The sequence below is a fragment of the Wenzhouxiangella sp. 15190 genome, assembly GCF_003417465.1.
GTDB lineage: Bacteria > Pseudomonadota > Gammaproteobacteria > Xanthomonadales > Wenzhouxiangellaceae > Wenzhouxiangella.
The window spans coordinates 1-57,671 of the sequence record NZ_QVMV01000046.1; the positions used below are offsets into that span (position 1 = coordinate 1).

49 protein-coding genes (1 of these 49 running past the window's edge) are annotated in these 57,671 nt (G+C 63.7%); 22 read left to right on the top strand and 27 right to left on the bottom strand.

Features of this window, described 5'->3' with window-relative positions; all coding sequences use genetic code 11:
- Positions 1–216 precede the first annotated feature (216 nt).
- The 4 genes from DZK26_RS11670 (at position 217) to DZK26_RS11685 (ending at position 5,598) form a co-directional block, all read left to right on the top strand.
- Positions 217–2,583: a prolyl oligopeptidase family serine peptidase gene (locus DZK26_RS11670; protein ID WP_116899049.1), complete on the top strand. Its 2,367-nt coding sequence runs from the start codon at positions 217–219 to the stop codon at positions 2,581–2,583.
- 6 nt (positions 2,584–2,589) lie between these two features.
- Positions 2,590–3,303, top strand: a complete 714-nt coding sequence (locus DZK26_RS11675; RefSeq protein ID WP_116899048.1) for an SDR family NAD(P)-dependent oxidoreductase — start codon at positions 2,590–2,592, stop codon at positions 3,301–3,303.
- 4 nt (positions 3,304–3,307) lie between these two features.
- On the top strand, positions 3,308–4,447 hold the full coding sequence (locus tag DZK26_RS11680; protein WP_116899047.1) for a serine hydrolase: 1,140 nt from the start codon (positions 3,308–3,310) through the stop codon (positions 4,445–4,447).
- A 140-nt stretch (positions 4,448–4,587) separates the two neighbouring features.
- Positions 4,588–5,598 carry a hypothetical protein gene (locus DZK26_RS11685; RefSeq protein ID WP_116899046.1) on the top strand — a complete coding sequence of 337 codons (1,011 nt, stop codon included), beginning with the start codon at positions 4,588–4,590 and terminating at the stop codon, positions 5,596–5,598.
- Between the two features lie 94 nt (positions 5,599–5,692).
- On the opposite strand, the gene DZK26_RS11690 is transcribed toward DZK26_RS11685, so the two are convergent.
- The gene (locus DZK26_RS11690) at positions 5,693–7,027 is read right to left on the bottom strand and encodes a diguanylate cyclase domain-containing protein (protein ID WP_116899045.1); all 1,335 of its coding nucleotides are present in this window, start codon (positions 7,025–7,027) and stop codon (positions 5,693–5,695) included.
- A 273-nt stretch (positions 7,028–7,300) separates the two neighbouring features.
- Here DZK26_RS11690 and frdA point away from each other — a divergent pair, with 273 nt between their 5' ends.
- From frdA to DZK26_RS11715, 5 genes are read left to right on the top strand one after another with little or no spacing between them, the layout of a single operon-like run.
- Positions 7,301–9,049 (top strand): fumarate reductase (quinol) flavoprotein subunit, encoded by a 1,749-nt coding sequence (frdA, locus tag DZK26_RS11695; protein WP_116899053.1) that lies wholly within the window; start codon positions 7,301–7,303, stop codon positions 9,047–9,049.
- On the top strand, positions 9,042–9,782 hold the full coding sequence (locus DZK26_RS11700) for a succinate dehydrogenase/fumarate reductase iron-sulfur subunit (protein WP_116899044.1): 741 nt from the start codon (positions 9,042–9,044) through the stop codon (positions 9,780–9,782). Before frdA ends, DZK26_RS11700 begins: the two co-directional genes overlap by 8 nt.
- Entirely contained in the window at positions 9,779–10,168 is a 390-nt protein-coding gene (locus DZK26_RS11705) for a fumarate reductase subunit C (protein ID WP_116899043.1), read from the top strand. Before DZK26_RS11700 ends, DZK26_RS11705 begins: the two co-directional genes overlap by 4 nt.
- Position 10,169: 1 nt before the next feature.
- Positions 10,170–10,526 carry a fumarate reductase subunit FrdD gene (gene frdD / locus DZK26_RS11710; RefSeq protein ID WP_116899042.1) on the top strand — a complete coding sequence of 119 codons (357 nt, stop codon included), beginning with the start codon at positions 10,170–10,172 and terminating at the stop codon, positions 10,524–10,526.
- A gap of 46 nt (positions 10,527–10,572) precedes the next feature.
- A complete protein-coding gene (locus DZK26_RS11715; protein ID WP_116899041.1) occupies positions 10,573–11,355 on the top strand; it encodes a methyltransferase domain-containing protein in 783 nt (260 codons plus the stop codon).
- Here the strand turns inward: DZK26_RS11715 and sufU are convergent.
- The 6 genes from sufU to DZK26_RS11745 all read right to left on the bottom strand — a co-directional run bounded on the left by sufU (position 11,333) and on the right by DZK26_RS11745 (position 17,293).
- Positions 11,333–11,761: a Fe-S cluster assembly sulfur transfer protein SufU gene (gene sufU / locus DZK26_RS11720; RefSeq protein WP_116899040.1), complete on the bottom strand. Its 429-nt coding sequence runs from the start codon at positions 11,759–11,761 to the stop codon at positions 11,333–11,335. The genes DZK26_RS11715 and sufU overlap by 23 nt on opposite strands.
- Positions 11,762–11,817: 56 nt before the next feature.
- Positions 11,818–13,068 carry a cysteine desulfurase gene (locus tag DZK26_RS11725; RefSeq protein WP_116899039.1) on the bottom strand — a complete coding sequence of 417 codons (1,251 nt, stop codon included), beginning with the start codon at positions 13,066–13,068 and terminating at the stop codon, positions 11,818–11,820.
- Between the two features lie 187 nt (positions 13,069–13,255).
- Complete coding sequence (sufD, locus tag DZK26_RS11730; protein ID WP_181918471.1) at positions 13,256–14,458, bottom strand: Fe-S cluster assembly protein SufD; 1,203 nt, start codon at positions 14,456–14,458, stop codon at positions 13,256–13,258.
- A gap of 7 nt (positions 14,459–14,465) precedes the next feature.
- Positions 14,466–15,221 carry a Fe-S cluster assembly ATPase SufC gene (sufC, locus tag DZK26_RS11735; protein WP_116899037.1) on the bottom strand — a complete coding sequence of 252 codons (756 nt, stop codon included), beginning with the start codon at positions 15,219–15,221 and terminating at the stop codon, positions 14,466–14,468.
- Between the two features lie 168 nt (positions 15,222–15,389).
- Complete coding sequence (sufB, locus tag DZK26_RS11740) at positions 15,390–16,835, bottom strand: Fe-S cluster assembly protein SufB (RefSeq protein ID WP_116899036.1); 1,446 nt, start codon at positions 16,833–16,835, stop codon at positions 15,390–15,392.
- Entirely contained in the window at positions 16,832–17,293 is a 462-nt protein-coding gene (locus DZK26_RS11745) for an SUF system Fe-S cluster assembly regulator (RefSeq protein ID WP_116899035.1), read from the bottom strand. The genes sufB and DZK26_RS11745 overlap by 4 nt, the downstream gene beginning before the upstream one ends.
- Positions 17,294–17,454: 161 nt before the next feature.
- Here DZK26_RS11745 and DZK26_RS11750 point away from each other — a divergent pair, with 161 nt between their 5' ends.
- Together DZK26_RS11750 and DZK26_RS11755 are read left to right on the top strand one after the other, a co-directional pair.
- Positions 17,455–19,284 (top strand): hypothetical protein, encoded by a 1,830-nt coding sequence (locus tag DZK26_RS11750; RefSeq protein WP_116899034.1) that lies wholly within the window; start codon positions 17,455–17,457, stop codon positions 19,282–19,284.
- Positions 19,281–20,273, top strand: a complete 993-nt coding sequence (locus tag DZK26_RS11755; protein ID WP_116899033.1) for an aminoglycoside phosphotransferase family protein — start codon at positions 19,281–19,283, stop codon at positions 20,271–20,273. Before DZK26_RS11750 ends, DZK26_RS11755 begins: the two co-directional genes overlap by 4 nt.
- Before the next feature lie 6 nt (positions 20,274–20,279).
- Here DZK26_RS11755 and DZK26_RS11760 read toward each other — a convergent pair whose 3' ends face one another.
- Positions 20,280–21,455 carry a GGDEF domain-containing protein gene (locus DZK26_RS11760; protein WP_116899032.1) on the bottom strand — a complete coding sequence of 392 codons (1,176 nt, stop codon included), beginning with the start codon at positions 21,453–21,455 and terminating at the stop codon, positions 20,280–20,282.
- Positions 21,456–21,667: 212 nt separating this feature from the next.
- On the opposite strand from DZK26_RS11760, the gene murU reads away from it, so the two are divergent.
- Positions 21,668–22,339, top strand: a complete 672-nt coding sequence (gene murU / locus DZK26_RS11765; protein ID WP_116899052.1) for an N-acetylmuramate alpha-1-phosphate uridylyltransferase MurU — start codon at positions 21,668–21,670, stop codon at positions 22,337–22,339.
- 266 nt (positions 22,340–22,605) lie between these two features.
- Here murU and DZK26_RS11770 read toward each other — a convergent pair whose 3' ends face one another.
- Positions 22,606–24,171: an alkaline phosphatase gene (locus DZK26_RS11770; RefSeq protein WP_116899031.1), complete on the bottom strand. Its 1,566-nt coding sequence runs from the start codon at positions 24,169–24,171 to the stop codon at positions 22,606–22,608.
- A 420-nt stretch (positions 24,172–24,591) separates the two neighbouring features.
- Here DZK26_RS11770 and DZK26_RS11775 point away from each other — a divergent pair, with 420 nt between their 5' ends.
- On the top strand, positions 24,592–26,298 hold the full coding sequence (locus DZK26_RS11775; RefSeq protein WP_117238665.1) for a hypothetical protein: 1,707 nt from the start codon (positions 24,592–24,594) through the stop codon (positions 26,296–26,298).
- Positions 26,299–26,364: 66 nt separating this feature from the next.
- Here DZK26_RS11775 and DZK26_RS11780 read toward each other — a convergent pair whose 3' ends face one another.
- From DZK26_RS11780 to DZK26_RS11800, 5 genes are all read right to left on the bottom strand, one after another.
- Entirely contained in the window at positions 26,365–27,048 is a 684-nt protein-coding gene (locus tag DZK26_RS11780) for a DnaA/Hda family protein (protein ID WP_116899029.1), read from the bottom strand.
- A 10-nt stretch (positions 27,049–27,058) separates the two neighbouring features.
- Positions 27,059–27,640, bottom strand: coding sequence for a CDP-alcohol phosphatidyltransferase family protein (locus tag DZK26_RS11785; RefSeq protein ID WP_116899028.1), 582 nt, complete (start codon positions 27,638–27,640; stop codon positions 27,059–27,061).
- Positions 27,637–28,638 (bottom strand): DUF2066 domain-containing protein, encoded by a 1,002-nt coding sequence (locus DZK26_RS11790; RefSeq protein ID WP_181935625.1) that lies wholly within the window; start codon positions 28,636–28,638, stop codon positions 27,637–27,639. Before DZK26_RS11790 ends, DZK26_RS11785 begins: the two co-directional genes overlap by 4 nt.
- Before the next feature lie 94 nt (positions 28,639–28,732).
- A complete protein-coding gene (locus DZK26_RS11795; RefSeq protein WP_116899026.1) occupies positions 28,733–29,263 on the bottom strand; it encodes a hypothetical protein in 531 nt (176 codons plus the stop codon).
- A complete protein-coding gene (locus tag DZK26_RS11800; protein ID WP_116899025.1) occupies positions 29,263–30,990 on the bottom strand; it encodes an OPT family oligopeptide transporter in 1,728 nt (575 codons plus the stop codon). The genes DZK26_RS11795 and DZK26_RS11800 overlap by 1 nt, the downstream gene beginning before the upstream one ends.
- Positions 30,991–31,153: 163 nt before the next feature.
- On the opposite strand from DZK26_RS11800, the gene purM reads away from it, so the two are divergent.
- From purM to DZK26_RS11820, 4 genes are all read left to right on the top strand, one after another.
- On the top strand, positions 31,154–32,185 hold the full coding sequence (purM, locus tag DZK26_RS11805) for a phosphoribosylformylglycinamidine cyclo-ligase (RefSeq protein WP_116899024.1): 1,032 nt from the start codon (positions 31,154–31,156) through the stop codon (positions 32,183–32,185).
- Between the two features lies 1 nt (position 32,186).
- Positions 32,187–32,885, top strand: coding sequence for a phosphoribosylglycinamide formyltransferase (gene purN / locus DZK26_RS11810; RefSeq protein WP_220337240.1), 699 nt, complete (start codon positions 32,187–32,189; stop codon positions 32,883–32,885).
- Positions 32,830–33,561 carry a DUF3108 domain-containing protein gene (locus DZK26_RS11815; RefSeq protein WP_181935626.1) on the top strand — a complete coding sequence of 244 codons (732 nt, stop codon included), beginning with the start codon at positions 32,830–32,832 and terminating at the stop codon, positions 33,559–33,561. The genes purN and DZK26_RS11815 overlap by 56 nt, the downstream gene beginning before the upstream one ends.
- A gap of 234 nt (positions 33,562–33,795) precedes the next feature.
- The gene (locus DZK26_RS11820) at positions 33,796–35,082 is read left to right on the top strand and encodes a M48 family metalloprotease (RefSeq protein WP_116899021.1); all 1,287 of its coding nucleotides are present in this window, start codon (positions 33,796–33,798) and stop codon (positions 35,080–35,082) included.
- A gap of 254 nt (positions 35,083–35,336) precedes the next feature.
- Here the strand turns inward: DZK26_RS11820 and DZK26_RS11825 are convergent, their stop codons facing one another.
- Both DZK26_RS11825 and DZK26_RS11830 read right to left on the bottom strand, forming a co-directional pair.
- A complete protein-coding gene (locus tag DZK26_RS11825) occupies positions 35,337–36,212 on the bottom strand; it encodes a DMT family transporter (protein WP_116899020.1) in 876 nt (291 codons plus the stop codon).
- A complete protein-coding gene (locus DZK26_RS11830) occupies positions 36,205–36,696 on the bottom strand; it encodes a queuosine precursor transporter (RefSeq protein WP_116899019.1) in 492 nt (163 codons plus the stop codon). Before DZK26_RS11830 ends, DZK26_RS11825 begins: the two co-directional genes overlap by 8 nt.
- Positions 36,697–36,818: 122 nt before the next feature.
- Here DZK26_RS11830 and DZK26_RS11835 point away from each other — a divergent pair, with 122 nt between their 5' ends.
- Both DZK26_RS11835 and DZK26_RS11840 read left to right on the top strand, forming a co-directional pair.
- Positions 36,819–37,772, top strand: coding sequence for an alpha/beta fold hydrolase (locus tag DZK26_RS11835; protein WP_116899018.1), 954 nt, complete (start codon positions 36,819–36,821; stop codon positions 37,770–37,772).
- A 70-nt stretch (positions 37,773–37,842) separates the two neighbouring features.
- Positions 37,843–40,176, top strand: a complete 2,334-nt coding sequence (locus tag DZK26_RS11840; RefSeq protein WP_181918470.1) for an ATP-binding protein — start codon at positions 37,843–37,845, stop codon at positions 40,174–40,176.
- Between the two features lie 45 nt (positions 40,177–40,221).
- Here DZK26_RS11840 and DZK26_RS11845 read toward each other — a convergent pair whose 3' ends face one another.
- On the bottom strand, positions 40,222–40,896 hold the full coding sequence (locus tag DZK26_RS11845) for a 3-deoxy-D-manno-octulosonic acid kinase (RefSeq protein WP_116899016.1): 675 nt from the start codon (positions 40,894–40,896) through the stop codon (positions 40,222–40,224).
- A gap of 15 nt (positions 40,897–40,911) precedes the next feature.
- Here DZK26_RS11845 and DZK26_RS11850 point away from each other — a divergent pair, with 15 nt between their 5' ends.
- On the top strand, positions 40,912–41,985 hold the full coding sequence (locus tag DZK26_RS11850; RefSeq protein ID WP_116899015.1) for a glycosyltransferase family 9 protein: 1,074 nt from the start codon (positions 40,912–40,914) through the stop codon (positions 41,983–41,985).
- On the opposite strand, the gene DZK26_RS11855 is transcribed toward DZK26_RS11850, so the two are convergent.
- From DZK26_RS11855 to DZK26_RS11900, 10 genes are all read right to left on the bottom strand, one after another.
- Entirely contained in the window at positions 41,986–44,316 is a 2,331-nt protein-coding gene (locus DZK26_RS11855; protein ID WP_181918468.1) for an Ig-like domain-containing protein, read from the bottom strand. It lies immediately after the preceding gene.
- Between the two features lie 111 nt (positions 44,317–44,427).
- On the bottom strand, positions 44,428–44,817 hold the full coding sequence (locus DZK26_RS11860) for a DUF6165 family protein (protein WP_116899013.1): 390 nt from the start codon (positions 44,815–44,817) through the stop codon (positions 44,428–44,430).
- Between the two features lie 192 nt (positions 44,818–45,009).
- Positions 45,010–47,121 (bottom strand): polyribonucleotide nucleotidyltransferase, encoded by a 2,112-nt coding sequence (gene pnp / locus DZK26_RS11865; RefSeq protein ID WP_116899051.1) that lies wholly within the window; start codon positions 47,119–47,121, stop codon positions 45,010–45,012.
- A 94-nt stretch (positions 47,122–47,215) separates the two neighbouring features.
- Entirely contained in the window at positions 47,216–47,485 is a 270-nt protein-coding gene (rpsO, locus tag DZK26_RS11870) for a 30S ribosomal protein S15 (RefSeq protein ID WP_116899012.1), read from the bottom strand.
- 259 nt (positions 47,486–47,744) lie between these two features.
- A complete protein-coding gene (locus tag DZK26_RS11875; protein ID WP_116899011.1) occupies positions 47,745–50,825 on the bottom strand; it encodes an efflux RND transporter permease subunit in 3,081 nt (1,026 codons plus the stop codon).
- A 17-nt stretch (positions 50,826–50,842) separates the two neighbouring features.
- Entirely contained in the window at positions 50,843–52,420 is a 1,578-nt protein-coding gene (locus DZK26_RS11880) for an efflux RND transporter periplasmic adaptor subunit (RefSeq protein WP_181918467.1), read from the bottom strand.
- Positions 52,410–52,817 carry a hypothetical protein gene (locus DZK26_RS11885; RefSeq protein ID WP_116899009.1) on the bottom strand — a complete coding sequence of 136 codons (408 nt, stop codon included), beginning with the start codon at positions 52,815–52,817 and terminating at the stop codon, positions 52,410–52,412. Before DZK26_RS11885 ends, DZK26_RS11880 begins: the two co-directional genes overlap by 11 nt.
- Positions 52,814–54,010, bottom strand: a complete 1,197-nt coding sequence (locus DZK26_RS11890) for a TolC family protein (RefSeq protein ID WP_181918466.1) — start codon at positions 54,008–54,010, stop codon at positions 52,814–52,816. Before DZK26_RS11890 ends, DZK26_RS11885 begins: the two co-directional genes overlap by 4 nt.
- Before the next feature lies 1 nt (position 54,011).
- Positions 54,012–54,971 carry a M56 family metallopeptidase gene (locus DZK26_RS11895; RefSeq protein ID WP_116899007.1) on the bottom strand — a complete coding sequence of 320 codons (960 nt, stop codon included), beginning with the start codon at positions 54,969–54,971 and terminating at the stop codon, positions 54,012–54,014.
- Positions 54,968–55,381 (bottom strand): BlaI/MecI/CopY family transcriptional regulator, encoded by a 414-nt coding sequence (locus DZK26_RS11900; protein WP_116899006.1) that lies wholly within the window; start codon positions 55,379–55,381, stop codon positions 54,968–54,970. The genes DZK26_RS11895 and DZK26_RS11900 overlap by 4 nt, the downstream gene beginning before the upstream one ends.
- 183 nt (positions 55,382–55,564) lie before the next feature.
- On the opposite strand from DZK26_RS11900, the gene DZK26_RS11905 reads away from it, so the two are divergent.
- A complete protein-coding gene (locus tag DZK26_RS11905) occupies positions 55,565–57,172 on the top strand; it encodes a carboxyl transferase domain-containing protein (RefSeq protein ID WP_116899005.1) in 1,608 nt (535 codons plus the stop codon).
- Between the two features lie 201 nt (positions 57,173–57,373).
- Positions 57,374–57,671, top strand: partial view of an enoyl-CoA hydratase-related protein gene (locus tag DZK26_RS11910; RefSeq protein WP_116899004.1) — the beginning only. 497 nt of this gene lie beyond the right edge of the window; 298 of the gene's 795 nt are visible here — the first part of the coding sequence; its start codon is at positions 57,374–57,376; its stop codon lies off the right edge, out of view.

Sequence of the window (57,671 nt, forward strand, 5' to 3'; positions counted from 1 at the left end):
CCGCCTGACGAACCTCAATCACTTCGCCCCTTCAGGCTCATCTCTGGATTGGAAAGGACTGCCCGATCCAGGAATTACCCTGATCCTTCCGGGCCCACCGAACCCTGTCGATACACGGCCAGAGTCGATCCACGGTGTGGGTGACATTGTAACGGAGCCCGGTGAGAAGGCGTGTAGAATTCGGGAACAAATTCAATCCAATCGCTCACAATCGTAATGAAACGACTTTCAATCCTGGCCGGCCTGCTACTGGCCGGCAGTGCATTCGCGCAGACGCCCGATCTCGAGCAAATCATGGCCGATCCACAGTGGATCGGGCCGCCCGTCGAAGAGGCCTGGTGGCAGCTCGACGGCGAGGCCGTCTACTACCGCGTCGAGCGCGAAGACAGCGAGCTCTATGACATCCACCGCATCGATCTGGCCACGGGCGAGGACAGCGTGGTCGACTACGCCGGGCAGGCCGGCATCGACGGCACCGAACCGGTCGTTCATCCCGGCACCGGCCGTACCGTGTTCGTGCGCGAGGGCAATCTGTTTGCCCGCATGCCCGGTCACGATGAGCTGCTGCAGCTCACCCGCAGCACGGACACCGACGCCGAGCCAGCCTTCAGCCCCGAAGGCGACCGCGTGATCTTTCGCCGCGGCAGCCAGTGGTGGGTGCACGACCTGGTCGATCACCTGAACTGGCCGGTGACCGACCTGCGTTTTGAAGACAAGCCCGACGCCGAACCGGACGACGACCTGGCCGAAACGCAACTGCGCCTGTTCGAAAGCCTGCGCGACCGGCGCGAGGACCAGCAGGAGGCCCGCAGCGAGGCCGAGAAGGCCGCCGCGGAGGATCCGAGCCGCTCGGTGGCGCCCTGGTACCTGGGCGAGGACATGGAACCGGGCACCTCGAGCCTCTCGCCCGATGGCCGCTGGCTGCTGCTGGCCGTCCGGCCGGCCGGTCACGCCGACGGCAAGAACGGCCGGATGCCGCACTACGTCACCCAGTCCGGCTACATCGACGTCGAGGACGTGCGCACCCGCGTGGGCCGCAACGCCCCGGCGCCGAGCAAGCTGTGGCTGCTCGATCTCGAGAATCGCAAGAAGCACGAGCTGGATTTCGAGAGCCTGCCGGGTATCGGCACCGACCCACTGGCCGAACTCAAGTCCGAACAGGACGTCGACCCCCTGGGCGAGGACGAATTGCGTGAGGTCAGCGTCAACGGCCTGGAATGGCACCCCGACGGCCAACTGGCCGCAGTGCAGCTTCGCGCCATCGACAACAAGGATCGCTGGACGGCAGTCGTGTCGACGACGGCCGACGAACCGGCCCTGAACAACCGCCACCGCCTCACCGACGAGGCGTGGATCAACTGGTACTTCAACGACTTCGGCTGGCTGCCCGACTCCGAAACCCTCTGGCTGCTGTCCGAAGAGACCGGCTACAGCCATTTCTATACGGTCGACGCACACTCGGGTGAGACTGAGCAGCACACGAGTGGCGATTTCGAGGTGTTCGACCCGGTCATCCGCCAGGACGGCGAATCGGTCCTGATGCTCACCAACCGCAGCCACTCGAGCGAATACGACCTCTATCGCCTGAAACTCGGAAGCGACGAACTCGAGCGCATCACCGGGCACAAGGGCATTGAATCATTCACCGTCCGCCCGGGCGACGACGAGCATGTGCTGCTGCGCTACTCCGAGTCCTACCTGCCACCGCAGGCGGCACTGGCGGATCTCGAATCCGGCGAACTCGAGCCGCTGACCGACACACGCACCGAGCAATTCAAGGCCGTGGAATGGCAGCAGCCGGAGATCGTGCCCGTGCCCTCGAGCCATGTCGAGCGCCCGGTCTGGGCCAAGTTCTACCCCGCCCGCGGCGAGCCCGCCCACGGCGGCGATGAATATCCGGTGGTGCTGTTCGTCCACGGCGCCGGCTACCTGCAGAACACCTGGCTGCGCTACCCCAACTACTTCCGCGAGCAGATGTTCCACAACCTGCTCACCGAGCGCGGCTACCACGTGCTCGACATGGACTATCGCGCCAGCGCCGGCTACGGACGCGACTGGCGTACCGCCATCTATCGGCAGATGGGCACACCCGAGCTCGAAGACCTGATCGACGGCGTCGACTGGCTGGTCGAAAACCACGATGCCGACCCCGAACGCGTCGGCGTCTACGGCGGCTCCTACGGCGGTTTCATGGCGTTCATGGCGATGTTCAAGGCACCCGAGGTGTTCGAAGCCGGGGCCGCACTCAGGCCGGTCACCGACTGGGCCCATTACAACCACTTCTACACCTCGAACATCCTCAACACACCCGAGGTCGACCCGCAAGCCTACAAGCGCAGCTCGCCGATCGAGTTTGCCGAAGGCCTGGAAGGCCACGTACTGATTGCCCACGGCATGCTCGACGACAACGTCTTCTACCAGGACTCCGTGCGCTTGGCGCAACGCCTGATCGAGCTCGGAAAGAATCACTGGGAAATGGCGTCGTATCCGATGGAGGGGCACGGTTTTACCCGCCCGGATAGCTGGCGCGACGAATACTGGCGTATCCTGCACCTGTTCGAACGCACTATCGGGAGGGAGTAAATCACAATGAACGTGTTCATTACGGGTAACAGCAGCGGCCTGGGACTGGGGCTGACCGAAGCGCTGCTCGAGCGCGACGCTCTCATCTGGGGCATGAGCCGGCGGGGCTGTCCGCTGGCCGAGCACCACGACGACGGCATCCGCGACCGCGAGCAGGACATCGGCAATCTCAACCATCTCGAGGAGGGCCTGGACGCACTGCTGTCCGACTGCCTGCGCCTCGACCTGGTGGTGCTCAATGCCGGCATGCTCGGCCGCATCCAGGAGATCTCGCACACCGACGTGCACGACCTCGAACACATGATGCGCGTCAACGTGTGGGCCAACAAGCTGATCCTGGACTGGTTCATCGAGCGCCAGATCCCGATCGACCAGGTGGTCGCCATCTCCTCCGGCGCGGCAGTCAACATGAACTACGGCTGGGGCGGCTACTCGCTGTCGAAGGCCGCGCTCAACCACCTGATCAAGCTCTACGCCCCTGAAATGCCGGACACGCACCTGATCAGCCTGGCACCCGGCCTGATCGAGACCGGTATGCAGGACTACATCCGCGACGAGGTCGACAGCGAGGAATTCCCCTCGGTCCAGAAACTCAAGGAAGCTCGCGGTACCGAGAAAATGCCCAGCCCCCGCGAGGCGGCCGACAGCATTCTCGACCTGCTCGAGGACCTGAAGGAAAACCACGAGTCGGGCGACTTCGTCGATATCCGCGAACTGTAGTGCAATGAACATTTCGGGGACGCCGGCCACAGCGCTCAGCGCAGCCGGCCGGCGCACCCAGCCTCTCCTGCTGTCGCTGCTGATCCTGCTGCTGCCCGCTTGCGTTAGCGTTCCGCCGGCCGAAAGACTCGATGCCGGCACAGCCGGTCTCCAGGCCGAACTCTCGAGACTGGAACAACAAGGCTTCGTCGGCCAGGTCGCCGTCGCCCATGCCGGTGAGCTGCTGTTACTCCGCGGCTACGGCACCATGGGCATTGACGATTCCCGCCGCGTCGATGCCGGGGCCGTCCTGCCGCTGGCCTCCCTGACCAAGCCCTTTACCGCCAGCGCCGTAGTGGCGCTTGCCGCCGACGGCCAGCTGGCGCTTGACGATCCCGTCAGCCGCCATCTCGAAGGTCTCGACGCCGCCTGGAATGATGTCACCATCGAGCATCTGCTGACCCACACCGCCGGCCTGCCGGCCGAAGTCCACAACCGCAGCTGGCAGGGCGATCCACGCTTCGAGCCCATTGACCGGAAAGAACTGATCCGACGGATCAATCACTACCGGCCCGACCACATCCCGGGCAAGCGCTTCAACTACAGCAACATGACCTACAACCTGCTGGCGACCGTCATCGAAACCGTCAGCGGCCAGACCTGGGAGCGCTTCCTTCATGAGCGCTTGCTACGACCGGCCGGCATCGAAGACATCGGCCTGCTCGGGCCAAAATGGACGAGTGACCAGCTCGTGCACGGGCGCAGCAAGGGAAAGGGCCGCGGCCATTATCTCCAACGGCCACGACTGGACGACGGCCTGGGCTACAACCTGCGTGGTGCCGGCGACCTGCTGGCCGAGCCTCGCGCCATCGTGGACTGGTATCGGGCGATCCGAAACCGGACCTGGCTGCCCGAGCCCTGGCAGGACATCTGGCTCGAGCCGAAGGTAGGTGAACCCGACGGCAGCCGCTACGGCTATGGCCTGAGCTTCCGCGACAGCCGCTGGGGCCCGGTCATCGGCCACCGCGGCGGCGACCGGGTGTTCGCCACCGACTTCTCCTGGTTCAGGGAACTCGATGTGATGGTCTACATCGCCACGGCCAACGCCCGTTATGAGGCCGACTTGATGGCGCCGCGCCTGCATCGACTATTGCTTGGGCCCTGAAAAACCTTACAGGCGCAGCGGCTGATCCGGCGGACCGGTGAACCGGACGGGCCGCGATCTGATTTGCAAGTGGCATAGTCCGGCCGGTTTTCCCGTAATATCGGACACGACCAACCTGGTATCAAAAGAGGGATTCCCAAATGATGGACTTCAAGATCGGCGAAGTGCTGGGCCTGATGGCCAAGACACTGCCATTTCTGATCTTTCGCTTCCTGATCTATTTCGGCATCACGCTGGCCTACGTACTGGTCACCGGCGTCGGTGCGGGGATCGGGTACTTTATCGGGCATATCGGCGATGACCCTGGCTCGTTCAGCGTCTGGGGCGGGCTGGTCGGTTTCGGCATCACGTCGGCCATCCTCTACTTCCTGCGCGAGTACCTGCTCTACATGGTCAAGGCCGGCCACATCGCGGTGCTGGTTGAACTGCTCGAAGGCCGGGAGCTTCCCGACGGCAAGGGCCAGATCGACTACGCCCAGGGCATCGTGCGCGAGCGCTTCGTGGAATCCTCCGTGCTGTTCGGTATCGACCAGCTGATCAAGGCCGTGCTCAAGACGTTCAATCGGGCGTTCTTCACCATTACCTCGTTCATCCCGATCCCCGGCCTGCAAGGACTGGTCAAGTTCATCAACACCGTCATCAACCTGTCGCTGACCTACCTCGACGAGGTCATCCTGGCGCACAACATGCGCACCAAGGCCGACAACCCCTGGCGCTCGGGCCAGACAGCGTTGATCCTGTACGCGCAGAACTACAAGACCTTCCTGAAGAACGCCTTCTGGCTGGCCTTCTTCATCTGGGCCATGACCTTCCTCGTGTTCCTGGTGGTGCTGCTGCCGGTCGCCGGACTGGTCTCCCTGTTTCCGGGTACCGCCGGCATCCTCACACTGGTTATCGCTGTGGTCTTCGCCTGGGGTATCAAGCAGGCCGTCATCGAACCCATCGGCATGACCGCCCTGATGCAGGTCTACTTCAATGTAACCGAAGGCCAGCAGCCGAACCCCGAATGGGACGACAAGCTCAGCAGCCTCTCCAAGAAGTTCGGCGAAATAAAAACCAAGGCCCTGGACTGGGACCGCGAAAAGGGCAGCAAGCCCACCCCGTCCGACGAACCAGCCCAGGGGAGCACGCCCCAGCCCGACGAGGGCTAGTCCCGAACAACAAAAGCGATGTACCCGCAGGGTTCAAGCCCTGCCACAACAAGAAACCGAACTGCCCCGCAGCCGCTGGTTGCGGGGCTTTTTTTCATTTGCTTCGCGCGCTTTGCTTCTGGGTGTACATGTCGGCATCGGCGTTGCGCACCAGACTGCCCGCTTCTTCCCCGTCACTCGGGTAAACCGCCACACCGATACTCACCGAAAGGTTCAGCGTATAGCCGTCCCCCTGCAATGGAACCGCCATAGCTGAGTGGATTTTATCGACCACGATATCGGCGCTACCCGAACCAGCCACATTGGTTAACAACACGGTGAACTCGTCGCCACCCATACGAGCGATGGTGTCCGATACACGGGTGCAGTCCCTGAGCCGGCTTGCTACCTCACTCAACAATCGGTCGCCTGTTTCGTGACCCAGTGTGTCATTGACGGTCTTGAGATTGTCCAGGTCGAGGTAAAGCAGCGCCAGGTACTCCTGGTCGCGACGGGCACGGCGAAGCGCCATCTCCAGCCGGTCGTAAAACAGGACACGGTTGGGCAACCCCGTGAGCGCGTCATGATGCGCCATGTGACGCAGCCGTTCCTGCGCCTGCTTGCGCTCGATGGCCGTGGCCACCTGGGTCGAGACAAACTGCAAGAGATCGAGGTGTTTGTCGGTGTATTGCTCACTCGGCATACCGCTTTCGAGAATCACCGCACCCACGACGTCATTCCCGGATACCAGCGGCACGCCCAGCCAGTTTGCCTTGATCTCCGACGAGGCCGGCTTCGCACCCAGTTCGGAGCGATCTTCCCCCTGCATCGCCAACAGCGCCTTCCCCGTGCGGATCACTTCCGCCATGGCCGATTCGGGCAAAGGCTCTGCCTGACGCGGCGATTGGCGATGATCCGCAAAATAGGGAAAAGCGATCGTTTCGTTGCCGAGGTCGTACAGCGCCACGTAAAACTTGTCCGCGGGCAGCAGATCCGCGATCGCCCGATGAATTTCGCGGCACAACGCCGGCAGACTGTCCTCCGCGTGCGCCGCCTCGGAAATGCGATACAGGGCGCTCCGGACGTTCTCCGCGCGTTTGAGCGCCGTCACGTCGCGCGCCACCGCGATTCGAACACGATGCTCCTCGGACCAGCGGGCAGACCAGAGAATGTGCACCACCCCGCCGTCCTTGCGCACGTAGCGATTCTCGAAATCGATATGCGAGGCGCCGCCGATAACCCGCTCGGCTGCCGTGCGCGTCCGATCCCGGTCTTGCGGATGGACGTGGTCGATGACGAAAGTACCCACCATTTCCTGCTGCGTGTAGCCGAGCAGCGCATTACAGGCCCTGCTCACAAACACGATCCGACCTGCCTCGTCGACCACGAAAACAGGGTCGAGCAGCAGATCCACAATTTCGGGCAGCAGGGCGTCCAGATCAATGGCCATGTTTTGAGTTTAGCAGCGACGTTACTGCCATCCCCGTCACCCATATCATTCGAGCATGGGCACAAGCGATCCTGTCTGCCAGCAGGCGCGGCCTCATTCAGCGTTTTGCCGGTTGCGCGCCCTGGTTTCTTTGTTTCTGCGTCTCCGTCTTGTATTCTTGATGCAGATCAACCGGCCACTTTCGCTGCTACGTGATAGTGCGCCCAGGAACTGAAATCGGGAATTCCGGTGCCAGACCGGCACCGTGAAACCGGCAACGCCAAGGGAGCGACGATGCGGTTTGTCAATGCGGATGTAGTCATCATCGGAGGGGGTGGAGCAGGCCTGCGGGCCGCGATCGCCGCCGCCGAAGCCGATCCTTCCCTGCACGTCGCCCTGGTGTCCAAGATCTACCCGATGCGCAGCCACACCGTCGCCGCCGAGGGCGGCGCAGCGGGCGTTGCGAGCGAAAACGACAGCCTGGAGAACCATTTCCGCGACACCGTGAGCGGCGGCGACTGGCTCTGCGACCAGGACGCGGTGGACCTGTTCGTCAAGGAAGCGCCCGGCGTGCTGCGGGAACTGGAGCACTGGGGCTGTCCCTGGAGCCGCCAGGCCGACGGCCGCGTCGCCGTCCGCCCTTTCGGCGGCATGAAGATCGAACGCACCTGGTATGCGGCCGACAAGAGCGGCTTCCATATCCTGCACACGCTCTTCCAGACCTCCCTCAAGTACGACGCAATTCATCGTTATGACGAGTACTACGTCGTGGATCTGCTGGTGGCCGATGGCCGATGCATGGGTTGCGTGGCCATCGAGCTGAAAACCGGCGAGACGGTGGTCTTCGCGGCGCCGTCGGTGGTCATGGCCACGGGGGGTGCCGGACGCGCCTTCCCGTTCACCACGAATGCCGGCACCAATACCGGGGACGGCATCGCCATGGCCTATCGTGCCGGGGTGCCGCTCAAGGATATGGAGTTCGTCCAGTACCACCCCACCGGCCTGCCCGGCAAGGGCATCCTCATTACCGAGGGGGCACGGGGCGAAGGCGGGATCCTGGTGAACCGGGATGGCTATCGCTACCTGCAGGACTACAACCTCGGCCCACCCGACCCGTGGCCGCGCAAGAAAGCCATGGAGCTGGGACCGCGCGACCGACTCAGCCAGGCCTTCTGGCACGAGCAGCAAAAGGGCCGCACGGTCGATCATCCCGCCGGCCAGGTCGTGTTGCTGGACGTGCGCCATCTGGGCGAGAAGAAGATCAACGAGCGCCTGCCCTTCGTGCGGGAGCTCGCGCGCATCTATGCCGCCGTCGACCCGGTGCACGAACCGATCCCCGTGCGCCCGGTCGTCCACTACACCATGGGCGGCATCGACACCGATATCGACGCGGCAAGCCCGGTGACCGGACTGTACGCGGCCGGGGAATGCGCCTGCGTGAGTATCAACGGGGCGAACCGGCTGGGCTCGAACTCGCTCACGGAGCTCCTGGTCTTCGGGCGCATCGCGGGCCACAACGCAGCCACCGCCAGGGCCGAGCATCCGGACGAGGCGTCGGCAAGGGAGTTGGCCGAAACCGCCATGTCCCGCGTCCAGCGCCTGCTCGATACGGACCCGGGTGAGGAATCCGTGGCAGGCCTGCGCGACGAACTGAACGGGTACATGGAGGAATGCGCCGGCATCTACCGAGACCAGGAACGGCTCGACCAGGCCTGCGAGGGCATTGCCGGGCTCCGCGAGCGCTACGGAAAACTGGGCCTCACGGACAAGAGCTGCGTGTTCAACACAGAACTCGCCTACGCACTGGAACTGGGCTCCATGCTCGAAATCGGCGAGGCCCTGGTGCATGCAGCGCGCATGCGCCGCGAGTCCCGCGGTGCCCACCAGCGCCTGGACTTCACCGAGCGCAACGACGACGAATTTCTGGTCCACAGCATGGCCAGCTTTCGCGGCGACGGGCCGCCGGAAATCACCCGGAAACCGGTTACCATCACACGCTGGGAGCCCGCCGAACGCGTCTACGGAGGAACGAGCGATGACTGAGCGCCGCATCCAGCTCGAGGTTCAACGGTACCGCCCGGAAACGGATTCGGAGCCCACCTGGGAAAGCTACGACGTTCCCGCCATGGAGGACTGGGTGGTGCTGGACGCGCTCAACTACGTCAAGGACCACCTGGACGGCACCCTGAGCTACCGCTGGTCCTGCCGCATGGCGGTCTGCGGCAGCTGCGGCGTGATGGTCAATGGCCAGCCGGTGCTGGCTTGCAAAGCTTTCCTGCGCGATTACCCGGAAACCGTGCGCGTGGAACCCCTGGCCAACCTGGCCGTCCACCGCGACCTGATCGGTGACATGGAAACGTTCGCGGCCCGGCTGCCGGAAGTCAAACCCTACCTGATACCGGGGGAGGAACCGCCCGAGGAGGACGTATTCCGTCAACAGCCCTCGGAACTGGCCGTATACCGCCAGTTCACCATGTGCATCAACTGCCTGTTGTGCTACTCGGCCTGTCCCCAGGTGGGACTGAACGAGAATTATCTGGGCCCCTCGATACTCGCCCTCGCCCACCGCTACAACCAGGACTCGCGCGACGGCGGACGGGCCGAGCGCGAGGAAGTCACCGCCAGCGAAGACGGTGTCTGGGAATGCACCTTCGTGGGAGAGTGCTCGGAGGTCTGCCCCAAGGGCGTTGACCCTGCTGGCGCAATCCAGCAAATGAAACTGGCCAGTTCCATGGACTGGATCACGCGGCCTTTGAAGCGCGGAGGCAAGTCATGAAAGGACCCACGCCCTGGCAGCCGGAAATGCCGGCCTTATGGTGGCTGAGCCAGCCCAACTACGTGCGCTATATGCTCCGGGAACTGACCTGCATCTGGGTCGGCGCCTGGGTTGGCATGGCCATTGTCGGCCTGATCAGGCTCCGGCAGGGGCCGGAAGCCTGGGAGGGCTTTCTCGGCGCCCTGGGGTCGGCCCCGGGCATCGTGTTCCAGATCGTGGCGCTGCTGTTCGTGCTGTATCACACGGTCAGCTGGTTCCGGCTGGCACCCAGCACGATGCCCATCTGGATCGGCGAAACCCGGGTGCCATCGGGATGGATCGAACTGGCCCACTACGCGGCCTGGATCCTGGCGTCCCTCTTAATTCTCTATCTGGTGGGGGTGTAACGTGGCTCGATCGAACAAGCCAATGGTCTGGCTGCCATTCGCCGCTGGCGGCACCGTGGCCGCATTCCTGTTGCCCGCTGTCATGCTCGCCGTCCTGCTGGTCACGCTCGGCGTCCTGCCTGCCGATGCGTTGTCGCACGATCGCATACAAGCTTTCGTCGACCACCCGGTCGGCAAACTCGCGATCCTGGTCGTGCTGGCGCTGCCCCTGTGGCATGCTGCACACCGGCTTCGAATGACGCTACAGGATCTGGGCGTTCGACGTCCCGGCACGCGCCGGCTGGTTGCCCGTCTGTGCTACGGGCTGGCAACCGTGATCACCGTAGCGCTCCTGTACGGGCTACTGCCGACGGCATGAATTTCAAAATATCGATCCTGGGATCGGCCACCGTGGAGGCGGGGACATGAAGAATCAGAAAATGGAGTACCGCCAGGACGCTGCGATCGGCGGGCACACCACCACCAGCACTCCGGCCGTCCAGACCCCGACGCGGGACGACAAAGCCCTGCCGGATTACCTGGTCCGCTACTACCGCTGGACCTATCTGTGGCCGTTCACCGTGTGGTTCTTCGACCACCAGCCGATCATCAACACCATTCTCTTCGGCAATTACCGCCGCATCATGAACGAGACCCGGCGCCTGATGGATGCCCCCAACGCCGGCAAGACCCTCCAGATCGCGGCCGTCTACGGCGAGCTGACGCCGACCCTGGCCGCGGACGTCGATGAGTTGCACCTGGCCGAAATCGCGCCCGTCCAGATTCAGGCCGCCGAGCGCAAGCTCGAAGCGGCCGGACTGAAGGCCAACGTGGCACGCATGAACGCCGAACGCCTGGAATACGACGAACAAAGCTTCGATGCCGCACTGATGTTCCTGTTCCTCCACGAGCTGCCACCTGAGGCGCGGCGTAACTGCCTGCGCGAGGCCGTGCGCGTGCTTCGTCCCGGCGGCCGATTCGTCATCGCCGAGTACGGCGAGACTCGACGCCGCCATTTCTTCCATCGCTTTGCGCCCATACGCTGGACGCTCACGACCGTGGAACCGTTCCTCCGCGTGTTCTGGAACGAGAACCTGGTGGAAACCATGGAGACATGTGCCGCCCAGGAAGGACGCGAAATCGAACTCGACGAGCACGTGGATATCTTCGGCGGGTTCTACCGGGTCATGCGATTCCGCGTTCTTTAAAGGCACGCAATACAGTCCGCCACGGCAGCAGTGCATTACGCACCCGCGCGGGAAACCCGCTGACTGCCCGCAGATGGTTGATATCCCCCAGTTCTGAATCGTCGGGTCGTTCCGGGTCTTCGAGCAATTGACCGAACCGTTCGTAGGCAGTCTCGACCTCGGTCCGGGAGCGCCCCACCAGCCAATCCATCAGCATCGAAGCGCTGGCCGTGGTGATCACGCAGGCTTCTCCGGAAAAGGCGGCTTCCTCAACACGGCCGTCAGTAAGACGGAGTTCGACCAGGATATCATCGCCGCACAGGGCGTCCTGGCCCCGGGCGCTGTGGGTTGCGCCAGCGAGGCTTCCGTAGTGATGCGGGGAACGATTGTGGTCGAGGATGACCTGCTGATAGAGCTGATCGAGCATGGCTCGAAATTCTACCTTGGGAGTCTCTGAAAAACTTGCGCGGGCGCGACGGTGCCTCAGACCAGCATTTCCCGGGCCTTGCCCAGGGCGTCGATGAAGATGTCGATCTCGTTGCGCAGGTTGTAGGGGGCAAACGACACGCGAGCGGTGGCGGGAACGTCGAAGAACTGCATGACCGGCATGGCGCAGTGGTGGCCGGTGCGGATGGCCACGCCGAAATGATCGACGATGGTGCCGATATCGTTGGGATGGGCGCCCTCCAGGGTGAAGGAGACGACTGGACCCTTGTGTTCGGCCGTGCCGATGATCGTCAGGCCATCGACCGCCTGCATTTTTTCGGTGGCATAGTCGAGCAGGCGCTCTTCCTGCCAGACGATGCCTTCCAGGCCGGTTTCCTCGAGAAATTTCACCGCCTTGCCGAAGCCGATGGCGCCGGAGATATTGGGCGTGCCGGCCTCGAACTTGTGTGGCAGATCGTTGTAGGTGGTGCCTTCGAAACTGACGCGGTTGATCATCTCGCCCCCACCCTGCCACGGCGGCATGGATTCCAGGATCGACTCGCGCGCCCACAGGGCGCCGATGCCGGTCGGCCCGTACATCTTGTGGGCGGAGATGCAGTAGAAGTCGCAGCCCAGGGCCTGGACGTCGACGGCCATGTGCGGTGTGGCCTGGGCGCCGTCGACCAGTACCGGCACGTCGTGCTGCCTGGCAATCCGGCAGACTTCCTCGACCGGATTGATCGTGCCCAGGGCATTGGAGACGTGGACCATACCGATGAGTTTGGTGCGCTCGTTGATCATCGCCGCCAGCTCGTCGACCAGCAGCTCACCCTTGTGGTTGATGGGTGCGACCTTGAGCACCGCGCCGGTCTGCTCGCACAACATCTGCCACGGCACGATATTGGAGTGGTGCTCCATGTGCGTGATCAGGATCTCGTCGCCTTCTTCAAGACGCGGGCGCAGGTAGGCCTGGGCGACCAGGTTGATCGCTTCGGTAGTGCCGCGGGTGAACACGACTTCACGGATTGAATCGGCATTGAGCAGGCGGCGCACGGACTCACGCGCACCCTCGAATTGCTCGGAAGCTTCGACCGAAAGCTGGTGGACGCCGCGGTGCACGTTGGCGTTGTATCGGCGATAGAAATCGTCCATCGCCTCGATGACCTTCAGCGGCCGCTGGGCGGTGGCAGCATTGTCGAAGTAGACCAGCGGCTTGTCGTCATGCACCTTGCGCTCGAGCACAGGGAACTGATCGCGCAGGGCGAACACGTCGAGCTGGTCTTTGACTTTCGATTCGACTGTTTCCATTGTCGTAGCTTCCAAAAAAATCTTATTAACGCAAAGACGCAAAGCAGCGAAGAACGCAAAGAAATGAATGAATTGGCTTAGAAACTCTCCTTAACCTCACTAAATTGCATCAATGCTTGGGTCTTTGTTCAGAATATGGTTCCCTTTGCGCTCTTTGCTGCTTCGCGCCTTTGCGTTTGTAAGATTTTCAAAGCACCAATTCCAGCTCACGCAACAACCAATTCCGTAGCGTCTCATCGGCCAGGCCTTCCAGCGGGGCGGCGGCGAAGCCGTATTTGAGGAGGCGGTTAGCTTCCTCAGTCGGCAGGCCGCGCGAGCGCAGGTAGAACAGCGCGTCGTCGTCGAGCTGCCCGATGGTCGCACCGTGGGATGCCGTGACATCCTCGGAATAGATTTCGAGTTCCGGCTTGGCGTTGATGCGTGCCATCTCGCCGAGCAGCAGATTGGCCGTATTCAGATCGGAGTGACTGTCGTCGGCCTCGGCGTGGATGTGGATACGACCGTTGAACACGCCCACGCCGGTACCGTCGGCCAGAATGCGAAAGGACTCGCGGCTGTTGGTATGCCCGGTGCAGTGCTCGATCGAGGTGTGATAGTCGACGTGCTGCCTGGAGTCGAGCACCACTGTGCCGTCGATCTCGCCGACCGCGCCGGCCTCGTTGAGAAATACGTTGAGATCCTGTCGGCCCAGACGCGCGCCAGTATCGAGCACGTAGGAACGATATTCGGCGTCGCGCACCACGTCCACCCGGGTGCGAGCCACGCGCACGGTATCGCCCCCGCCGCGTTGGATGACGTGATCCAGGGCCGCCCCCTGGCGTACCCGGATATTCGTCACGGCATTGATCATGCCTTCACCGCCGCCGGATTGCGTTTCGACGAGCGAAGCGCGGGCGTTGTCGGCCAGGTCAATGAACAATCTCGGATGGACCGCCGCGGCAAAATCGTCGGACGTCGTGAAGGCCAGCACCAGCGGAGAATCCAGTTCGCCTTCGATGCCGATCCGCCAGGCCTGTCCGAAACGGGCCAGGTTGAGCCAGGCGAAGGCGTCTTCACGTCCACCGTATGCGATACCTTCGAAGTCTTCGCGCGTGGCCGGCGTCAGCTTGATGCCATCGGGAAGCTTCGTTTCATCAGCGTTGAGGATGCCGTTGTCGAAGTGCAGCACATGGCCGTCGAACGGCAGTTCCGGAAGAGACGATGTCGAAGCGGGCGCCGGCTGGAACTCGCGTTTTTCGAGCAGCTTGATGGGCGTGTACTTCCAGGCCTCGGTCTTGAGGTCGGGAAATCCATGCTGCATCAGCGCACGCTGCGCGTTTTCGCGCAGGTCGCTGAAATCGTCGGCAGCCAATGATGACTGGGGAGCGAGTTTTTCCGCTAGTTCACTCATTTGGTTTCTAGGCCTCGGCCGCTTCCGTTGCCAGATGCGCGTATCCCTCGGCTTCGAGCCGATGGGCGAGTTCCTTGCCGCCTGTCTCGACGATGCGACCATCGGACAGGACATGTACCCGGTCCGGCGTGATGTGTTCGAGCAGGCGCTGGTAGTGCGTGATCACCATGAAACTGCGATTCGGATCCCGCAGGCGATTGATGCCTTCGGCCACCAGCTTGAGCGCGTCGATGTCCAGGCCGGAATCGGTCTCGTCGAGTACGGCCAGCTTCGGCTGGAGCACCGCCATCTGGACGATCTCGTTGCGCTTCTTCTCGCCGCCGGAAAAACCTTCGTTGACGGCGCGCTTGAGCAGCGAATCGTCCATCTTCAGTTGCCCCAGCGTTTCTCGCACGGTCTTGAGAAAGTTCATGGAATCGACTTCCTCCTCGCCGCGGGCCTTGCGCTGGGCGTTCAGGGCCGAGCGCAGGAAATAGGCGTTGTTCACGCCCGGGATCTCGACCGGGTACTGAAAGGCCAGGAACAATCCGGCGGTGGCGCGTTCTTCGGGCTCCATACCTTCGAGATCCTTGCCCTCGAACTCGATCGAGCCCTCGGTCACTTCGTAGCCGTCGCGCCCGGCCAGCACGTGGCCCAGCGTCGACTTGCCCGAACCGTTCGGGCCCATGATGGCGTGCAGTTCACCGGCGCCGATCTCGAGGTTCAGGCCCTTGAGGATTTCCTTGCCATCGATGGAGGCGTGGAGGTTGGTAATTTTCAACATATGGGGATTTGTCTTTGTCCAGTTAGCTCTTTAAGTTGTGGTGCATTCGTTAGGGCTTCAGTAAATAGAAAATAGAAAATAGTGAAATTGCCCGCCTCTATTTACTTTTTACTATTCACTATTTTCTGGTGATCCACCAACGGCACCAGCAGTGAGTTCATCGCACCGTCATCCAACGGCACCTTCCAGCGAAATCTCCAACAACGCCTTCGCTTCCACCGCGAATTCCATCGGCAGTTCCTTGAAAACTTCCTTGCAGAAGCCGTCGACGATCAGGGCGACCGCATCTTCTTCATCCAGGCCGCGCGAGCGACAGTAGAAGAGTTGGTCCTCGCCGATGCGCGAGGTGGTGGCCTCGTGTTCGACCTTGGCGCTGGGGTTGAACGATTCGATATACGGGAACGTGTGTGCACCACACTGCTTGCCGATCAGCAGGCTGTCGCACTGCGTGTAGTTGCGCGCGTTCTCGGCCCGCTTGGCCATGCGCACCAGGCCGCGGTAGCTGTTGTTGCTGTGCCCGGCCGAGATGCCCTTGGCGATGATCTTGCTGGTGGTGTTCTTGCCCAGATGGATCATCTTGGTGCCGGTATCGGCCTGCTGGTAGTTGCGCGTCAGGGCGACGGAGTAGAACTCGCCCGATGACCGGTCACCACGCAGGATGCAGGACGGATACTTCCAGGTAATGGCCGAACCGGTCTCGACCTGTGTCCAGGTGATGCGCGCATCGTCCTCGCGACAGTCGCCGCGCTTGGTCACGAAGTTGTAGATGCCGCCCTTGCCGTTCTCGTCGCCCGGATACCAGTTCTGCACGGTCGAGTACTTGATATGAGCACGTTCCTTGGCGACCAGTTCGACGACGGCCGCATGGAGCTGGTTTTCATCGCGCATGGGCGCGGTGCAACCTTCCAGGTAGCTGACATGGCTGCCCGGTTCGGCAACGATCAGCGTGCGCTCGAACTGACCGGTGTCGCGAGCGTTGATGCGGAAGTAGGTCGACAACTCCATCGGGCAGCGCGTGTCCTTCGGAATGTAGACGAAGGAACCGTCGGTGAACACGGCCGAGTTGAGCGCGGCGAAGTAGTTGTCGGTGTGCGGCACGACCGAGCCCAGGTACTCACGCACCAGGTCGGGATACTCCTGCACGGCCTCGGAGAAGCTGCAGAAGATCACGCCGGCTTCCTTCAACTCCTTCTGGAAGGTGGTGCCGACCGAAACCGAGTCGAACACGGCATCGACGGCCACACCGGCCAGGCGCTCGCGCTCGTGCAGCGGCACACCCAGCTTGTCGAAGGTCTCGAGCAGCTTGGGGTCGACCTCGTCGAGACTCTTGGGCCGGTTCTCCTGCTTCGGAGCCGCGTAGTAGTGAATCTTCTGGAAATCGATCGCCGGCAGATTCAGGTGCGCCCAGTTCGGGCCGATCATCTTCTGCCACTGGTGAAAGGCCTTCAGGCGCCATTCGAGCAGCCATTCCGGCTCGTTCTTCTTCGCCGAAATCATGGCGATGATATCTTCGTTCAGGCCCGCCGGGACGCGGTCGGATTCAATGTCGGTATAGAACCCGGCCTTGTAGCGCTGCTGAATATAATTCTGGACCTGTTCGGTGGTCTGACTCATGAAACTTCCCGTTGAGATGAGGCCACGGCTTCCGCGCGGATGGCGATGCGTCGCGACGATGGCTCGGCCAGGTCGGCCAGACTCAGGCCCGCCAGGGCACTTTCGACGGCCTGCCCGATCTTTCGCCAGTTGCCCCGCAGGTTGCAGTCGGACTCATGTGAGCAAAGACCGGGCTCGAGTCCGCATTCGGTCAGGGCGATCGGCCCTTCCATGGCGCTGACGATACCCGCCACCGAGATGTCCTCGGGCGGCTCGGCCAGCTTGTAGCCGCCGTTGACGCCGCGAATCGAGGTCACCAGGCCGGCACGCGCCAGGGTCTTGAGCACCTTGGCCACCGTGGGCGGTTCGAGCCGGGTCAATTCCGCCAGCCGGCTGGCAGGCACGCACTCGTCGCGGCGATGCGCCAGTGCCGCCAGAAGTACTGTGGCGTAGTCGGTCAATTTGCTGATTCGAAGCATGGCCTGCGCCCGCGGAAACTATGCTGTTTATTATGCGGGTCGGGCGGCGCCGAAACAAGACCAGATTGGTATTGTTTCGGCGGCCGGGTCGTCGCGGCCGGGCGTGAAACGTTCAGCGTCGCTGGTAAACTGGCGCGGTTACTGAACGGCAATGGGGCCCGATGAACGGCAACGATTTCAGCTTTTCCGTATCCGCCTCGCCCGGCGGTTCGCCCGCCAGCGAGCCGACGCGCTACCTGGCGCCTCCCTACAATGCGCGGCTCATCGATCGGCAGACGGTTTACCTGCTGATCAGCGGCGAGCCGCAGGTCAGGGAACTGCCGCTGCCGCTGGTGCAGATCCTGAGTCAGTGCGGTCGCTTCCGGACCCTGGACGAGCATGCGCGGGAAGTGTCGCGTGCGTTGCGCTTGCCGCCGCCGCGCGCCGCCGAGGTCCGCCGGTCCCTCGAGCGGCTGGTCGAGCTGGGCCTGCTGCTTTCGGAATCCGACGTACTGGCGCGACTGGCGAGTCGACGCTCGGAGCGGTCGCAAGGTTCGATCGAGGCCCTGTTCATCCGCACCTGCGGCCGACCCGACACCCTTCGCCGCCTCCTGGAATCGCTGGCGGAACGGGAACTGCCGGAAGGACTGTCGCACTGCCTCGTGCTCGACGACAGCCGAAATGCCGAAGAACGTGCCGCAACACGCAGCGTGGTTTCGGACTTCGAGGACCGCCTGGCCGGCAGGTTGCGGCTGATCGACGTCGATCGGCGCCGAGGCCTGATCGATGCGATCACCGCCGAGTCCGGCATCGAGGTCCAACCGCTGCTCTGGACGCTCGAGGGCGACCCCGACGATCCAGCCCCGAGCTATGGAGCCAGCCTCAACCTGGCCCTGCTGCTGGGGGCCGGCTCGCGCATCGCCATCATGGACGACGATGCCAGTTTCGATGCCTTCGAGCTGCCGGGCGTGGAAAGCGCACCCGCCTTTCGCTGCAGCCAGTCGGCGCGAATTCAGTTTCCGGAACCGGACTGGCAGCTGCCCGGTGATCACTACCCATCGCTCACGCGTCACCCCCTGAGCTGTCACGATGAACTGCTCGGCGCCACCGGCGGCGACCTCGCCGCGCTGGGTCAAGCCGACCAGCACGGTTTGCTCGAGGACCTGGACCCGCAGCTCCTGCACGAACTCTCGGGTGCGACCCGGGTTCGCCTGACCAGCAGCGGTACGCTGGGCGACCCGGGCACGGGCAGTGTGCAGTGGTTGCTGACCGAGGATCCCGAGCATCTGCAGCCGCTGTGCGAAAGCGAAGCCCGCTACCGTGACCTGCTCGGCCAGCGCCGCCTGGCCCGATGCGCCGACCGCCCCCTGGCCACGACGGCCTTCGCGCTCATGACCACCACGCTGACCGGGATCGACAACCGCGAACTACTGCTGCCCACGCAAGCGCGCGGCGCCAACGAGGATCTGCTGTTCGGGGCCCTGGTCGACTTTCTCCATCCCGGATCGTTGCAGCTCAGCCTGCCGCACATGCTGTTCCACCTGCGCCCCGAACCGCGTCGCTGGAAGTCCGGGGACTTCGAACATCCGCGCAATATCGAACGCGGCGGCTTCCTGGCGCGACAGGTCGAAGAACTGGCCAAGACCAGCCGCTCGCACGACCCCGACCGGCGCGCCGACCTGCTCGCCGCTGCCCTGCGCGACCTCGCCCGCTGCGACGACCTGGAGTGGCGGCTCAAGCGCGAACTGCTGGAAACCCGGGCTGACATGATCGAACAGATCGGAACGACGCGCGAATCACTCAAGCCACCCCCCTGGCTGGACCGGGACTTCGAGCGAACGCTTCAGGCCCAGCGCAATATCACGGACAGGGACGGAGAGCGATTGACCAACCTGGCGACCCACCTGCCGGCATTTCTCGAACGGTATGCCGACAGTCTTCCGCACTGGCGCCGGGCCTGGCACACCTGCCGGTCGCTCGACCTGGCCAACCTGCTGGACGCCACCGAATGAGTCAAGTCGACGAACGACGCGAACTGGCGCAGGACTGGGCGGCCGAACGGCTCGGCTGGACGGACTTCGAGGCCGAAGCTGTCTCCAGCGACGCCAGCTTTCGCCGCTATTTCCGGCTCCGGCACGGCGATTCTTCGCGTATCGTCATGGACGCCCCGCCCGAACACGAAGACACCGCTGCCTTCGTCGAGGTGGCCGCTCGCCTGAGGCGCAGCGGTGTACACGCCCCCGAAATACTCGCCCACGATCCCGACCGGGGGCTGGTGCTGCTCGAAGACCTGGGCACCCGCCCCTATCATCAGGTGCTCGACGAGAACAACGCCGAGACCCTTTTCGGCGATGCGGTGGACGCACTGATCCGGTTCCAGGCTGAAACCGGGACCGACGGCCTGCCCGATTACGATCCCGCCCTGCTGATGCGCGAATTGGCGCTGTTTCCCGACTGGTTTCTCGCCCGCCACTGGCGGGTCGAACCCACCGACGGCGAGCTCGACGCCTGGGACCTGGTCTGCGCCACGCTGATTCGCTGGGCGCTCGACCAACCGCAGGTCTTCTGCCACCGCGATTACATGCCACGCAACCTGATGGTGTCCGAACCCAACCCCGGCATCATCGATTTCCAGGATGCCGTGCGCGGCCCCGTCAGTTACGACCCGGTCTGCCTGTACCGCGATGCCTTCCTGAGCTGGCCGCCCGGGCGCGTCGACGCCTGGCTGGAGGACTACCGCCGCAAGGCGCTGGATACCGGCCTGCCGGTACCCGAAGACCCGGACTTGTGGCGCCGGACCTGCGATTTCATGGGCGTTCACCGCCATCTCAAGGTCGTCGGCATCTTCGCCCGGATCCGCTACCGCGACGGCAAACCGAAATACCTCGAGGACGCCCCCCGGTTTTTTGCCTATCTCGACCAGGCCATCGACCGCAATCCGGAACTGGCCGAGCTGCGCCGGCTGCTGACCGCGTGGCGCAGCAGGTCGCAGGCGGCGTGAGGTTCCTTACCCCAGTTCGACCCGGTCACGGCCCCCGCGCTTGGCGCGGTAGAGGGCCCGATCGGCCTGGGTGACGCACTCGGCCCAACTCGCACCCTCGGTGCCGCACTCCACCACACCGAAACTGGCACGCAAGTCGACCTGACGGCCGTCGATACGAACTCCGCCGTGCCCCATCTCCATCCGGAGTCGCTGGGCAACCTGCTCGGCATGCTGCCGGTCGGCACCGGGCAGCAGCACCATGAATTCCTCACCGCCGTAACGGAAGGCAAAATCACTGTCCCGGATCACGCGTTCGATCAGTTCGGCGGCACGGCAAAGTGCCCGGTCACCGACCTGGTGGCCAAAGCGATCATTGACGTCCTTGAAGTGGTCCAGGTCAATGAGCACGATCGAAAGCGGTGTCTTCCGCTCGCGCGCACGCTGCATTTCCCGTTCCGCAATGGTGTCCAGCGACAGACGGTTGTACAGGCCGGTCAATGCGTCCTGCTCGGCCAGGTCGGACAACTCCACCTGCTTTTCCCGGAACAGGACAAGGACGAGCGCCATGGTCAGCGCGTAGCCGTAGATCATCGAAACGACGAAAATACCGATCTGGAACGGATCGCTGACGAAGGAAGTGGTCAGGGCCGGGCTGACCAGGGCATAGCCGAAGCGTAGCGCCAACAGTGCGGCGAAGAGCATGATGACCACGGCGGCGGCACGATGAAAAAGCCGCATGCCGGGGCGACGTACCCGCCACAGCAAGCCGCCGGCGTAAAAGCCCAGCAGGATGTAGAATCCGGACTGCAGAATCACGCGCCAGCGCAGGCTCTCGCGCAACTCGGGCAACACGAAGACGGACAGGAACATGAACGCCACAACAGCCAGCATCGGCCAGAACCAGCTTCGACGCCCGAGATAGCGCTGGATGCCGACCAGCACCATGCCGTGCCCGAACCCGATCAGGGAATTGGCCAGGGATGCAACAGCCCAGACAGGCACCGGCACCTCGAGCGTCTGCAGGATATGCCCCAACAGGTAGCCCAGGCCAAAACCAAGACCGGCGATGGCCCAGTCGATCAGTGCCCGCGAGCGCAGACCGGCCAGATAGATCCCGAACATCGTGGCCGCCATCAGAAAGCCGCTGACACTGGAGGCAAAAGCCAGGGTGCGCACATCCAGAAGCAGCAATTCAGTCATTTCGGCGGTACTCGGTCGATTTCACGGACACTCATTCACAGCTTGGATCAGCCAGTCACCATGCAAGATGCCGGCCAGTCGAAAATGCGTGTCGACAATTTGGCAAAATGCCGTTCAAAAGCGAAGCAGGCGGGCAGGCGGCGTCCTGCATCGGACCGGCCGTGCTCGACGAGCACTGCCCGAGGCCGCCGGAAAGCGACGGAGAACGACTCATGCGAGCAATGATCCTGGCGGCCGGCCGCGGCGAACGGTTGCGACCGTTGACCGACAGCACGCCGAAACCGTTGATCGAGGTCGGCGGCAAACCGCTGATCGTCCGTCATCTGGAGAGGCTGGCAGCCGCCGGCTTTTCAGAAATCGTGATCAACATTGCCTGGCTGGGTGAGCGGATCGTGGACCATCTCGGCAATGGCGACGCCTTCGGCGTGACGATTCGTTATTCCCGCGAACCGCCCGAGGCTTTGGAGACCGCCGGCGGTATCGTCCAGGCGCTTCCGCTGCTGGGCGACAGACCCTTTCTGACCGTCAGCGCCGATGTGCTCACCGACTATCCCTTCGAGCGCTTGCGCGATATAGAAAGCCCCCGGCTGGCCCACCTGGTGCTGGTGGACAACCCGCCACATCACCCGCAAGGCGACTTTTCACTGGAAAACGGGCAGGTTCGATCCGGCAGCGGCAACGCAATGACCTTCAGCGGAATCGCGGTCTTCGATCCGCTGCTGTTCGCCGATCTCGCACCCGCGCGCCGGCCGCTGAGGCCGGTACTCGATCAGGCCATTGCCGCCGAGCAGGTGAGCGGCGAACCCTATGCCGGATTCTGGGCCGATATCGGCACCCCGCAACGGCTGGCAGAGGCTCAACATTCCTTCGACGAGTCGCCTTGAGCTAGGGAACCTCTGAACAACTCTGCACGGAGCGCGTTTTGTCGGAGAAGCCGCAGATCGTGTGGTGCGACGCGAGTGACAGTAGCCGTAGCTACGGCCGAGCGGCGCAACGCGCGAGATGCGGCCTCTCCGGCAAAACCCTTCGGGACGGGCCTTTGCGGGGTCTCCGCTCCGTTTCGGCTCACTCATTTGGAATGACCAAATCACGTTCGCCGAAGCCGGAACGGAGCCTCCCGCAAAGACCCGTCGCGCCCGTGCAGAGTTGTTCAGAGGTTCCCTGGGCAGACCAGACGCTGCCAGTCGGGCAACCCGTCCTCACCGGCCAATAACCCGGCCTTTTCGCGGAGCGGTGGCAACGCCTGGGCAATGACGTGGAAAAGCACGTTTTGCTCGAACACCCCGTGGATCGCCCCGGCACCCGGTCCCTGTGCATAGACGGGCACGTCCTCACCTGCATGGGTGGCCGACCAGACACCCACGGCCGATTCCTGCAGATAATCGGGATTCTGGGGATCGACTTCACTGAAGTCGGGCCGCTGCCCGTCGCGATAACCCGGGCCGTTCGCGTAGCCGAGCACGGTCATCGGCTTATCGCCTTCGTCGCGCATCAGGCGGGCTTCCTTGTCGCCCGCCGCTGGTCGTTCCGCCAACCCGACAATCGGATTGCCACGCTTGCCGTAACCGCCGAACGTGAGCGCGTGACCATGATCCGCCGTGACGATGATCAGCGTATCTTCACCGGTCATTTCGTCGGCCTTCTTCACGGCCTTGGCGAAGGCGATGGCGTCGGTCAGGGCCCGCCAGGCGTTGTTGGCATGGTGAGCATGGTCAATGCGCCCCCCTTCGATCATAAGGAAGTAGCCGTGCTCGTTGTCTGCGAGCAGTTCGATCGACTTGGCCGTCATCGCGGCCAACGAGGGCTCCCCGGCGATATCCTCGGGCCGGTCATGCTCATAGTTCATATGGCTGGGCTGGAACAGGCCGAGAACCGGGCCGTCGCCGGTCCTGGGCAAGGCTTCGAAACCTTCCAGGTTCCAGACATAGTGGCCATTTTCGTACTTATCCTGCCATTCATTAATCAGGTTGCGGCCATCGCCGCGATGGCCGCGCTGATCCGGGTCTTCCGGGTCGGTTTCGTCGGACGGCAGGAACGCCCGGCGGCCGCCGCCAAAGACGACATCAATGGTTCCGATTGGATATTCGACAAACTGTCGCGCGATATCACGGCATCCGGCGTCGCGCTGTGAAGGAGGTATACCTCTGTCGGTTTCCCAGTCGCGGTCGACCGAGCGCGAATAGAGCGCCGCCGGCGTGGCGTGGGTGATCCGGGTCGTGGTCACGATGCCCGTCTTCAGACCGCCTAGCGCCGCCAGGTCGAGAAGGGAAACCCGCTCACTGCCGGACCTGGAGGCACAGTCACCGCGCTCGGCGTTCTGGTCGACGGAGATTGCGCCCGCATAGCTCTTCACGCCGGTGACCATCGCGGTCATCGTGCCGGCCGAATCGGGCGTCTGGCGGTTGGTGTTGTAGGTCTTGGCCAGGCCGGTGTGGCGAAACCGCTCGAAATGGAGCATGTTCTCCTCGCCGGTTTCACCGCGTAGCTGTCCTTCGAGGATACGGGTGGCGGCCACCGTGGCGAGACTCATGCCGTCGCCGACGAAGAGGATCACGTTGCGTGCCTCGCCGGGGTCGTCCATGGCCGCACGACGTTCGGCGATCAGGCTTTCTCCGTCCTGGTACCACTGGGCCGGGCTCTCGTCGGCAACGGCGCCGGTGGCGATAAACAGGGCGGAAAGCGCGAAGGAAATGCGAAACAGGATTGTCGAGTTCATTCTATTCAGTTTAAGTCATCCCCATGAAGCTGGGGTTACATCTCGGCCGATTGAAGCCCAATCTCAATTGAACGAGCCGCTTGTGACCGGCTACACTCATCAAAAGGACAACACCCGCATGCTCCAGGGCGACGCCCCGACAGTGGCGCCGTCGCTGGTCGGCGGTGTGATATCGCCAGGGTGATTTCGTTCTTTGGTTGAATCGATCGTTCGTTGCTCGACAGGACTTCGCCACAAGTTGCTCCATGGTGGCTACACGTCTTCAAAGAAACGCCTTCTCCAAACTCAACGCTGAACGAAAGAACGAAGGAACGAAGAAACGAAGGAACGAAGAAACGACGGAATGAAACTTGACAAGTGTGTTGGTGTTGTATAACACTAGTACCACACAGACAGAACATCCCCGGAGGGAGTTGAATGATGACCCGCAAGATCGCCTTGATCGGCTTTTGCGCCCTGCTCGTGGCCGGCTGTGGCCGCGACGAAACGGATACCGCATCGCAGGCCGACGCCGAATCCGCTGCCGGCCAACCCGGCGCCAGCGCGTTATTCCAGCGCATCGATGCCGATACCGCCTGGCTGGTTGCCAACCTCGAAACGATGCCGGAAGAACTCAACGAGAAGCTCTGGGCACCGCTGGCGTCGATGTCCGAACTCAACCGCCAGACCTACAACACCGTTGCCGACGAACTCGACGACTCTCCGGTCGTGGCCGCCGTGCTGCGCGAGTTCGCCGAGATCGACAGCCGCGAAGCCTTCATCGAGCGCGGCCTGGCGCCCAACGGCCACTGGGCGATTCACGCCGTCTCGCTGTATCCCTTCGTCCACTGGGAGCTGTCCGATCCCGAGGCCTTCCGCGCGACGCTGGAGCGGATCGCCGAGGAAGCCGAAGCCGAGCTGAACTGGCGCAGCGTCGACGATGCCGAAATTCTCTGGGCGGAAATGGAAGAACTGGGCCTGGCGCTTTCCTACGACGACAATTTCGTCACGCTTGCCCTGGTGCCCGACGACGGTGCCCTGCTGCGCCGCGTCGCCAACCTGGATCAGCCGGCCGACGCCTACGCCCCCTCATCCCTGCGCGACTTTTCCGATGAACGCGACTACACGCCATACGGCAGCGGCTACGTGGACTTCGGACGGATGGTCGACCAGTTGCTCGAAAGCGACGACGCCACGCTCGCTGCCGGACACGAGTCCAATCCCCTCAAGGAGATCGCCGGCAGCAAAGCCTGTCGCTCGGAGCTGGGTGCGCTCGTGGACCTGTTCCCGCGCGCCAGCCTCGGTTACACGGACGTCAACGAAACCTTCATGGCTTTCAACATGATTGTCGAGGCCGACTCGGCATTCGCCGAGCGCATGCAGGTCATCGCCGACACACCGGTCGACCTGAACAAGCCCGATGCCGGGCTGCTGGAATTCGGCCTGGCGCTCAACATCGTCGGCGCCCGCGACTTCGCCCGCGAAATCGTCGCCGGCTGGGTCGAAACGCCGCCGCAGTGCCAACTTTTCGACACCGTGCGTGAGAAGGCCGAGGACTGGAAGCTGGCCCTCAATCAGCCCATTCCGCCGGTGGTCACGAACTTCCACGGCCTGCGCCTGAACCTCGATGACATCACGCTGGCTGAAGGTTCCAACGTGGAGTCGGCCGAAGGCTCGCTGGCGCTGTTCATGCGCAATCCGCAAATGATGCTGGGCATGGCGCAGATGTTCTCCCCGGAACTGGCATCCCTGCAGCTCGAACCGGGCGGGGAGCCCCAGCCTGTGCCGGCTGGCGTCATTCCCAACCTGCCCGAAGACGTACCGGTCTTCATGGGTCTGGGTGAGGCTGCACTCGGCCTGACCGTCGGCGAAAACCAGAAGGACCGGCTCGACGAAGCCATGGATCCGGGCGACGGCGGCAATGCCATCCTCAGCTACGGGATCAACTTCACCCGTTATGCCGAAGTGCTCGGCGGCCTCCTCGACGACATGCAGGAAGAGCTCGAAGCCATGGGTGACGAATCGACCGAGACCGATCCGTCCGAAGCGATGCGAGCAATGGCCGAACTGTACGAGTACACCGAGGCCAGCATGCATCTGACCGAGCGCGGCATCGAGTTCCGCAGCACGATGACGCTGAAAGAGTAGAAAACCGCTCGATTTTTCGGTTGCCGAAGACCCCGTATTCCTCCGAGGAATGCGGGGTCTTCCGCTTTATCGGTCCAGGTGGTCGTTGAGCAGCTCGCGCACCAGGGGAACTGAAAGCGTTCGACGCTCAGTCAGCGCTCGATGAGCGCCGGAGACGACCAACTCGGCCATCCGACCGGCGTTGCGCGGCGCACGGCTGAGGATGTAGTCGACCACGCCGCGGCCGAGCAGTACTTCGTGCTCGGCTGCCAGGCATTGCACGAGTTCGCCCAGTTCGGCCTCTTCAAGCGGCCTGAGGGTCAGGCGCGTGGCCTGGCCCAGGCGCGAGCGAAGATCGGGCAATACAAAACCATCGCGTCCCGCCCCGCTCATCACTACACCCGTGCGCTCGGCACGCCAGCGGTTGAGCGCATTGAAAAGGGCGAGTTCGCCTGCCTCGTCACCCGCAAGCATATCGACGTCGTCGATGACGACCCAGTCACCTTCGGCATGCTCCAGCAACATGCGCTGCTGCGGTTTACCCAGGGCGATGAAATGCACCTGCTCATTCCGGCGGCAACGATCGGCGAAGAAAGCGGAGAGCAGGTGCGTGCGCCCCGAGCCTGCCGGCCCAGCGACGAAATACCAGGCGCCGGACTCGGCACCCTGGGAGAGCGTGGCAACCACCGGCTCGTTGGACCCGACGATAAAATTGTCGAAACGGGGTCTTCGGGGCGGCTTGAGCGCCAGGGGAAGTTGGGCACGACTCACGGGGACACCCTCAGGACGTCGAATCGCCATCGCCTTCGCGACGCGAGCGACTCACTTCCAGCGCTCGCCCGGTCCAGATCCAGACATACTGGGCCAGGGTCACCAGCGCCATGACGCCGACCAGCCAGACCAGCCCGATCTGGGCTTCCCTGGGCAGTGGGAAGCCGGCCAGGCGGACCAGCACGAACCACATCAGGAAAATCTGGCAGAAGGTGTTGAAGCGTGACATCTGCGTCGGCTCGGCGTTGAAGGGCTCGAAGCGCGTGTAGTAGATATAGCCGCCGCCGACGATGACCAGATCGCGGAAGATGACCAGGCCGATCAGCCACCAGGGCAGTTCCCCGAGCCACCCGAGCGTCAGGTAGCCCGACATCATCAACAGCTTGTCGGCCAGGGGGTCGTAGATGCCGCCCCAACGCGACTGCCAGGCAAAACGCCGCGCAAGCCAGCCGTCGAGCAGGTCGGACACGCCGGCGAACACCGCCAGCGCCAGCGCCCACTGGAACTGGCCGACCAGCAGAAGCCACACGATCGGCGGTACTACGATCATGCGGGCGATGGTCAGCAGGTTGGGAATGAAGCTCAGGTTCAACGCGCCAGCCTGAAGTGAAGTTGCCCGTCGCTTGCGCGGCGCTCCGGTTGCAGCAGACCGCCCATGCCGAGATAGGTTTCGATGTCCTGTCGACCGGAAAAAACTTCGAAGGTGATCTGCCGACCCTGTGCGCCAACCACCCGGACATCCTCGACCACGCTGAGATTGTCGATATAGCGCAGCACTTCGGCATACTGCACTTCATCGACGATGCCGTGGACCGTGACCCGCCAGCTTGACGCCTCACCCGCCAGATCGACCACCGCGTAGCGCGCAGCCAGGGCGGAAGCCAGGCGTTCGAGACCGCTACGGATCAGGCCTTCGGACGACTCGGCGCTGTGATTGAGTCCCGAATCCTGGCCGTCGATGCGCCAGCGCCAGCGCCCCGTCCACCAGGGGGCATCGGGATCGGCTTCCTGCAGCCGCAGGTCGAGCATGGCGATCACGCTGGCACCATATCGCTGTGCGCTCGCCTCCGCCGATCCCAGAAAGCCGCCGCGCACGTCCTGCAGGGAGATTTCAGTGAGATCCATGGCATCCCGCAGCGGGCGAATCACTTCCAGACCAACCCGTTCGGACTGGTCGCGTATCACGTATTCCAGCCGTGGATCATCGACGAAACGCGTACCGCTGTCGTCCTCGATGACCGCCCACAGCAACACGGCCGGGCGCTCCTTCCCCCAGCGCGGCAGATTGTTGCGCTGAAGAAGTTCGTTGATGGACGGCTCGTCGAATTCCACCTGCAGTCGAAGTGATTCGGCAGGCTCGCCGTCCTCGTCGACAACATTCCGTTGAACCAACTGCCGGGACAGTACCAGGTCATCCAGGTCGGATGCTCCGAGGCCGAGCTCGGAGACCAGCGATGCGTCGAAACGACCGGTCAGACGCGCGAGCACACGGTCGAGTGCCTCGAGCTGTTCGGCGACACTCGTCCTGGTCTCGGCTTCGACGGCAACCTCGCCGGTATAAAGCGAGGCAGCGGCTGTCGACGTGGCCAACAGAAGCAAGAAGGCGAGAAACGGCAGTATTCGAGGCATCACGCGGCAAAGATAGCACAGCAATTTATGCTGGGTGGAGCGGAGACTCTCCGGCTCAGCCCCGTTGTGCCGCGAAGTCCTCGCGGGCCTCGGAGAACTGGCGCTGCGCCTTGTCCAGATAGGTCATGACCTCGTCGACATAGCCGTCGGCCGAGGCGGTCCAGACGCGGTTGATGTAGCGCTCGCCAGCGGCAAATGAACTCATGATGTGGGCGTAGGCCTGCAGCCCGAAAGCATGCTGCATCGATTCACGCGCCTCGGCGAACGCAAACAGGTCGTCGCGGAAATGCCGGTCGATCTCGAAACGGAACTCGTGCGGTGGAATAGCCTGCCGGCGGCCGACCAGCTCGTCGAGGTTACGGCAGATGTTGTCCAGCGACGTCTCGAGCGTGCCGATATTGCCTTCCACATGGTGTTCGTCGCTCGCGCCGGCGTGATGCGTGCGCTTGAGAATGACGATGCCCACGAACCCCAGTGCCACGGCAACGACATAGGGCAGCCAGGCGACAGCCTCGACCGAGAGTACGGCGAACAATGCGCCGAGCACGAAGCCGGCCGTAATCAGAAACAGTGCTAAAGCCTTCATCAGCCCATCCCCTGGTAGATCTTGGCCAGCGCAAAGCCGACACCGACCAGCGCCTCGCCGACGATCAGTCCGGCAGCGACCGGAATTCCCACATCGTCGGCGAAACGATGGCCCAGCCGCCAATCGCTGACGACGCGTATCAGTGTGCCGATCGCGTAGGTCAGCACGATCGCGAACGGCAGGTAGAAACCGAGCCCGGCGGTAATGCCCAGCCCGGGCGAGGCGACGCTCAGCAGCGCACCCAGGCCGGCACCGGCAATGTACTTGTCCAGCGGCACCTCACCGCCCAGGATGCCCGAAACCATGCTGGCCAGGGCGGTGCCCTGGGGCGCCGGCAATTCCTCGCTGCCGATGCCATAGGCCTCGTGCAGGATGAAGATCAGCGACACGATCAGGATCGGGCCCAGCCAGGCACCCAGGAACTGCCCCATCTGCTGGACCCGGGGTGTGGCACCGATGAGGTAACCGGTCTTGAGATCGAGCATCAGGTCGGTCGCCTGGCTCATCGCCACGCACACGGCCGCGCCGACCATGATGGCGGCGATGATGGCCTCCGAGTCGTCCATGCCGCGGGTGATGAAGATCAGGATGGTCACCGCGATCAACGTCATGCCCGACAGCGGCGACCAGTTGGTGCGGCCGATGGCCTCGGCCAGAATCACACCGGCAATCCAGATCCACAGCGTGCCCACGACCGCCATGGCGATGCCGCGCAACCATCCGGTCTGATCGGTCGAGGTCACCGCCATGACCATCAGCAGCAGGGCCGCCCCGCCGATGGCGAAGTACAGCAGCTTGATCGGCATTTCGTCCCTGGCCAGGGCCGCTTCGCTCTTCGCGGAATTCTGCATGCTCTTGATGGCGGTCACGATCAACGGCAGCGCCATCAACACGCCGGCCAGGGCGCCGCCGATGAGCATGCCGATACCCACGGGGCGATAGAGCAGCCCCTGAAGATTGCCGGGGTCGGTAAGCGCTTCTCCTGTTTCGGGATTGGCGGGCATCAGGCCGCTGATGTCGAGAAACGGCGCCAGAATCCAGTAGCACAGGAAGCCGCCGATGATGAAAGCCACCCCGCCCCTGCCGGCGATGTAGGCCACGCCCACGGTCAGCAGCGACAGGTACCACACGCCGTTCATGTACTCGGGCATGCCGATGCGGCTGCCCAGGTCGTAGTAGCTGCTGCCGCTAAGCTGGACAATGCTGTGGATACCCGCGGCGAACAGCGCCGCACCGATCAGGTACATGGCCTTGCGCATGCCCGCGCCGGGCGACTTGAGGATGGTGGCCACGGCCACCCCGCCCGGATAGGTCAGGCGCTCGTAGTCGATCATCTGCTTCCTCAGCGGAATGATGAAGGCAATTCCGAGGAAGGCGCCGGCGATGCAGCCGAAAGTCAGCAGGTAGGGGTCGAAGTCCGTCTCGCCCAGGATGAAGAAGGCCGGCACCGAGAACATCAGCCCGGAGGCGGCGCCGTTGACTGCGCTGGCCACGGTCTGGACGATGTTGTTCTCGATGATCGAGTTGCGCCGCAGCAAGCCGCGCAGGATGGCGAAACCGAGGATGGCGGCCAGTTCCGACCCCTCGATCGAGAAGCCGAGAATCAGCGCTGCATAACCGATGCTGACCGCGATGATGGCACCGAGAAAATAGCCGACGAGAACGGCGGTAACGGTCAGCTCGGGGTAAGGCCCGTAACGGACGACGGGTTCAGCTTTCGCACTCAATGGTTTTTCTCCGCTTGCTGGACGCCGCCGACGATTCCGACTCCCCGACCGTCGGCGCCGGGCAAGCCTAGCGCATCTGGCGGCCCGGCTCAACGGCGGTGTCGGTTGCTCCCCCGATCCGTCATAATACGCAGCTTCATTCAAGACAACCCGGCGGCAAGCGATGAACGAGCGCAACCCCCCGTCCCTGAACTACCGTGATGCCGGCGTCGACATCGACGCCGGAAATGCCCTGGTCGACCGCATCAAGCCGCTGGTGGCGGCCACGTCCCGTCCGGAAGTACTTGGCGGGCTGGGCGGCTTCGGCGGCCTGTTTCACCTGGGCGACAAATACCGCGATCCCGTGCTGGTTTCAGGTACCGATGGCGTCGGCACCAAGTTGCTGCTGGCCCGCCAGCTCGAGCGTCACGAAACCATCGGCATCGACCTGGTTGGGATGTGTGTCAACGACATCCTGGTCTGCGGGGCCGAGCCGCTGTTCTTCCTCGACTATTTCGCCTGCGGCAAGCTCAACGTCGATGCCGCCGCCGATGTGGTCTCAGGCATTGCCGAAGGCTGCCGGCAGGCCGGCTGCGCTCTGATCGGCGGCGAGACGGCCGAAATGCCGGGCATGTACGGGGCCGGCGAGTACGACCTGGCCGGCTTCGCCGTCGGGGCCGTCGAGCGCGACGGCATCATCGACGGCTCCGCCATCGACACCGACTGCGTGGTGCTCGGCCTGGCCTCCAGCGGGCCGCACAGCAACGGTTATTCGCTGATCCGCAAAGTTGTGGAGGTCACCGGGGAATCCCTTGATCGCCCCTTCGGAGACAGGCGCCTGGGCGAAGCCCTGCTCGCCCCCACCAGAATCTACGTGCCGCAGGTGCAAAAGCTGATCGGGCGATTCGATGTTCGCGGCATGGCGCACATCACCGGCGGCGGACTGACCGAAAACATCGTCCGTGTTCTGCCGGAAGAGCTGGGCATCGAGCTCGACACCGGCGCTTGGCAGCCGTCCGCGGTGTTCGAGTGGCTGCAGCAGGCGGGCGGCGTCGACGACGCCGAAATGCGCCGCACCTTCAATATGGGCATCGGCTTCGCCCTGATCGTGCCCGAAAACGAAGCGCACGCGATCGCCGAAGCGCTGGGCGAACCGGCGCCGGTTATCGGGCGGGTGGTACAACACGGCGACGCCGAGCGCGTGCGCTATCTCTGACGTGAGTGCCGGCGATCTTCCGCGCCTGGTCATCCTGCTGTCGGGCCGCGGCAGCAATTTTCGGGCAATTCACGATGCCATCGTAGCCGGGAAGATTAACGCGGAAATCGCTGCGGTGATCTCTGACCGCCCCGATGCACCGGGCCTGCAGCTCGCCGCCGACGCCGGCATCGACACGGTGACCCTGGAGCGGGCCCGCTTTGCCGGTCGCGAAGCCTTCGAACGCGGCCTGGAGACCGCCATTGCGGGATTCGAGCCGAAGTACGTGGTCCTGGCCGGCTTCATGCGGGTGCTCGGGGCGGACTTCGTCAACCGGCACCTCGGAAGCCTGATCAACATTCACCCCTCGCTGCTGCCGCGCCACCGCGGACTGAACACGCACCAGCGCGTGCTCGATGCCGGTGAGCGCGAGCACGGTGCGAGCGTTCATTTCGTCACGCCCGCCCTCGACGCCGGTCCCGTCCTCAGCCGTGTGACAATCGACGTTCGCGACGACGACGATGCCGACATGCTGGCCGACCGCCTGCTGCCACTGGAACACCGGCTCTATCCCGCCACACTGGCACTTTTGCTCAATCACCGGGTCGAATTACGCCATGAAACCATTCAGATCGATGACCAAGCACTTGATCGGCCGCTGGATCTTGACCGCGATCTTGATCCTGACGGCCATCTGCTCGACCACCGCCATGGCGGCTGACGGTCCCCCGCTGCCGGCCCATGAAGCCACCTACGAGGTTCTGCGCCACGGCAAGAAGGTGGGGGAATTGATGGTCAGCCTGGAACAACTCGATACCGGTGTGTGGCACTACCAATCCGACACGCGCGCCACTGCCTGGTGGGCGCGTGCACTCGATCTCGCGGCCGAGGAAGCGGCCCACTTCGTCTGGCGCGACGATCGCATCATGATGCTCACCTACCACCATGCCCAGCACGCCCCGGCCAACAACCGCTTCTTCCAGCACCGTACCGACTGGGAAGCCGGCACCACCAGAGTGCGCACCGAAAATGGCAGCCAGACCGTTGAACTGGTCGACAACATGGTCGATCCCTTGAGCCTGCGCCTGCAACTGGCCGTCAACCTGGCCGATGAATCACAACGGCGGACCACACACGATTTCACGCTGCTCGACCGCGACGAGGTCAAGCACAAGCGCTACACCTTCGACGGCGAAGAGCGTATCGACGTGCCGGCTGGCTGTTTCGACGCTGTACGCATCCGCCGCATCGAAAAGCCCGAATCGGACAAGAACAACCTGTCCTGGCACGCCGCCGACTTCTACTGGATGCCGGTCCGCATCCTGCGCCAGGAGGACGGCAAGGACAAGCTCGACATCCGGCTGCTGGAGACCGACCTGCCGCTGAACGGTTGCTAGTCCTGGGTTGGCTTGTTGGCTTGTTGGCTTGTTGGCTTGTTGGCCAATGATATCCGTGGCTCGCAGACCTGAAGCGGCAAAGCCGCCCCGCGAAGCGACAGGCTGCCGAACCAGCAAACCACCGAACAAGTCCGTCGGCGATGTAACGCCGACCTAGGCGGCTTTCGGTTCACCGCACATAACTCGTAAACGCGAACCCGTATAATCAGTGGCACGCCCACCGCGGAGGCCACCATGTACCGAATCATCAGCATCCTCGCCGTCCTGCTCCTGCTGGCCGGTTGTGCCACCAACCCGGTCACGGGCGAGAGTCAGTTCAGCCTCTACGGAGAAGAATGGGAACATCAGGTCGGCGCCCAGCAGTACGCCCCGATGCGCCAGGCCCAGGGCGGTGACCTGGTCATCGACGAATCCGCGGTCGACTATGTCCAGTCCGTGGGACGGCGAATCGCGCAGTATTCCGATCGCGAGCTCCCGTACGAATTCCAGGTCATCAACAGTTCGGTGCCCAATGCCTGGGCTCTGCCGGGCGGCAAGCTCGCAATCAACCGCGGACTGTTGACCGAGCTGGGCTCGGAGGCCGAGCTGGCCGCCGTGCTCGGCCACGAGATCGTGCATGCCGCAGCCCGCCACAGCGCCCATGCCGCCTCGCGCGCCGCCCTGGCACAGGGCGCGGTCATCCTGGGCACCGTGGCCGTCGGCGCCAGCACCGAAGATGACCAATACACCCAGGTCGCCATGCTTGGGGGGATGATCGGCGCCCAGCTCATCCAACAGCGCTATTCGCGCGACGCCGAGCGCGAAGCCGACTACTACGGCATGAAGTACATGAAGGACGCCGGCTACGACCCGGCCGCCGCCGTCGACTTGCAGGAGACGTTTGTGCGCCTGTCGGAGAACCGGCAATCGGGCTGGCTGAACGGCCTGTTCGCCTCGCATCCGCCCTCGCCCGAGCGCGTCGAGAACAACAGGAAAAGGGCCGACGAACTGGGCCGCGGCGGGCGCATCGGCCGCGAGGAATACCAGCAGCAGATGGCCTACCTGCAACAGCTTCAGCCCGCCTACGAGGCGCACGACGATGGCCGCAAGGCCCTTCAGGAGGGCAATGTCGACGAAGCGCTCGCAAAGGCACGGGAAGCACTGGCCGTCGAAGACGGCGAAGCCCTGTTCCACGCCCTGCGTGGCGACGCGCTGGCCACGCGCGAGGATTTCGCAGCGGCCGAACGTGCGTTCTCGGCAGCACTGGAGCGGGATTCGAGCTGGTTCTACCACCATTTGCGCCGCGGCATGGTGCGCGCGCAACGCGAGCAGTGGTCCGGCGCCCGCTCCGACCTGAAAGCGAGTCTCGGGATGCTGCCGACCGCCGACGGCCACCTCCACCTGGGCAACATCGAGCGCGCCACGGGCAATCGCCAGCAGGCTATCGAACACTACCGGACCGCGGCCCAGTCCGACACGCCCGCCGGCGAACGTGCCCGGCAGCACCTGGTCGAGATGGGCGCCGTCCAGTCGCAGGGGTAGGGTTCAGGGTTCAGGGTTCAGGGTTCAGGGTTCAGGCGGCGCGCTGAATGTTTGCGGGCCGGCTCTGCCGGGAAGGGTTTGCGGGAGGCGGATGGTTTAACGGATTCGGGGTTTCGGACTCGAAGTTCGTTGGCCCCTACCACTGCATCCGGCTAGCACTGCGCGATGCTTTTCGGCAACGCGGCTTCAGTCTTCTCCCAACGCTCCTGAACCCTGAACCCTGAACCCTGAACCCTGAAACCTGAACCCTTTGTTCAAAACGCCACCATCAACCCCACGCCGGAGAACGTCATCGCGATTCCGGCCACTCGCCGCCAGTTCATGTCTTCCTTGAGGAACAACCAGGCGAAGAGCACGATGAAAGCCGCCGCGGTTTCGTTGAGCACGGACGCGACCGAAGCCAGCGTCAGTTTGTAGCCGGCCAGCCACAGCATCATCGATACATAGCTGCCGAGCAAGCTGGCCACCACGATCGTTCCCCAGGGCTGGGGCGAGCGGTACAGGTCGAGCGCCCGTTGCCAGCCCTGCGTCCAGTGCAGGAACAGCAGCATTCCCCCCGCCCCGGCCGCCAGGCGCACACCCATCGTCCACATGAACGACTGCGTCTCGAGAATCGGCTTGACCATGACGATACCGCTGGCCATGAGGAGTACGGCTCCGGCGCCGAAGCCGACACCCAGTCGAATCGCCCGCAGTGACACGTCGCGCCGATTCTGTCGCCAGGTAACGAGAAGAATGCCCCCGAGAACCAACACGAAGCCGAAATACTGCCACCACAGCAAAACCTCGCCGAGGAACAGGATTGACAGGACGATGACGAAGGGCGAGTAAAGACTGGCGGTGACACCCGTTCTCGATGCCCCCATCAGGTTGAGCGCACGCAGGTACCAGGTATCGGCAATGGCGATGCCGACGATACCGGAGAGGATCACGATCAACCACTCGAGCAAGCTGTAACCCGGCCAGCTGATGCCGTCGACCAGCAAAATGGTCGGCACCATCAGGCCGGCGGCAAGCAGATTCTTGAACAGATTGAGCTCGAAGGCCGGCAGCGTCTCGCCGGAGCGGCGGAAAAGCACGACCGCCAGTGCCCAGCAGGCGGCGCAGGCAACGGAAAAGAACTCACCCACGCCTTGCCACCACGCGCCAGGGAACCAGCAACATCAAGGCAATGGCCACCTTGACGCCATAGTCGCCGATCGCCAGCGTGACCCAGGGCATGGTCGTACCCCAGAACGCCAGGGCAAAGAACAGGGCGGTATCGATCAGGGATCCGATGACGCTGGAGAACAACGGCGGCTGCCACCAGGCACGCTCGCGCAGGCGATCGAAGATGGCCACATCCATCAGCTGCGAAACCAGGAAGGCCGTGCCCGACGCGATGGCGATGCGCGGACTCGCCAGCCAGATCGAGGCCAGCACGGCCAGGGCAAAACCGATGTAGACGACCCGGCGCGCCGAGTCGGAACCGAAGCGTCGATTGGTCAGATCGGTAACGAAATAGGAAACCGGATAGGTCAATGCGCCCCAGGTCAACCAGTCATTGACCGGAAACTGGACGAGATAGTTGGCACTGGCGACCACCAGCACCATGGCGAGAATCATCAGGGGCATGACGACCGGCTAAGCGTGATCCGACAGTCGGCTATTCTACCGGCCCGACGGACACGCGAGCGGAAAGTGTGCTTGATACGGTATCCTCGAATGCCGAATCGAGAGAGGGATGACACGCTGTCATGACGATCTGGCTGTCCGTGCTCGGGATCGCGCTCGCCGCGTGGGCCGTTTTCTGGTTCCTGTGGCCACAACCGCTGGCACGATTTTTCATGGCCGCCGAGCGTCGACAGGGACGCGTGGCAGCGTGCCACGTGCGGTGCGGCAATATCGAGTGGCATTGCCTGCAGGGCGGGCACGGCGAACCCCTCGTGCTGCTGCACGGCTTCAACGGCGACGCCTATCATTTCACCCGCGTCGCGCGCCGGCTCGGCAAGCACTTTCGGATCATCGCCCCCGACCTGCCGGGCTTCGGCCAGACCGATTTCGAGGGAGAGCTCGACCACCGCGTGGAAGCACAGGCGGAAAGGGTGCTCGAACTGCTCGATGAGCTCGGTATCGAACGGTTTTACCTGGGCGGTAGTTCCATGGGCGGTTACATTGCATGCGCCATGGCCCGCAAGGCACCGGATCGGGTGCGCGCCCTGTGGCTCCTCAATCCCGGAGGACTGCAGAACGTCCCGCTCTCACCGCTTTTCGAAGTGGTCTACCACGGTGGGCACAACGCGCTGGTCATCCGGGACCGGAAGGATTTCCGTCGGCTTATGGACTACTGTTTCGTGCGTCCGCCCTGGCTGCCGGGACCGCTGGCCCGGCAATTGGCCGATCGAGCCAGTCGCCACTCGGAGCGGGCGGCGAAAATTTTCGATGCGATCCGCTTCGACTCCCCGCCGCTCGAGCAACTGGCCCCGGAAGTGGACGTGCCGACGCTGATCGTCTGGGGCCAGGCCGACCAGGTGCTGCATCCCGACGGTCTCAAGATCCTGGCCGAGTGTATGCCACAGGCACGCACGCTTCTGCTACCGGCCACGGGCCATCTGCCGATGGTCGAAAGGCCGAAACAGACCGCCGAAGCCTGGATCAGCTTCGCCGAGGCGAACGCCAGGCAACAGACCAAGGAGTCGGCTCGGGTATAGTATCGGCACACAGGGGGAGTGACACGACATACGGGAGACATCATGAAAGACCATCAGGGAGACTCGTAAAGTGGCACGATACGCAATCCCCCCTGAGCGGCTGCGCTGGCGGCCCGACAACTCCGACATCCCCGGCGAATCGACACGCGACATCCCGGTCCTGGAGGGCACGCTGGGACAGGAAGCGGCCGCCGAGGCGCTGCAGTACGGCATCGCCAATCCCGGCCACAACCAGCACGTCTTCCTTCGCGGGCCGCGCGGCAGCGGCCGGCAACGACTGCTCGACAGCATGTTCAACAGCCTGCGTCCAAAGGCACGCCGCAATCGCGATTTCTGCTTCGTCCACAATTTTTCCAACCCGGATCGGCCAAGACTGATCGTGCTGCCCCGCGGCGAGGGACGACCCTTTCAGAAACAGATGCAGCGCATCGCTTTGTTCGTGCGCGAACGCCTGCCCGACATTCTTGCCAACGAGCCCATTCGAAGCCGGCGCGAGGCCCGTCGCGAGGCGGCCGAGCGCGATATCGCTCAGCTGCTTCGCCCGCTGGAGAAGAAACTCGAATCGGAAGGCCTGGCCCTGACCCGCAGCCAGGCCGGTCCCAATGCCCGATTGCAGGTATCGGTTCGCATCATGGGCAAGCCGGTCTCGCCGGAGGAATTCCGCAACATGGTCGCGCGCAAGCAGGCCAGCGATGACGACCGCAAGAAATACGAAGAACGCATCAAGTCCTACGACGAGGAGATCCAGAAGGCTTCACGCCAAATCCGCAAGAAGTGGCAGCAGGCGCAGCGGCACATCGAGCAGATCGACATGACCGAAACGGCCCGCATCATGGGTGACATGACCGCCGAGGTCGCCCAGCGCTTCAAGGCCAACGGCATCGAAACCTATCTGCGGGAAATCATCGACGACGTACTCGAAAAGCGGATCGGCCACGAAACCAGCGAACTGGCCGACCCGACCGTGCTCTATGGGGTCAATGTGCTCAATATGGGTCAGGAAGAAGACGGCGCGCCGATCGTTACGACCCACTCAACCTCTCCGGCGAGCCTGTTCGGCACCGTCGATCCGGCGTGGCGCAGCGGGGGCCGCGCCGTGGCTTCTTTCCAGGGGATCCGCTCGGGCACGCTGATCCAGGCCGACGGCGGATTCCTGATACTGGACGCGGAAGACCTCGTCAGCGAACCCGGCGTGTTCCGTCAACTCCTGCGCATCCTGCGCGCCGGAGAAGTGGCGATCAACACGCCGACCACCGGCTGGAACCAGGCCGCGCAGTCACTGCGGCCCGAAGTCGTCCCGATCGATGTCGGCGTCGTTCTCGTCGGCGACAACGCGGCCTACGATGAGCTGGCGTCGATCAGCCCCGAGTTTTCCAGGCGGTTTCGCTTGCTCGCCGACCTCGAAGCCAGCGTGCCACGCGATGCCAAGGGCATCGATCGGACCTGCCGGTTCATCGCCTCCGTGGTCCAACTCGAAGATCTGTTGCCACTGACCCGACCCGCGCTGACGACTGTCATGGAAATCAGCGCCCGCCTGTCCGACCGGCCATCGCGGCTGACGAGCCACGTCGGGCGACTGGCCGATATCGTCCGTGAAGCCACCTTTCTCGCCGGCCAGGAGGACGAAACCGAGATTGGCCGTGAACGCATCGAGGAAGCATTCAACCGAATTCGGCGGCGCGCTGGCCTGCCGTCGGCCAGCCGGGTGCTGGACAGCGTCGACAGCGGGCTGATTCGCCTGCGTGGACGCTCCGCCGGCCAACTCAACCTCGTCACGCGAGAGCGGCTGGCCGAGGAGACTTTCGGCATACCGGCCAGGCTGGACGTCACGATCATCGGCGCCCCGCATGCTGACGTATCGCTGGAAAGTGGCGGGCGACAGATTCCGGTGCCTCACTTCCTGATGCCGATGATCACCAGACTTCTGCGCATCGACGCCCTGCCCGACATCCATGTGGCAATGACCCTCAGCCCCACGGTCATGCCCGAGGACTCGGCATCAACGCTTCTTGGTCAGACCTGCGGCCTGCTGGCGGCACTGTCCGGCTTGTCACTCCGGCAGGACCTGGCGGTGATCGGAAGCATCGACGCCCACGGCCAGACCATCGGCGTCGACCACATCAACGAACGTATCGAAGCCTTCTATGATGCCTGCAGCCACGTGGGCCTCAACGGACAACAGGGTGTGATCATTCCGGCCATGGACAGGGATCGACTGGCACTGGAAAGGCGCGTCATCAAGGCCTGCACCAATGACCAGTTCCACATCATGCCGGCCGCCAGCATCACCGAGGCAATCGAACGTCTCACCGGCAAGACCGCCGGCGTCTGGAAGGAAGACAGTTTCCCCGAGGATTCGGTGCTGGGCCTGGCCCGAGCCAACCTGCTGAAAAACCGGGAATGAACGTCCAGGGAAGAAAATAACCACCCCGGTTTCATTTCCGGGCTTTTACGACGTCTCCCTGAGCAGCGCTCGTTCGCCGGCGATGCCGAGCTTGTCGAGCGAGCGCTCGAGTCGCCTGAGCATGGGTTCCGGGTCGACGGGTTCGTCCTCGATTCGGGCCCGGTCGAAATCGATGACGTACCAGTGACCCTCCCCGTCGATCAGGAGATTGTGGGCGTTGAGATCGGGATGGACGACGCCGGCGCGAAAGAAGCGGTCGAGGATTTTACCCAGTCGCCGCCAGTGAAAAGGCTCGAGAATGTCGGCGGCCTGCGGCAAGCTGATGGTGTTGGCCAGCAAGTGGGTGAGAATGGCCGCGCGGCAGGTCGGCCCCTGTCGTTGGCAACCGGCCAGCAGCGGCTGAGGAACGGGTAATCCCATCTCGTGCAGTCTTGCCAGGACCCGGAACTCGCGGAAGCTGCGGCTTCGCTGGTAACCGGTAAACAAATAGCGGTCGCGGCTGACGCGAGCGATCAAGCCGCCACGCAGGTAACGCCGAAGCACCGCCGGACCCACCTCGGTGTCCACCGCCAGGGCCTGCCCGCGGCCGCCGAACTCCGCCAGAACGGCGTTGCGGATACGCCAGAAGCCCGGATCGAGCCACTCCGGGCTGACCACATCAAGCTCGGACGGGTCATATAGAATACGCAGTGAGCCTGCTTGCAGTTGTGTTTCCGGCATATCGCCTTTTCGCTTTTGAATCCCTTTCGCCGCATCGTGCCCGATCTCCAGACGAACGAGCCGCCAAATTCCCTGTGCCTGCTGCGCCTGTCGGCCCTGGGCGACGTGTGCAATACCGTGCCCCTGGTGCGGGCGCTCAAGCGTGCCTGGCCGGAGACCGCACTGACCTGGATCGTCGGCAAGGCCGAACACCGGCTGGTGCACGACCTGCCCGGCATCGACTTCATTGTATTCGACAAGGGCGGCCCCTTCGCCGGCTTCCAGCACGCGCGCCGATCACTGCACAAGCGGCACTTCGACATGCTCCTGCTCGCCCAGGTCTCGCAACGCTCCTCACTGCTCGCCAGCCTGGTACAGGCAGACCGTCGCATCGGCTTCGACCGGGCACGTTCGCGCCCCGGCCACGGCCTGGTCATCAACGAGCGGATCAACACCGTGCCTTTCCAGCACCAGGTCGATGCGTTTCTCGAGTTTGCCCGTTACCTGGGTCTGTCCACGGACGGGGTGGACCGCCGCCTGCCCGTGCCGGAGAAAGCGTACGAGTTCGCCCGCGAGCACCAGCCGGATGCCGGTCGCGCGGTCATCATCAGCCCTGCATCGAGCCATACCCGCCGCAACTGGTACCCCGCCGGCTATGCCGCGGTAGCCGACTGGGTGATCGAGAGGACCGGCCGCCCCGTCATCCTGATGGGCGGCCCCGGGCCGATCGAAAAGGCACTCGGCGAAGCCGTCGAACACGAAATGAAGAACACGCCGGTCAACCTGATCGGGCGGGACACGATCAAGCAGGCGCTTGCCATGTTCGAGCGCGCCGCCTGCGTGATCTCTCCGGACTCCGGCCCGGCCCATTTCGCCGACGCCATGGGCACGCCGGTGGTCGGCCTTTACGCGGCGACCTGGGCGCGACGTTCCGGGCCGATCGACAGCCTGAAACACACCATCGACTGCTTCCCGGAGGCTGCACGAAAGTTTACGCGGCGACCGCCCGAGGATCTGCGCTGGGGCAAGCGGCTGGAGCGCCCCGGGGTGATGGAACTCATCACCCCGGAGATGGTTATAGAAAAGCTCGAGCCGCTCCTGTCCGACTGATTACCAGCCAACGCACTCAGGGGACGCGTTTTCGGTGTCCGAACCCGAAACGCGATTGACCGAGACATTGGCTTGCGCCGTGGCTCCCGAAGGATCCGAGATCGTGTACCGGAACCGGTTGCGGCCGTTGCACGAGTCGCTGACGCGGAACGTGATGGTGCCATCGTTGTTGACGGTCACCTCGGCCGGCATGCCGTACCACTGAACCACGTCCACGATTTCGAGCGGGTCGCCGTCGGGATCGAAGTCATTGGCCAGCACATCGACTGTGACGGGTTGGCCGACCGTGGTCTCGGCAGCATCGGGATTGGCCACCGGTGCGCGATTGGCGAAGGCAACGTCAATGGTGACCGTGCCCGAAGCCTCGCCGCCCCGGCCGTCGGATATCGTGAAGGTGAAGCTGTCACTACCGACGAACTCGTCGTCCGGAAGGTAGCGCAACTCGTCACCCGACTGCGTGACCGTGCCATTGTCGGGCTGTGTGAAGCCGGCGATACTCAGTTCGTCACCGTCCGGATCGGTGGCTTCAGCCAGCACGTCGATGTCGACCGACTGGTTGCGCAACGTATTCGCCGTCAGGTCACCGACCACCGGCGGCTCGTTGGGCGACTCGACCGTGACGCTCACCGTCGCGGAAGCCTCGCCGCCGAAACCGTCCTCGACCGTATAGCTGAAGCTGTCGCTGCCGGCGAACCCGCTCTCGGGCGTGTAGATGACTTGATCGCCGCTGACTGAAGCCTGGCCATTGGCCGGCTGGGTCACGCCGACGAGGGTCAGCGGATCGCCGTCGGCATCGCTGTCGTTGGCCAGCACGTCGAGGGCATTGTCGACCGAATCAGTCTCGACGGTGAATTGATCGTCGGCCGCCTGCGGCGCCTCGTTGGCGAACTCGACCTCGCCTTCGGTGACGCTGGCCGTGCTTTCCTGGTAGCGGTAGTAGTCGACGATGCGCTTGTGGCGGACCGGATTGCGCAGCGCGCGACGAATCCACGGCGCCTCGACCGGCACTTCCACCTGGCGAATCTCGGTGGCGGACTCGTCCGGGCCGACGGTGACCTTCTTGGTGCTCTTGCGCTCGGTCGCGAAGCTGATCTCCACGCGGCGGTTGCGGCTCCGGTTTTCCTCGGAGTCATTGGGGAAGCGTGGCTCGGTCTCGCCTTCGCCACGCCATTCGATATCACCCGAATCGACGCCGTTGGCGGACAGGTAGTCGACCACGGAGCGGGCGCGCCGCTCACTCAGGCCCTGGTTATAGGCTTCAGTACCGATATCGCAGGTGTGCCCGACGATCTGGATGTCGCCGACCAGACCGCCGTCCTCGATCGCGGCCACGATCTCGTCGAGGGTGTTCTCCGCACCCGATTTCAGTTCGGAGCTGTCGAAATCGAAGGTCGTGCGATCAGTGAGGGTGACTTCATTGATGGTGACACGTTCCTCGGTACGCGGCTCCCCGGGCACTTCGACTTCCACATCGCGATACTGACGCAACGGACGGAAGGAACTGTCGGCGCCACCGAAACTGAAACTGTAGACGACGCTGCCGCGCAGATCACTGTCGTCGACGACGAAGTCACCGTCCTTGTGGGCATAGCTGGTGCGGAAACTGAGGCTGTGAGGCGACTTGTGGAAGTGCTTGTCCAGCGACAGCGAGGCGGTGACCTGCGAAGAGCTGAAGTCGCCCTCCTCGTAATCCAGGCCGCCTCTGAGGCGCAGCAGCGGGTTCTCGAAGAACCGCTCGGCACGCAGGCCCAGGCCCCACTCGTAGGGTTCCTCGAACCATTCAGTCACGGTTTCGATGGTATCGACGCGCGAGAAGGCGCGGCCGTCGATCTCGCCGCTGACCAGCATTTCCTCGATGGTGGTCCCCCGGTCGACGAGTCGCTCGTCGGACAGGGCCGTCATGCCGTAACCGGAAAAGGCCCACTTGCGGCCTTCCCAGCCGCCGCCGAAGGTCAGCTTGCGGTCTTCGAGCTGGTTCTGGTCGGCGGCAACGAACAACTTGGCCACATTACCGTCGGTGTAGACCGGTCCGTCGGGGCCTTCCTCGGCGGTTTCGTTGATCAGCCAGTGATAGTTGAGCTTGACACCGCCAGCACCTTCGCTGCCGAGCCAGCCGTCGCCGATAAAGCTCGAACGCTGCGATTCATAGACGGCTGCCTCGAATTCACCGATGACATCGAACTCGCTGTCGAGCCCGATACCAACACGATAACGATCGCCAATGAAGTGGAAGGTCGGCGTTCCGGCCTGGCTGCGAGGCGCATCTTCGTCCTCGACCTGGGCAATCGCCACGGCGGCCAGCCCCTGGGCCAGCACCAGAGAAAGCATCATTTTTCGAAACATCGCAGCGCCCCTGCCGTTGTTGAAAGTACGGGGCAATTCTACTCCCTCGGTGGCGACAAGGCCACGAAAAGTACGGGAGAATCTTGTGGATTCGAAGGTTCAGGTATATTCGGTATACGACTTTTCTTCGATGATCTCCGACCCCAGCATCTCGTTGATCCGTTTCTTCAGCGCCGCGCGATCATCGTTGCGCTGGTAGACCGATCGCGCCAACTCGATGAAGCGATCACCAAAGCGCTTTTCGCGCTCCTCGTCGCGGATGGCGTCTTCGATCTCCCATAGCGCCTCGTTCATCTCTCGCAGTTGAGCGCGCAGACGAGTGACCTCGTCGTCATCCAGATCGCATTCTCGCCAGACGCGGGACAGGAACTCGTACTCACGCTGCACATTGGCCCGCTGGGCCTCGTTGCCGATACGCTCGAGCTTGATCTCGAGGATGGTGAGCTTGTCGAGCAGTTCACCGGGAGAGACGGGGATCAGCAGTTCCATAAGACGTCCCTGGCCGCCATAGCGCGAAACCTAAATGACACAGAATAAAGAAAACCGCGAAGACTCAAAGTTCGCAAAGTTAATGAATGAAAGTTTATCCATTCCCAATCTTTGCGTTCTTAGCGCTCTTCGCGGTTAGTCGCTTTTCGGATCAACAGTTGCCCGGGCGTCCGGGCAACCGCCTTGAGGCGATCAGCTGCTCTCGCCTTCCTTCTCGTCTTCCTTGAGCGCCTTCATGCTCAGGCGAATGCGACCCTGCTTGTCGACCTCGAGGACCTTGACCTTGACCTTGTCGCCTTCGGCCAGCTCGTCGGTGACATTCTCGACGCGCTCGTCGGAGATCTGCGAAATGTGCACCAGACCATCCTTGCCCGGCAGGATCGTCACGAAAGCACCAAAGTTCATGATCTTGGTGACCGTGCCCTCGTAAACCGCACCCACTTCGACATCGGCAGTGATCTGCTCGATCATTTTGCGCGCGTCATCGGCTGCAGCCTGGTTGACGGAGGCAATCGTGACCGTGCCGTCGTCCTGGATGTCGATGGTGGTGCCGGTTTCCTCGGTGATCTGACGGATGGTCGCACCACCCTTGCCGATCACGTCGCGGATCTTGTCCGGATGCACCTTCATGGTGAACAGGCGCGGCGCGTACTCGCTCATCTCTTCGCGCGGATGATCGATGATCTGGTTCATCTGCTCGAGAATGTGGCCACGGCCGGCATTGGCCTGCTTGAGCGCGACTTCCATGATCTCTTTGGTGATGCCGGTGATCTTGATGTCCATCTGCAGCGCCGTCACGCCGTCGGCGGAGCCGGCTACCTTGAAGTCCATGTCGCCGAGATGATCCTCATCACCGAGAATATCGGTCAGCACGGCAAAACGGTCGCCGTCCTTGATCAGACCCATGGCAATACCGGCCACCGGCGCCTTGATCGGCACACCGGCGTCCATCATCGCCAGCGAGGAACCGCAGACGGTCGCCATGGAGCTCGAACCGTTGGACTCGGTCACTTCCGAGACGATACGCAGCACGTAGGGAAACTCCTCACCCTTGGGTACCACCGCGCCCAGTGCGCGTTTGGCCAGCTTGCCGTGGCCGATTTCGCGACGCTTGGGACCGAGCATGAAGCTGGTCTCGCCAACACAGAACGGGGGGAAGTTGTAGTGGAGCATGAACTGCTCCTTGTACTCACCCTCGATGGCGTCGATGATCTGCGCGTCCCGGCCGGTACCCAGCGTGACCACGCACATGGCCTGGGTCTCGCCGCGGGTGAAGATGGCCGAACCGTGGGTCCGCGGGAAAACGCCGACCTGCATGTCCAGCGGACGCACGGTGGTCAGGTCGCGGCCGTCGATGCGCGGCTTGCCGTCGAGAATCTGGTCGCGCACGTAGTTCTTCTCCAGTGCGGCGAATTCGTCCTTGACGTCGTCCTCGCTCGGAGCGTTCTCGTCGCCTTCCGGGCACAGCTTCTCGACCACGCTCGCGCGCAGTTCGCTGATGGCCTCACGACGGACGGTCTTGTCGGTGTTCTCGTAGGCCTTGGCCAGGCTTTCGGAAGCCAGTTCGGCAACTTTCTGGTCCAGGCCGGCCGGGCGTTCCGGCGCCTGCCAGTCCCACTTGGGCTTGCCGGCTTCGCTGGTGAGTTCCTCGATGGCCTTGATGGCCACCTGCATCTGCTCGTGGCCGAAGGTGACCGCGCCGAGCATCTGCTCCTCGGAAAGCTGATCGGCTTCGGATTCGACCATCAGCACGGCCTCGGAGGTGCCGGCGACGATCAGGTTCAGGCGCGATTCCTCGAGCTGGGTGGCGGTCGGGTTGACGACATATTCACCGTCGATGAAGCCGACACGAGCACCGCCGATCGGACCCTGGAACGGGGCACCGGACAGCGACAGCGCGGCCGAAGCGCCGATCATGGCCGGAATGTCGGCGTCGACCTCCGGATTGGAGGACATCACCGTGGCGATGACCTGGGTTTCGTTGAGAAAGCCCTTGGGGAACAGCGGCCGGATGGGACGGTCGATCAGGCGCGAGGTCAGGGTTTCCTTCTCGGTCGGACGCCCTTCGCGCTTGAAGAAACCGCCGGGAATGCGGCCGGCGGAATAGAATTTTTCCTGGTAGTTGACGGTCAGCGGGAAAAAGGGCTGACCCGGCTTGGCTTCCTTGCGAGCCACGGCGGTCACCAGAACCACGGTATCGGCCATTGTGACCAACACGGCACCGTCGGCCTGACGCGCGACATGCCCGGTCTCGAGTGTCACATCGTGTTCGCCGAATTTGAACGTTTTGCTGAACTTCTTCACTTCACTCACTCCACTTTGCACTTGCAATAGAAAACACCCCGGAATAGCTCGCAAGCTACCGGGGTGTCGGTATCAATCGGATAAAATCCGCTTCTTAGCGGCGCAGGCCAAGGCGCTCGATCAGGTCGCGATAACGCTGGATGTCCTTTTTCTTGACATAGTCCAGCAGGGAGCGACGCTGATTGACAAGCTTGAGCAGGCCTCGACGGGAGTGATGGTCTTTCTTGTGATTCTCGAAATGCCCGGTCAGGTGCTGGATGCGCGCGGTCAGCAACGCAACCTGCACTTCCGGTGAACCCGTATCACCCTCGGAGAGCTGGTAATCCTTGACAACCTGGCTCTTTTCTTCAGCGGTCAGAGTCATTGTTCAATCTACTCCTGAAAACAGTTCTGTAGAGCGACCGGGCTTTTCCAGAAAACCCCCTGGGATGGTCCCAGGCCGGGCTTTGTGCAAAAGCCCCAGTCGCCGGATTTCATCAAGCCCAGCATTATAACCGCCCCGAACAGGCCGGAGCAACCAGTTTGGGCACCAAAATCCGTGGTCCGTGGCCGGAATCCGTAGCCTGAGAATCGTAAATCGCCTGATGCTCACTACCGCGATCCAAGCACAAGAATTCCGACTTCTACGCATCCAGCGGCAAAAACCGCCGACACACTGCCGGCACGACGAGCATGTTGAGCAGCGTCGAGGACACCAAACCCCACAGGATAACGACCGCCATCGGCGACTGGATCTCACTGCCCGGCTCGCCGGCGGCCAGTGCCAGCGGGACCAGGGCCAGGGCCGTGGCCAGGGCGGTCATGAGGATCGGCACCAGCCGTTCCTCGGCGCCGCGACGAATCGCTTCCTCCAGGCCCAGGCCGTCGGTTCGCAGCCGGCCGATGTGATCGACCAGGATGACACCGTTGCGCGTGGCGATGCCGAACAGGGCGATGAACCCGATGAGCGCCGCGATCGTCATGATGCCACCGGTCAGCCACACGCCGACTACTCCGCCGATCAGCGCCAGCGGCAGGTTGAGCATGACGATAAAGGCCGAGCGCGCATTGCCGAAGGCGCCGACCAACAAAAGGAATATACCGACGATTACCGCCCCGCCCAGAAACATGAGACGGGTTCCGGCCGAAGCGGCGCTCTCGAACTGTCCGCCGTACTCGATGTGATAACCCGGCGGCAGCTCGACACTTTCGCCCAGCGCACGGCGAATATCATCGACCACACCCACTAGATCGCGTCCGGCGACGTTGGCCATGACGACCATCCGTCGCTGCACATTCTCGCGACCGATGGTGTTTGGCCCACGATCGCGCTCGATATCGGCAATCGCAGCAAAGGGTACGCGCGCACCCGAATCCAGCGTCAGCGCTGTCTGCCGAATGGTCTCCAGACTCTCCCGCACCGACTCGGGGAAGCGCACGACCAGGTCGTGGCTGGCCTGCCCTTCGAGGATGCGACCGACGGTGGCGCCCGTCATGGCCCCCTCCAAAGCCTCTGAGGCCTCCTGGACGCTCAGGCCATAGTTGGCCAGCGCCAGGCGATCGAAGCGCACGCTCACGAAGGGGATCTCGCTTTGCTCCTCCATCGCCACGTCGACCGCGCCGGGCACTTCAGCCACCCGCGACTCGACCTGCGAGCCCAGGTTTCGGAGCTCGGCCAGGTCCTCGCCGAAGATCTTGATGGCAATATTGGCCCGCGTGCCCGAGAGCATGTGATCGATACGATGGGAGATGGGCTGTCCGATGATGACGTTGGTTCCGGGCAACAGCGCAAACTGCGAGCGGAGTTGCGCCAGCAGTTCAGCTTTCTCTCTTTCCTGCATCTCGAGAGAGACATCGATTTCCGAAGCGAAAACCTGCTGCGCGTGTGGATCAAGCTCCGCACGCCCCGTGCGCCTGGCCGTAGCCACCACCTCGGGTTGCTCCAGCAGGATGGTCTCGACCCGCCGCCCGATGGCGTCGGACTGCTCCAGCGAGGTTCCCGGCAGGGTGACCACGCTCAAAGTTAGGCTACCTTCGTTGAACTCCGGCAGGAACCCGCGCCCGGCCATCGTCAGCATGATGATCGATGCGGCCAACAAGGTCGCCGCCGCAGCGATGACCAGACGCCAGTGATCCATGGCAAATCCCAACGCTGGGCGATAGATGCGCTTGAGCCCGGATATCAGGCGGGTGTCGTGGTCCTGATGAACCGCCCGGCTGCCCGGCAGGCCGAGCAGCGCCAGCACCGGCGTCACCGTGACGGCCACCAGCAGCGAGGCGGCCAGGGAAATGACGTAAGCCAGCCCGAGCGGCTGCAACAGCCGCCCTTCCACGCCGTGCAGAAAAAACAGTGGCAGGAAGACCAGGATGATGATCAGCGTGGCGAATACGATGGAGGCCTCGATTTCGCGCGTGGCCTCAAATACGACGCTCAGGTTCCCGCGCCCTTCCTCGGCGGGCTTTTGCGCGTTCTCGCGAAGCCGCCGGACGATGTTTTCAACGACTATGATGGCGTCGTCGACCAACGCGCCCAGGGCGATGGCCATACCGCCGAGCGTCATGGTGTTGATGCTGCCACCCACGAAGCGGATACCCAGCACGGCCACCAGCAACGACAGCGGAATCGCCAACAGCGCAATGCCTGTCGCACGCAGGCTGAACAGGAATACGAACATGATCAGCACCACCAGCACGGCACCGTCGCGAACAGCCACGACCAGGTTGTCGATGGCGACCTCGATGAAGTCGGCCTGCCGGAAGGCGTCGGTCTCGATGCGCATGCCGTCGGGCAATGCCGCGCCGAGATCAGCGATCACTTCATCCAGTCGCTCGGTCAGCATCAGGGTATTGACGTCGGGCTGCTTCTGAATCCCGAGCACGACGGCCGAGTGCGCGTTGTAAGCTGCCGACCCGCGGCGCGGTGCCGGGCCGATACCCACGTCGGCCACATCCTGCACCAGCACCGGAATCTCGTCCCGGTGCAGGACAACGGCCCGGCGGATGTCCTCCAGGCCCTCGGCGCGTCCAATGCCGCGGATGAGGAATTCCTGGCCGTTTTCGGTCATGAACCCCGCCGAGGCATTGGCGCTGGCCTCGCCGACCGCCTCGCTGAGCTGGTCGAGCGTAATGCCATAGGCGGCAAGTCGCTCCGGACTGGCCACGACCTGATACTGCCGGGTGCGGCCGCCGTTGGGAATCACCTCGGCCACCCCGGGCACGGCCAGAAGGCGCCTTCGAACGGTCCAGTCGGCCACGGTCTTGAGCGCCATCTCGTCGTGTTCGTCCGAGACCAGGGCGATGAACATCACCTCGCCCATGATTGAGGTCACCGGCGCCAGCTGCGGCGGGGGCAGGTCGGCCGGCAGCGAGCTGCGTGCGCCCTGCAGTTTCTCCGATACAATCTGGCGGGCGCGATAGATATCGGTGCCCCACTCGAATTCAACCGTGATCACGCTGATACCGATGCCGCTGTTGGAGCGCACGCGGCGTACGCCGCTGGCCCCGTTCATCGCTGTCTCGATGGGAAAAGTCACCAGCCGCTCAACATCTTCGGGCGGCATGCCGTGAGCCTCGGCGACCACCGTCACCGAAGGCGCAGTCAGGTCGGGAAAGACGTCCATGGGCGAGCGCAGCCCCACCCAGGTACCCCAGGCCAGCAGGAAGACCGCCGCTGCCAGAACCAGCAGACGGTTGTTCAGCGAAATGCTGATGATGCGATCGATCATCGTCTAGAAACCCTGGTTCAGTGCGCGTGGCCGTGGCCGATTTCATTGCCGCCGGCGGCGGCCAGACGGACGGGATACGCCCCTTTCGAAACCACGCGTTCGCCGGCGCTCACACCCGAGAGCACGGCAACGTAGTCGCCGTCGATGGCGCCCAGCCTCACGGGCCGACGGGCGAAAGTCTCCCCGCCGGTCTGTACGTAGACCACCTCACGCCCACCGTCCTCGACAACGGCCGATCGCGGCAGGGCCAGTCGCGACTGCGACTCGGCCACGAAAACGTGGGCGGGTAGGCGCGCCCCGATCAGCCGCGGGCCGGACTCGACCGGGTAGTCCAGGGTCACACCGACCGTTCGAGTCACCGGGTGGACGGCTGCCTCGGTCTGCACCACCCGCGCGCCCGTTGCCTGATCGAGGACGACGACCGAACCGTCGTTTCCTTCCAGCCAGGCGCCGGAGGCGCGACCGATGTCACCGGCAAAGCGCTCGGGCAGCCGGACTTCGAGCCAACGACGCTCGGGTGAGGCCACGCGGAAGACGCGATCGCCGGCGCGCACGAAAGCACCCGGCCGGGCGGTCACCTCGACCACCTCGCCGGCGACCGGCGATCGCAGGGCGATACCGGCAACGCCGTCGCCCTGCTCGTATTGCTGCAGCCGCGCGCGGGCGGCCTCGAACTCGGCCTGGGCGACTTCGACGCGCTCGCGCGCCTCGATCAGGCGGCGCTCGGGCACCGCGCCCTGCTCAAACAGGGGCGCAAGCCGCTCGACGTCGCGCCGGGCCAGGGCCAGGGTTGAACGGGCCTGCTCCAGATCGACGCGCAGGCGGCCGAAATCGGTTTCCGCGCCCAGGCGCGGCACGACGAAACCCAGCACCTCGCCCGCGGCGACGCGGTCGCCGGCGCGAGACAGCGCCCGGTGCGCGATATGGCCGTCGGCCGGCGCCCGGAGTTCGGCTCCGGCGTCGGCCGGGGCAGTCACCGTGGCAAAACCCAGCACCGAGGGCCTGAGGGGACGTTCGACCACCGGTTCGGTGGCGAACACGTCCGTCCACTGCTGTTCCTTGAGATAGTTGATGTCGCCTTCCGGCGCCGGGGCGGTGACGCGGGCGGCCTGCGGCGAGTCGTAGACGCGGAAGCTACCGAGATCGTGCTCGACTTCAAGACCTTCTCCCTGCACGCGCACCAGCAGACGAAACTCACCCGCCTCGCGCGGGGTGACCGCCGGGGTAAACAACCCGGCACGTGCCGGCTCATTGACGCGAAAACGCGCCACGGTGCGGCCGTCCTGCTCCAGAACTACATCCAGACGCCCGGCACGCATGGGCTGGAAATCGCTCAGGCGCGTGATGTGGGCGGCAAACCTCGAGGTCTCACCGGCCACCAGGGGTGGAAACTCGACGAACAACTCCGTCTGTGCGCTGTGGTCGGTGACGACCACCGATTCGCCGGCGGGCGCATTATCGTGTTCGTCTTCGCCGGCTCCGGCCGCGCCATGGTCGTGACCGGCCTCGTCACCGACGCTGCAGCCGGATCCAAGCAGGATCAACAGGGCCAGCGCGGCTGCGACCGGGCCGGCCCCGCTTCGATCAATGGTCATGCGCCTCCCCGCCGTCGTGATCATGCGAGTCGTCTTCGTGCGCGTGCTCGCCTTCTTCGTGCTCGTGCCCGTCGTCGTGATCGTGTGCTTCGCCCTCGGCGTGAGCTTCGTCGTGGTTCTCGTCGTGCATCATCTCGCCGGAATGGCCGGCGGAGTCGGCCGCCTCGTCGCCGTAATAGGCTTCGGTTTCGGTCGTCGCGCCTTCGTCGTGCGGATGGCCGTGATCGTCGCCCGACTCGCCGTCATGGGCGTGATCGCCCTCGTGCGAATCTGCATCGGCATGCTCGTGCGCTTCGCCGTCGTCATGGGCATGACCGTGATCACCGTCGCCGGCGCCACAGGCGGTCAGCGCCAGGGCCAGCAGGCCCGCCAGAATGGTCAGCAGGGACTTGTTCATGGTTCACCTCTCATCAGTTGCAATTCGATATGGGATTGTCTTGCCGCCAGCGCGCGGCGAATTCGCTCGCGGCTCGCGGCCAATTCCGTTCGGTGGGCGTCGATCAGTTCAAGCACCCCGATCTCGCCCGCCCGGTAGGCGCTCTCGGCGATTTCGGCCAGGGACTCGGCGTCCTGGATCTCGCTCAACGCCAGTGCGGCGCTGCGACGCGCCTCGAGTTCGCGGGCGGCGCTTCTGATCTCGGACGTCAGTCGTGAAATCATCAATTCGCGTTCGGCGGCGAGCCGACGCGCCTGGGCGCTTTCGGCCTGGGCCCGCCCGGCCCCGCGGTCGAACAGGGGCACTTCCAGGCCCACCATGAAGAGATTGCCGCTGGCCGAAATTCCGGGCTCGTCGAGTTCGCGCCGGCCCACGCCCAGCGTCATTTCCGGCCAGCGGCCGCGCTCGGCCGCCCGAGCAGAAAGTTCGGCAGCCCGGATTTCCGCGTTTAGGGCCCGCAACTCGGGATGGTCGGCCACCAGGTGGCGCGGCTCCGCGACCTTCGACATCGGCGGGAGCAGTTCTCCGGCCAGTTCGACCGGCTCATGCTCGATCAGACCGAACAAGCGGTCGCGCGCGGAAGCCGCCCGGGCCTGCGTCTCCAGTCGGTCACCTTTGAGCGCGGCGAGTTCGTGGCGCAATCGCAACGCGTCGAATCGGGAGGCGTCCCCTGCCCGCGCACGCTCATCGACGTCGGCGACCAGCTGCGCCAGGCGGTCGTGCCAGCGATCTACCGCCTCGGCCTGACTAGACGCCGCCAGGGCGTCGTAGAAGTGCCGACGGATCAGCGCCGCCTGCTCGTTGCGGTCCAGGTCGATGCGCGCGCCGCTGGCGGCGCTTCGGAAACGTGCCGAGCGCCGCTCGAGTCCATGGACGCCGGCGAGATTGAACCGCTGTCGAAGCCAGTAAAAGTGGTCTTCGACGGCACCGCCGGCGAGGTCGGCTTCTTCATAGCTGTACTCGATCTCCGGGTTGTCCCACTGGCCGGCCGTGCGGGCGAGGCCATCGGCCTGAGCTCTTCCCGCTTCCAGCCAACCCGCAAAATCCGATCTTTCGAGCCCGATCCGAACCGCTTCGGCTTCGGAAAGATACGGCTGGGCGTAGGCATGCAAGGAGACAGCCAGCAACCCGATGAGGGCGAGAAATTTCGACATGTCAGGCTCCCAGGATGGCACCCAGAAAGGTCTCCATGGCGTGATGCGCGCCTGCCAGCGGCCAGGCCGAGGCCAGGGCCATGACGCCCAGGGCAACGGCAGCCCAGTCAGCGGCGGCAGAAGCCCGCCCGCCATCGTCAAGCAGCCGCTCGACGCGAAATGCGACGTTCGCACCCCCGGCCGAAAGACCGGCGGTGGCGGGAAAGTGCTGCTGCCGGACCACCTTGAGCAAGACCTGCGCCGTGATGGAGCGGCCGAAGCGAAGCGCAACCCGATCGTCGGCGCGTTCTTCGATTGCCTGGCGCCAATTGGCCCGCAGGCGCTTGGCCATGGCCGGCCAGTGAACCGTCAGCAGCCATTCGAACAGCGACGACTTGACGAGATCGCCCTGACGCAAATGGGCGGCTTCATGGGCGACGACCACGCGCCGCTCACGTCGATCGAGCCCCTCGAGCAGCCCGCGCGAAATCAGGAGCACGGGCCGAAGCGGCCTTGCCACCAACGCCATCGAACGTCTGTCTTCGATGCGACGCATCAAGCCGCCGGTGGGCAGCAGGCGCAACAGCCCGTTGAGACGCCTGCGCCGACCCAACGCAGCCATCAAGTGGCGAACGGCGGTAACCGCCAAGACTGCCAGCACCAATAGCAGCGCCGCAGCTGCCAGCGGGTCGACCTGAAAGGCCGGAAAGTGTTCGAAACAGAGATGGGGATGCCCATCGCCGTGGGCCCGGCAGTGATCGTCCAACCAGCCCGCGCGCTTGCCGGCAGCCACCGCGCCGAGCGATGCGATCCAGGTCACCGGAAGCAGCCAGGGCAAAAGCGCCACCAGCGTAGTCCGCCGAATCCGGCGATCAGGCGACTCTGGCTCGCAAGACCATCTCGACAGCATGCTCGACAGCACGATGCCGACCGCCCAGGCCAGCACGCCCAGAACCAGAAACATCGTGAGCAACTCGATCACCGCGATTCCTCTTGGCGCCGGCGATTCAGGACGGCCTCCAGCCGCTCGATGGTGGCTTCGTCCATGCCCTCGGCCGACTCCACGAAGGCAGCAATGGAGGCCGCCGGGTCGCCGCCCAACCGGCCCAACATGTCCCGCATGTAGGCGGCAACCAGTTCGTCCCGGCAAACCTTCGGCGAATATCGAAACGCATGGCCTTGCTTGCGGCGTTTCACCAGCTGCTTGCGGTGCAGGCGCTCGAGGGTCGACTGGACCGTGTTGAGAGAAATACCCCGCTCCACGCCCATGCAATCGTGAAGCGCCTTGGCCGTCCACTCGGACTCGGTCCAGAGCCGTTCCATCACGGCGACTTCAAGGTTACCGAGCAAAGGCATGGGCGAACGGATGTCGCTGGCGTTATCGCTTGACACTTTTTCTGGATCTCGCGCGAACCGGGGCACGAAGTCTACGCAGGCAAAAACCGAGCGTCAATCGGTTTTTACGGCTAACGAGTCAGGGCTCGAAGCCCGGATAGGCCTCGTTGGTCTTCATGCAATGAGCCAACCACCCGGCCAACCCGCTACAATGAAACGCTTTGACCGACTGGAGCGCCCATGCCCCGCCTGGACAGCCACGTCAACCGCAAGGACGCCGATTTCGTCGCCCGCGACGAGCATCACCGGCAACTGGCCGCCGACCTGCGCGAGAAACTCGAGCGAACCGCGCTGGGCGGGCCGGAGAAGTCACGCGAAAAGCACGAGGGTCGTGGCAAGCTGCTTCCACGCGAGCGCGTGCGCACCCTGCTCGACCCCGGCAGCCCGTTCCTGGAGGTCGCGCCGCTGGCGGCCTTTGGGCTGTACGAGGATGCCGCGCCCGGCGCGGGCATCATCACCGGCGTGGGGCGCGTCAATGGCGTCGAGTGCATGGTCGTGGCCAACGACGCCACGGTGAAGGGCGGTACCTACTACCCCATCACGGTCAAGAAACACCTGCGCGCCCAGGAAATCGCGCTGGAGAACAACCTGCCCTGCATCTACCTGGTCGATTCCGGCGGCGCCTTCCTGCCGTTGCAGGACGAGGTCTTCCCCGACCGCGACCATTTCGGCCGCATCTTCTACAACCAGGCGCGACTGTCGGCGAAGAACATCCCGCAGATCGCGGTCGTGATGGGCTCGTGCACCGCCGGCGGGGCCTATGTGCCGGCAATGTGTGACGAGGCGATCATCGTCAAGGAACAGGGCACGATCTTTCTCGGTGGCCCACCGCTGGTCAAGGCCGCCACCGGCGAGGAAGTCGATGCCGAAACGCTGGGCGGCGCGGACGTGCACACCCGCCTGTCCGGCGTGGCCGACCATTTCGCCGAAAACGACACCCATGCGGTGGCCATCGCACGTGAGCTGGTCGGCAACCTCAATCGTCCCGAGCCGGCCTTCGGTCCGAGTGAAGAACCGAGCGAGCCGGCCTGGACCGTCAAGGACATCTACGGCATCCTGCCCGACGACACCCGCTACCCCTTCGAGGTGCGCGAGATCATTGCCCGCATCGTCGACGGCTCGGAGTTCACGGAGTTCAAGGCCCGCTACGGCACCACCCTGGTCTGCGGCTTCGCGTCGATTCACGGTTACAAGGTGGGCATCGTCGCCAACAACGGCATCCTGTTTTCCGAGTCGGCCCTGAAAGGCGCGCATTTCATCGAACTGTGTAACCAGCGCAACATCCCGCTGGTATTCCTGCAGAACATCACCGGCTTCATGGTCGGCAAGAAATACGAGCAATCGGGTATCGCCCGCGACGGCGCCAAGATGGTCACCGCCGTGGCCTGCTCGCATGTACCCAAGTTCACGGTGGTCATCGGCGGCTCCTTCGGTGCCGGCAACTACGCCATGTGCGGCCGCGCCTACCAGCCGCGCTTCCTGTGGATGTGGCCCAATGCCCGCATCTCCGTGATGGGCGGCGACCAGGCCGCCAGCGTGCTCGCCACAATCAAGCGCGACGCGCTGGAAGCACGCGGCGAGGAGTGGTCGGACGACGAGGAAGAGAAGTTCAAGGCGCCGATCCGTGACCAGTACGAACACCAGGGGCATCCCTACTACGCCAGCGCACGCCTTTGGGACGACGGCATCATCGATCCCGTCGATACACGGCGCGTGCTTGGCCTGGCCATCGCGGCTTCCGCCAACGCCCCGATCGAACGGGGGCGCTTCGGCGTATTCCGGATGTAGCGGAAAAAGTGTTAAGTGTTAAGTGTTAAGTGTGAAGTGTGCAGGTGTTAGGTGTTAGGTGTTAGGTGTTAGGTGTTATGCGGCGAGCTTAGCCCTTGGTGCACAACTTCAACGTGACTGCCGAAACTTAACACTTCACACTTTACACCGACGACTAGGCCCACCACTGGGTGAGTAGCCAAAAACGTACGAGATCAGACCATGACTGACCTGCTTAAACTCAAAATCGACGACCGCGGCGTGGCCACGGTGACGCTCAACCGGCCCGAGGTGCACAACGCCTTCAACGCCGAGCTGGTGGCCGAGCTGTCGGAGACTTTCGACAAGGTCGCCAAGGAGAATGCACGGGCCATGATCCTCACCGGCGAGGGCCACAGCTTCTCTGCCGGGGCGGATCTCAACTGGATGCGCTCGATGGCCGAAGGCTCGGAAGCCGAGAACCGCGACGATGCCAAGCGTCTGGCGGCCATGCTGCGCAAACTGGACCAGCTGGCCTGCC

Bases quoted from the DNA above. Each gene is read 5' to 3' on its own strand.
- DZK26_RS11890 (WP_181918466.1), bottom strand. From the start codon at position 54,010: ATGTCGAAATTTCTCGCCCTCATCGGGTTGCTGGCTGTCTCCTTGCAT.
- DZK26_RS11760 (WP_116899032.1), bottom strand. From the start codon at position 21,455: ATGACTGAATTGCTGCTTCTGGATGTGCGCACCCTGGCTTTTGCCTCC.
- sufU (WP_116899040.1), bottom strand. From the start codon at position 11,761: ATGCTCGATCAGCTCTATCAGCAGGTCATCCTCGACCACAATCGTTCC.
- DZK26_RS11820 (WP_116899021.1), top strand. From the start codon at position 33,796: ATGTACCGAATCATCAGCATCCTCGCCGTCCTGCTCCTGCTGGCCGGT.
- DZK26_RS11830 (WP_116899019.1), bottom strand. From the start codon at position 36,696: ATGCCCCTGATGATTCTCGCCATGGTGCTGGTGGTCGCCAGTGCCAAC.
- DZK26_RS11795 (WP_116899026.1), bottom strand. From the start codon at position 29,263: ATGAAGGCTTTAGCACTGTTTCTGATTACGGCCGGCTTCGTGCTCGGC.
- DZK26_RS11770 (WP_116899031.1), bottom strand. From the start codon at position 24,171: ATGAACTCGACAATCCTGTTTCGCATTTCCTTCGCGCTTTCCGCCCTG.
- DZK26_RS11715 (WP_116899041.1), top strand. From the start codon at position 10,573: ATGAAGAATCAGAAAATGGAGTACCGCCAGGACGCTGCGATCGGCGGG.
- DZK26_RS11745 (WP_116899035.1), bottom strand. From the start codon at position 17,293: ATGCTTCGAATCAGCAAATTGACCGACTACGCCACAGTACTTCTGGCG.
- sufD (WP_181918471.1), bottom strand. From the start codon at position 14,458: ATGAGTGAACTAGCGGAAAAACTCGCTCCCCAGTCATCATTGGCTGCC.
- sufB (WP_116899036.1), bottom strand. From the start codon at position 16,835: ATGAGTCAGACCACCGAACAGGTCCAGAATTATATTCAGCAGCGCTAC.
- DZK26_RS11685 (WP_116899046.1), top strand. From the start codon at position 4,588: ATGATGGACTTCAAGATCGGCGAAGTGCTGGGCCTGATGGCCAAGACA.
- DZK26_RS11700 (WP_116899044.1), top strand. From the start codon at position 9,042: ATGACTGAGCGCCGCATCCAGCTCGAGGTTCAACGGTACCGCCCGGAA.
- DZK26_RS11680 (WP_116899047.1), top strand. From the start codon at position 3,308: ATGAACATTTCGGGGACGCCGGCCACAGCGCTCAGCGCAGCCGGCCGG.
- DZK26_RS11885 (WP_116899009.1), bottom strand. From the start codon at position 52,817: ATGAACAAGTCCCTGCTGACCATTCTGGCGGGCCTGCTGGCCCTGGCG.
- frdA (WP_116899053.1), top strand. From the start codon at position 7,301: ATGCGGTTTGTCAATGCGGATGTAGTCATCATCGGAGGGGGTGGAGCA.
- DZK26_RS11755 (WP_116899033.1), top strand. From the start codon at position 19,281: ATGAGTCAAGTCGACGAACGACGCGAACTGGCGCAGGACTGGGCGGCC.
- DZK26_RS11670 (WP_116899049.1), top strand. From the start codon at position 217: ATGAAACGACTTTCAATCCTGGCCGGCCTGCTACTGGCCGGCAGTGCA.
- DZK26_RS11675 (WP_116899048.1), top strand. From the start codon at position 2,590: ATGAACGTGTTCATTACGGGTAACAGCAGCGGCCTGGGACTGGGGCTG.
- purM (WP_116899024.1), top strand. From the start codon at position 31,154: ATGAACGAGCGCAACCCCCCGTCCCTGAACTACCGTGATGCCGGCGTC.
- DZK26_RS11775 (WP_117238665.1), top strand. From the start codon at position 24,592: ATGACCCGCAAGATCGCCTTGATCGGCTTTTGCGCCCTGCTCGTGGCC.
- DZK26_RS11905 (WP_116899005.1), top strand. From the start codon at position 55,565: ATGCCCCGCCTGGACAGCCACGTCAACCGCAAGGACGCCGATTTCGTC.
- sufC (WP_116899037.1), bottom strand. From the start codon at position 15,221: ATGTTGAAAATTACCAACCTCCACGCCTCCATCGATGGCAAGGAAATC.
- rpsO (WP_116899012.1), bottom strand. From the start codon at position 47,485: ATGACTCTGACCGCTGAAGAAAAGAGCCAGGTTGTCAAGGATTACCAG.
- DZK26_RS11690 (WP_116899045.1), bottom strand. From the start codon at position 7,027: ATGGCCATTGATCTGGACGCCCTGCTGCCCGAAATTGTGGATCTGCTG.
- murU (WP_116899052.1), top strand. From the start codon at position 21,668: ATGCGAGCAATGATCCTGGCGGCCGGCCGCGGCGAACGGTTGCGACCG.
- DZK26_RS11835 (WP_116899018.1), top strand. From the start codon at position 36,819: ATGACGATCTGGCTGTCCGTGCTCGGGATCGCGCTCGCCGCGTGGGCC.
- DZK26_RS11845 (WP_116899016.1), bottom strand. From the start codon at position 40,896: ATGCCGGAAACACAACTGCAAGCAGGCTCACTGCGTATTCTATATGAC.
- DZK26_RS11875 (WP_116899011.1), bottom strand. From the start codon at position 50,825: ATGATCGATCGCATCATCAGCATTTCGCTGAACAACCGTCTGCTGGTT.
- DZK26_RS11705 (WP_116899043.1), top strand. From the start codon at position 9,779: ATGAAAGGACCCACGCCCTGGCAGCCGGAAATGCCGGCCTTATGGTGG.
- DZK26_RS11750 (WP_116899034.1), top strand. From the start codon at position 17,455: ATGAACGGCAACGATTTCAGCTTTTCCGTATCCGCCTCGCCCGGCGGT.
- DZK26_RS11855 (WP_181918468.1), bottom strand. From the start codon at position 44,316: ATGATGCTTTCTCTGGTGCTGGCCCAGGGGCTGGCCGCCGTGGCGATT.
- DZK26_RS11880 (WP_181918467.1), bottom strand. From the start codon at position 52,420: ATGACCATTGATCGAAGCGGGGCCGGCCCGGTCGCAGCCGCGCTGGCC.
- DZK26_RS11725 (WP_116899039.1), bottom strand. From the start codon at position 13,068: ATGGAAACAGTCGAATCGAAAGTCAAAGACCAGCTCGACGTGTTCGCC.
- DZK26_RS11860 (WP_116899013.1), bottom strand. From the start codon at position 44,817: ATGGAACTGCTGATCCCCGTCTCTCCCGGTGAACTGCTCGACAAGCTC.